Source organism: Sphingomonas sp. AOB5 (assembly GCF_029433115.1).
In the GTDB taxonomy this organism is placed as follows: domain Bacteria; phylum Pseudomonadota; class Alphaproteobacteria; order Sphingomonadales; family Sphingomonadaceae; genus Sphingomonas.
The window spans coordinates 55,608-102,508 of record NZ_JARNTV010000010.1 but is presented as its reverse complement, the minus strand read 5'-3'; the positions used below and the strand labels follow the sequence as shown (position 1 = coordinate 102,508).

Annotated in this window: 40 protein-coding genes and 1 tRNA gene (1 of these 41 only partly in view); 21 read left to right on the top strand and 20 right to left on the bottom strand. The window is 65.2% G+C overall.

Features of this window, described 5'->3' with window-relative positions; genetic code table 11:
- The coding region (locus tag P1X14_RS06945; RefSeq protein ID WP_277314598.1) for a hypothetical protein at window positions 1-757 on the top strand (757 nt) is incomplete at its 5' end.
- A gap of 96 nt (window positions 758-853) precedes the next feature.
- Here P1X14_RS06945 and P1X14_RS06940 read toward each other — a convergent pair.
- Window positions 854-1,168 carry a hypothetical protein gene (locus tag P1X14_RS06940; RefSeq protein ID WP_277314597.1) on the bottom strand — a complete coding sequence of 105 codons (315 nt, stop codon included), beginning with the start codon at window positions 1,166-1,168 and terminating at the stop codon, window positions 854-856.
- Window positions 1,165-1,395: a hypothetical protein gene (locus P1X14_RS06935; protein WP_277314596.1), complete on the bottom strand. Its 231-nt coding sequence runs from the start codon at window positions 1,393-1,395 to the stop codon at window positions 1,165-1,167. Before P1X14_RS06935 ends, P1X14_RS06940 begins: the two co-directional genes overlap by 4 nt.
- 43 nt (window positions 1,396-1,438) lie before the next feature.
- Here P1X14_RS06935 and P1X14_RS06930 point away from each other — a divergent pair, with 43 nt between their 5' ends.
- Window positions 1,439-2,062, top strand: coding sequence for a S24 family peptidase (locus P1X14_RS06930; RefSeq protein ID WP_277314595.1), 624 nt, complete (start codon window positions 1,439-1,441; stop codon window positions 2,060-2,062).
- Here the strand turns inward: P1X14_RS06930 and P1X14_RS06925 are convergent.
- Window positions 2,059-2,238 (bottom strand): hypothetical protein, encoded by a 180-nt coding sequence (locus tag P1X14_RS06925; protein ID WP_277314594.1) that lies wholly within the window; start codon window positions 2,236-2,238, stop codon window positions 2,059-2,061. The genes P1X14_RS06930 and P1X14_RS06925 overlap by 4 nt on opposite strands.
- A gap of 190 nt (window positions 2,239-2,428) precedes the next feature.
- Between P1X14_RS06925 and P1X14_RS06920 the strand changes: the two genes are divergently transcribed.
- The 3 genes from P1X14_RS06920 (at window position 2,429) to P1X14_RS06910 (ending at window position 5,561) form a co-directional block, all read left to right on the top strand.
- Window positions 2,429-2,644: a hypothetical protein gene (locus tag P1X14_RS06920; RefSeq protein WP_277314593.1), complete on the top strand. Its 216-nt coding sequence runs from the start codon at window positions 2,429-2,431 to the stop codon at window positions 2,642-2,644.
- A gap of 143 nt (window positions 2,645-2,787) precedes the next feature.
- A complete protein-coding gene (locus tag P1X14_RS06915; RefSeq protein ID WP_277314592.1) occupies window positions 2,788-4,557 on the top strand; it encodes an SLC13 family permease in 1,770 nt (589 codons plus the stop codon).
- Window positions 4,558-4,586: 29 nt separating this feature from the next.
- Window positions 4,587-5,561 carry a quinone oxidoreductase gene (locus P1X14_RS06910; RefSeq protein WP_277314591.1) on the top strand — a complete coding sequence of 325 codons (975 nt, stop codon included), beginning with the start codon at window positions 4,587-4,589 and terminating at the stop codon, window positions 5,559-5,561.
- A gap of 35 nt (window positions 5,562-5,596) precedes the next feature.
- Here the strand turns inward: P1X14_RS06910 and P1X14_RS06905 are convergent, their stop codons facing one another.
- From P1X14_RS06905 to P1X14_RS06880, 6 genes are all read right to left on the bottom strand, one after another.
- Entirely contained in the window at window positions 5,597-6,043 is a 447-nt protein-coding gene (locus P1X14_RS06905; RefSeq protein WP_277314590.1) for a hemerythrin domain-containing protein, read from the bottom strand.
- 46 nt (window positions 6,044-6,089) lie between these two features.
- The gene (locus P1X14_RS06900; RefSeq protein WP_277314589.1) at window positions 6,090-7,514 is read right to left on the bottom strand and encodes an aldehyde dehydrogenase family protein; all 1,425 of its coding nucleotides are present in this window, start codon (window positions 7,512-7,514) and stop codon (window positions 6,090-6,092) included.
- 217 nt (window positions 7,515-7,731) lie between these two features.
- The gene (locus P1X14_RS06895) at window positions 7,732-9,030 is read right to left on the bottom strand and encodes a M20/M25/M40 family metallo-hydrolase (protein ID WP_277314588.1); all 1,299 of its coding nucleotides are present in this window, start codon (window positions 9,028-9,030) and stop codon (window positions 7,732-7,734) included.
- 42 nt (window positions 9,031-9,072) lie between these two features.
- Window positions 9,073-10,587 carry a PQQ-dependent sugar dehydrogenase gene (locus tag P1X14_RS06890; RefSeq protein WP_277314587.1) on the bottom strand — a complete coding sequence of 505 codons (1,515 nt, stop codon included), beginning with the start codon at window positions 10,585-10,587 and terminating at the stop codon, window positions 9,073-9,075.
- An 88-nt stretch (window positions 10,588-10,675) separates the two neighbouring features.
- Window positions 10,676-11,731, bottom strand: a complete 1,056-nt coding sequence (locus P1X14_RS06885; protein ID WP_277314586.1) for a phytase — start codon at window positions 11,729-11,731, stop codon at window positions 10,676-10,678.
- Window positions 11,732-11,736: 5 nt separating this feature from the next.
- Window positions 11,737-14,073, bottom strand: a complete 2,337-nt coding sequence (locus P1X14_RS06880; RefSeq protein ID WP_277314585.1) for a TonB-dependent receptor — start codon at window positions 14,071-14,073, stop codon at window positions 11,737-11,739.
- 255 nt (window positions 14,074-14,328) lie between these two features.
- On the opposite strand from P1X14_RS06880, the gene P1X14_RS06875 reads away from it, so the two are divergent.
- A complete protein-coding gene (locus P1X14_RS06875; RefSeq protein WP_277314584.1) occupies window positions 14,329-16,881 on the top strand; it encodes a TonB-dependent receptor in 2,553 nt (850 codons plus the stop codon).
- A 189-nt stretch (window positions 16,882-17,070) separates the two neighbouring features.
- On the opposite strand, the gene glnA is transcribed toward P1X14_RS06875, so the two are convergent.
- Both glnA and P1X14_RS06865 read right to left on the bottom strand, forming a co-directional pair.
- On the bottom strand, window positions 17,071-18,483 hold the full coding sequence (gene glnA / locus P1X14_RS06870) for a type I glutamate--ammonia ligase (protein WP_277314583.1): 1,413 nt from the start codon (window positions 18,481-18,483) through the stop codon (window positions 17,071-17,073).
- A gap of 102 nt (window positions 18,484-18,585) precedes the next feature.
- Window positions 18,586-18,924: a P-II family nitrogen regulator gene (locus tag P1X14_RS06865; protein ID WP_169555415.1), complete on the bottom strand. Its 339-nt coding sequence runs from the start codon at window positions 18,922-18,924 to the stop codon at window positions 18,586-18,588.
- Window positions 18,925-19,210: 286 nt separating this feature from the next.
- Between P1X14_RS06865 and P1X14_RS06860 the strand changes: the two genes are divergently transcribed.
- From P1X14_RS06860 to P1X14_RS06850, 3 genes are all read left to right on the top strand, one after another.
- A complete protein-coding gene (locus P1X14_RS06860) occupies window positions 19,211-19,633 on the top strand; it encodes a hypothetical protein (protein WP_277314582.1) in 423 nt (140 codons plus the stop codon).
- A gap of 11 nt (window positions 19,634-19,644) precedes the next feature.
- Window positions 19,645-20,460 carry a ferredoxin--NADP reductase gene (locus P1X14_RS06855; RefSeq protein WP_277314581.1) on the top strand — a complete coding sequence of 272 codons (816 nt, stop codon included), beginning with the start codon at window positions 19,645-19,647 and terminating at the stop codon, window positions 20,458-20,460.
- 199 nt (window positions 20,461-20,659) lie between these two features.
- Window positions 20,660-21,094, top strand: coding sequence for a DUF1842 domain-containing protein (locus P1X14_RS06850; protein ID WP_277314579.1), 435 nt, complete (start codon window positions 20,660-20,662; stop codon window positions 21,092-21,094).
- Between the two features lie 82 nt (window positions 21,095-21,176).
- Here P1X14_RS06850 and map read toward each other — a convergent pair whose 3' ends face one another.
- On the bottom strand, window positions 21,177-22,001 hold the full coding sequence (gene map / locus P1X14_RS06845) for a type I methionyl aminopeptidase (RefSeq protein ID WP_277314578.1): 825 nt from the start codon (window positions 21,999-22,001) through the stop codon (window positions 21,177-21,179).
- A gap of 52 nt (window positions 22,002-22,053) precedes the next feature.
- Here map and P1X14_RS06840 point away from each other — a divergent pair, with 52 nt between their 5' ends.
- Window positions 22,054-22,812: a molybdopterin-binding protein gene (locus P1X14_RS06840; RefSeq protein WP_277314577.1), complete on the top strand. Its 759-nt coding sequence runs from the start codon at window positions 22,054-22,056 to the stop codon at window positions 22,810-22,812.
- Between the two features lie 46 nt (window positions 22,813-22,858).
- Here P1X14_RS06840 and P1X14_RS06835 read toward each other — a convergent pair whose 3' ends face one another.
- Window positions 22,859-25,345: a TonB-dependent receptor gene (locus tag P1X14_RS06835; RefSeq protein WP_277314576.1), complete on the bottom strand. Its 2,487-nt coding sequence runs from the start codon at window positions 25,343-25,345 to the stop codon at window positions 22,859-22,861.
- Between the two features lie 136 nt (window positions 25,346-25,481).
- On the bottom strand, window positions 25,482-27,086 hold the full coding sequence (locus P1X14_RS06830) for a sulfotransferase (protein ID WP_277314599.1): 1,605 nt from the start codon (window positions 27,084-27,086) through the stop codon (window positions 25,482-25,484).
- 453 nt (window positions 27,087-27,539) lie between these two features.
- On the opposite strand from P1X14_RS06830, the gene P1X14_RS06825 reads away from it, so the two are divergent.
- On the top strand, window positions 27,540-28,826 hold the full coding sequence (locus tag P1X14_RS06825; protein ID WP_277314575.1) for an amino acid permease: 1,287 nt from the start codon (window positions 27,540-27,542) through the stop codon (window positions 28,824-28,826).
- Window positions 28,827-28,842: 16 nt separating this feature from the next.
- Window positions 28,843-29,100: a hypothetical protein gene (locus tag P1X14_RS06820; RefSeq protein ID WP_277314574.1), complete on the top strand. Its 258-nt coding sequence runs from the start codon at window positions 28,843-28,845 to the stop codon at window positions 29,098-29,100.
- A 12-nt stretch (window positions 29,101-29,112) separates the two neighbouring features.
- Here the strand turns inward: P1X14_RS06820 and P1X14_RS06815 are convergent, their stop codons facing one another.
- The gene (locus tag P1X14_RS06815) at window positions 29,113-30,720 is read right to left on the bottom strand and encodes an NAD(P)/FAD-dependent oxidoreductase (protein WP_277314573.1); all 1,608 of its coding nucleotides are present in this window, start codon (window positions 30,718-30,720) and stop codon (window positions 29,113-29,115) included.
- A 94-nt stretch (window positions 30,721-30,814) separates the two neighbouring features.
- Window positions 30,815-31,993 carry an aromatic ring-hydroxylating dioxygenase subunit alpha gene (locus P1X14_RS06810; RefSeq protein WP_277314572.1) on the bottom strand — a complete coding sequence of 393 codons (1,179 nt, stop codon included), beginning with the start codon at window positions 31,991-31,993 and terminating at the stop codon, window positions 30,815-30,817.
- 79 nt (window positions 31,994-32,072) lie between these two features.
- Here P1X14_RS06810 and P1X14_RS06805 point away from each other — a divergent pair, with 79 nt between their 5' ends.
- The gene (locus P1X14_RS06805) at window positions 32,073-32,672 is read left to right on the top strand and encodes a TetR family transcriptional regulator C-terminal domain-containing protein (protein WP_277314571.1); all 600 of its coding nucleotides are present in this window, start codon (window positions 32,073-32,075) and stop codon (window positions 32,670-32,672) included.
- A 128-nt stretch (window positions 32,673-32,800) separates the two neighbouring features.
- Here the strand turns inward: P1X14_RS06805 and P1X14_RS06800 are convergent, their stop codons facing one another.
- Window positions 32,801-34,231 (bottom strand): M20/M25/M40 family metallo-hydrolase, encoded by a 1,431-nt coding sequence (locus P1X14_RS06800; protein ID WP_277314570.1) that lies wholly within the window; start codon window positions 34,229-34,231, stop codon window positions 32,801-32,803.
- A gap of 56 nt (window positions 34,232-34,287) precedes the next feature.
- Between P1X14_RS06800 and P1X14_RS06795 the strand changes: the two genes are divergently transcribed.
- The 4 genes from P1X14_RS06795 (at window position 34,288) to P1X14_RS06780 (ending at window position 37,339) form a co-directional block, all read left to right on the top strand.
- Complete coding sequence (locus P1X14_RS06795; protein ID WP_277314569.1) at window positions 34,288-35,568, top strand: amidohydrolase family protein; 1,281 nt, start codon at window positions 34,288-34,290, stop codon at window positions 35,566-35,568.
- A 59-nt stretch (window positions 35,569-35,627) separates the two neighbouring features.
- Entirely contained in the window at window positions 35,628-36,326 is a 699-nt protein-coding gene (locus P1X14_RS06790) for a DUF4386 domain-containing protein (RefSeq protein WP_277314567.1), read from the top strand.
- 54 nt (window positions 36,327-36,380) lie between these two features.
- A tRNA-Gly gene (locus tag P1X14_RS06785) sits at window positions 36,381-36,454 on the top strand.
- Window positions 36,455-36,496: 42 nt separating this feature from the next.
- Window positions 36,497-37,339, top strand: coding sequence for a DUF3883 domain-containing protein (locus P1X14_RS06780; RefSeq protein WP_277314566.1), 843 nt, complete (start codon window positions 36,497-36,499; stop codon window positions 37,337-37,339).
- 3 nt (window positions 37,340-37,342) lie between these two features.
- On the opposite strand, the gene manD is transcribed toward P1X14_RS06780, so the two are convergent.
- Window positions 37,343-38,554: a D-mannonate dehydratase ManD gene (gene manD, locus P1X14_RS06775; RefSeq protein WP_277314565.1), complete on the bottom strand. Its 1,212-nt coding sequence runs from the start codon at window positions 38,552-38,554 to the stop codon at window positions 37,343-37,345.
- A gap of 85 nt (window positions 38,555-38,639) precedes the next feature.
- Between manD and P1X14_RS06770 the strand changes: the two genes are divergently transcribed.
- The 4 genes from P1X14_RS06770 (at window position 38,640) to P1X14_RS06755 (ending at window position 45,676) form a co-directional block, all read left to right on the top strand.
- Entirely contained in the window at window positions 38,640-39,404 is a 765-nt protein-coding gene (locus P1X14_RS06770; protein ID WP_277314564.1) for a FadR/GntR family transcriptional regulator, read from the top strand.
- A 123-nt stretch (window positions 39,405-39,527) separates the two neighbouring features.
- Entirely contained in the window at window positions 39,528-41,339 is a 1,812-nt protein-coding gene (locus P1X14_RS06765; RefSeq protein WP_277314563.1) for a hypothetical protein, read from the top strand.
- A 124-nt stretch (window positions 41,340-41,463) separates the two neighbouring features.
- On the top strand, window positions 41,464-44,370 hold the full coding sequence (locus P1X14_RS06760; protein ID WP_277314562.1) for a TonB-dependent receptor: 2,907 nt from the start codon (window positions 41,464-41,466) through the stop codon (window positions 44,368-44,370).
- Between the two features lie 187 nt (window positions 44,371-44,557).
- Entirely contained in the window at window positions 44,558-45,676 is a 1,119-nt protein-coding gene (locus P1X14_RS06755) for an alginate lyase family protein (protein WP_277314560.1), read from the top strand.
- A gap of 106 nt (window positions 45,677-45,782) precedes the next feature.
- Here P1X14_RS06755 and P1X14_RS06750 read toward each other — a convergent pair whose 3' ends face one another.
- Window positions 45,783-46,709 carry a DUF4861 family protein gene (locus P1X14_RS06750; protein WP_277314559.1) on the bottom strand — a complete coding sequence of 309 codons (927 nt, stop codon included), beginning with the start codon at window positions 46,707-46,709 and terminating at the stop codon, window positions 45,783-45,785.
- Window positions 46,709-46,901 carry the final stretch of a glycoside hydrolase family 88 protein gene (locus P1X14_RS06745; RefSeq protein ID WP_277314558.1) on the bottom strand. 980 nt of this gene lie beyond the right edge of the window, so only the last 193 of its 1,173 coding nucleotides appear in the window; the start codon falls outside the window, past its right edge — the gene reads right to left on this strand; its stop codon occupies window positions 46,709-46,711. The genes P1X14_RS06750 and P1X14_RS06745 overlap by 1 nt, the downstream gene beginning before the upstream one ends.

Sequence of the window (46,901 nt, the reverse complement as noted above, 5' to 3'; positions counted from 1 at the left end):
CTGGTTCGCCTGTTTCCTGATGTTCGGCAGCCGCACGCTGTCGTTCGGCCGGGCCGCGCCGGTCAGCGCCGAAGCGGTGCCGACTCCGGTACTGCGCCGCGCCGATGCGCATCCCGACGCGCCTGCCCGCGCGCCGTTGCTGGCGACTCGCGACCTGGGCGTGCCGTTCCTCGAAATCACCGCGAAGCCGAAAAAGACCGAACCGGAAATTCGTACTGCTGCTGCGGAACGTGACGAACATCGCCTGGCCGAGCCGCTGTTCGTGACGCCGGAGCCGGTTGCGATCGAACCCGAGCCTGAGCCTATCGTGGCGGATGCCGCACCTGCCGAGCCGCTGCCGCTGGTCGAACAGGACCTGCCGCTCGACCTGGAGCAGCCGCTGGCGGCGTTCGATCCCGAAGCGATCCTCGATACGCCGATGCCCGCTCCCGAAGCGCCGCTGCCGCTGAAGCGCAAGCGACCTGCGGTGTTCGACGAGACCGAGCGGTTCGAGATCTTCGAGCTGACCCCGCCGATCCGCCCGCGCCCCGCGCCGCCGCCGAGCCTGCGCCCGGCACCGCGCCCTCAGCCTCAGGTTCAGGACGAGGCCATCGCCACCCCGCGCACCGACGCCACGATCCATGCATTGCTGGAGCGGCTGGAAAAGGGCGTGGTGAAGAAGGGGCTGGCGAGTGGTGTAGATACCTCGCCGCGCGAGCAGGAGCGCGGGCTGGAGGATGCGCTGGTCACGCTGCGTAATCTGGCGCGTCGGGCCTGATCAGGTTCCTCGTGCTCCGGCGAAGGCCGGAGCGCTGGCCGCTTAGGCTGCGATTGCCAAGGCTCCGGCCTTCGCCGGAGCACAATATCCCAGATCCTAGCGTTTCTCGAGCGTCAACGCCTCGAGTTCTACCGTCATCGCGTCGCCGTCGCGGCGGATGCGCTCCACCACCAGATCGGCGACCAGATGGCCGCGCAGGTCGAACTCCGCTTCGGGCAGGGTGGCGAGCCATGCGTCGAGCGCATCACCGGCGGAACAGCATAGCGTGATCCGGTGGCGCATGCCGGTGAAGGTGGCGCTGGCCCAGCGGACTGAATCCGAGGCGGTGATCCGGACAGCGCAACCCGCGGCTTCGGCTCCCGCGGTCAGCGCGCGGGCGAGCAGGGTCAGGGCATCGGGGCCGCGGCTCATTGCGAGATACTCCGTTCGGCAAGGAAGCTCTCGATCCGCCGGACCATGCGCGGTCCCGGCTCGCGGCCATTGCGCAGATCGCGGACGAGTCGCGGATCGTTGACCGCCATGCGGCCGAAGCGTGTCTCGGGCATGCCGCTATCTTTCAGGAATATCTGTATTTTTCTCAGGACCGCCACCGACTCGCTCCTCTCGATTCGCGATTGATGGACTTGTTTTGTTCTCATAATCCAACTTGTCTAGGAGTTATCCTACGACTATGGATCATTCATGGACGCGCACGCACAGCGAGTGGCCATCGCGGCGGCGATCGAGGCTTCGGGAAAGAGCTGCGCGCAGCTCTCGCGCCTGATCGGGCGCAACGCGGCTTATGTTCAGCAGTATCTGAAGCGCGGACTCCCGGGTGAACTGGCGGAACCGGACCGGGCGAAGATCGCGCGGTTCCTAGGTATCGCGGAGAATGCGTTCGGGGTTTTGCCCAGACGCGAGACGGCCGAAGTGCCGCGGCTCGATATCGGTGCGTCTGCCGGACCGGGCGGGCTGGTCGAAGACGAAGCGCAGTTGCGCGCCGGGCTGTTCGATGCGGGCATGCTGCGCGGGCTGGGCGTGCGGGCCGAGGCGGCGTCGATGGTGCGGGTGGCGGGCGACTCGATGGAGCCGGTGCTGCACGATGGCGACGAGATACTGGTCGACCGCGACCGGCGGACGCCGGGTGCGCGCGATGCGATGTTCGTACTGCGGATCGACGGCGTGGTGATGGTCAAGCGGCTCCGCGCGCTGGGGCGGGAGATCGAGGTTGTCAGCGAGAACGCCGCCTATCCGCCGCGGATCGTGGCGGCGGGTGCGGTGGAAGTGATCGGGCGGGTGGTTTGGCTGGGGCGGGTGGTGCTTTAGCGCTGCCGGTCGATCAGCCAGAGCGCGGTCGCGGCGACCAGGCCACCGGCAAGACCGGCGAGGAAGCCGATCGTCACCTGGTTCGCGAAGGCGCCGCCGATCACACCGATGAAGATGCCCGAAGCGATCAGGAAGCCGCCGGCCATGGGCGTGCGCGAAGGGGTGGGACTGGTCATGGCGTCCCTGTGCCATGTCCCGCGGCGAGACGCCACTGTCCCGGCATGGGGCGGGCGATACGGGCGCGGAGCGGATGGTTACCGGCTTTTCACCCTCGTCACCCGCGCAAAAGCTGAGAAGCGCCGAAGCTGGCACGCGCCTTGAGTATATCGCGCGCATGACGGGCGCCCCCGCGCCGCTGGAGATTTCATGGACGAGCTACCCCCCTATCTCGCCGATGCCGGGCAGGTCGCGGATGCGGCCGAACTGATCCTGATGTTCGGCGAGGAAGCCGGCTTCGAAGCGGCGTCGCGCGCCGATCGCAGCCGGGGCCTGGGGAACACCATCCATTACTGCCGCTGGCGGCAGATCGAACGGCTGGTGATGCTGATGTCTGCCGAAGAGGCTGTCGGCACCGTCCACTGATTTTCGAGATCCACGGCTCCGCGCGAGCGGGGGGTCCCGCCTCTTCTCGTCCCCCCAGGAAGGAGAGGCGGGATTCCTGCGCGGGCATGACGGAGCCGAAACGGCTCTCATGAGTTTGGCGTCTCGATGAAAGTCGAGGCCGCGTGACGCTCCCCCAGATCCTGTCGGTCTCCGTGCTTGCGGGCATGATGCTGCTCTTCGTGTGGGGGCGGCTGCGCTACGATCTGGTCGCGGTGATCGCGCTGTTGGCCGCGCTGGCCGTGGGCGTGGTGAAGCCCAAGGAGGCGTTCAGCGGCTTTTCCGACGACATCGTGATCATCGTGGCGTCGGCGCTGGTGCTGTCCGGCGCGGTGCAGCGATCGGGTGTGATCGACCGGGCGATGCAGGCGATCCAGGGGCGGGGGACGAAGATCCGCTCGCAACTGACCTTGCTGACCGCGAGCGTCGCGTTCGCCTCCGCACTGGTGAAGAATATCGGTGCGCTGGCGATGATGATGCCGGTGGCGTTGCAGATGGCGAAGAAGTCCAACACCGGTCCGGCGGTGTTCCTGATGCCGATGGCGTTCGCCTCGCTGCTGGGCGGGCTGATCACGCTGGTCGGCACATCGCCCAACATCATCGTCAGCCGCGTGCGCGAGGAGATGACCGGCCAGCCCTTCGGCATGTTCGACTATGCGCCGGTCGGGCTGACGCTGACGGTGATCGGGCTGGTGTTCCTGCGCTTCGGCTACCGGTTGCTGCCGCGCGACCGGCGGGCGCAGGCGACGCTGGGCGAGGCGCTGGATATCCAGGACTATGTGACCGAAGCCGAAGTGACCGAGGGATCGGCGGCGGACGGCGAGACGGTGGAGGCGTTCGAGGCGCGGCACGAGCAGGACGTGGCGGTGACCGCGATCCTGCGCGCAGGCATCCGCAGCATGCCGCATCCGCAGACGCCGCTGCGTGACGGCGACGTGCTGATCCTTGCCGGGGCGCCCGATGCGCTGGAGCGGGTGATCGCCAGCGACGGGCTGGCGCTGGAAGGGCTGCACCGCGACGTGCCCGAAGGGGTTAGCGGCGAGATCGGCGTGATCGAAGCGGTGATCGGCAATGAAAGCCCGCTGATCGGCCGCACCGCGATCCAGATCGGGCTGCACGAACAGTTCGGCATCAATCTGATCGCGGTCTCCCGCCATGGCGCGCGGCTGGCGCGGCGGGTGGGCAATATCGAGCTGCATTCGGGCGATGTGATCGTGCTGCAGGGGCCGATGGCGCTGATCTTCGAGCAGCTAAGTGGTCTTGGCTGCTTGCCGCTGGCGCAGCGGAAATTGCGGCTGGGGAGCGTGCGCAAGGGGTTGCTGCCGATCGCGATCCTGGCGGTGGCGATGGCGGCGACGGCGAGCGGCTATGTGCCGGTGGCGGTGGCGTTCTTCGCCGCGGCGGCGCTGGTCGTATTGAGCGGCGCGCTGCCGTTGCGCGAAGCCTATGAGCATGTGGAATGGCCGATCCTGGTGATGCTGGGCGCACTGATCCCGGTTAGCGACAGCTTGCGTACCACCGGCACGACCGACCTGATCGGCGAGTGGCTGTCGAGCTTTGCCGCGGTGCTGCCGCCATGGGGGGCGGTGGCGCTGATCCTGGCGGCGGCGATGGCGGTGACGCCGTTCCTCAACAACGCCGCGACCGTGCTGGTGATGGCGCCGATCGCGGCGACCTTCGCCAGCGATCTGGGCTACCGGCCAGAAGCGTTCCTGATGGCGACCGCGGTGGGCGCGGGATGCGATTTCCTCACGCCCATCGGGCACCAGTGCAACACGCTGGTGATGAGCGCGGGCGGCTATCGCTTCGGCGATTATGCGCGGCTGGGGGCGCCGCTTTCTGTGCTGGTACTGGTGCTGGGAACGCCGTTGATCCTGTGGGTGTGGCCGGTCTAACTGCCGGGGCAGTTTCAGGGAGTAGCAGCATGGCGCGGATGGCACGGATCGAGCGGACCGGGGGTCCCGACGTGATCGAGATCGTGGATGTCGATCTGCCGCCGCCCGCGGCTGGCGAAGTCTGCGTGCGGGTGACCGCGATCGGGGTGAACTTCATCGATACCTATTTCCGCTCGGGCCTGTATCCGCTGGCGCTGCCGACCGGGCTGGGCAGCGAGTGCGCGGGCGTGGTCGAGGCGCTGGGCGAGGGCGTGACCGCGCTGGCGGTGGGCGACCGGGTCGCCACCTACGGTCCGGCACAGGGGGCCTATGCGACCGAGCGCAATCTGGCGGCGGCGTCGCTGTTCAAGCTGCCGGACTGGCTCGATGACGAGACTGCGGCCGCGGTGATGCTGAAGGGCTGCACCGCCGAGTTCCTGGCCGAGCGTTGCGCGAAGGTGCAGGCGGGGCAGACGGTGCTGGTGCATGCGGCCGCAGGGGGTGTCGGGCAGTTGCTGTGCGGCTGGCTGAAGGCGCTGGGCGCGACGGTGATCGGGACGGTGGGCAGCGAAGCCAAGGCGGAAGCGGCCCGGGCTGCGGGCGCGGATCACGTCATCCTTCACAAGAGCGAGGACATCGCGGCGCGGGTGCGCGAGATCACCGGCGGGGCGGGCGTGCCGGTGGTGTTCGACGGCGTGGGCGGATCGACCTGGGAAGCATCGCTGGCGTCGGCCGCGCGGCGCGGGTTGATCGTGAGCTATGGCAATGCCGGCGGGCCGGTGGAGGGCGTGAAGCTGGCGATCCTCAACCAGCATGGCTCGCTGTTCGTCACGAGGCCCAAACTCTACGATTATTATGTGACGCCGGAGGAGCGCGAGGCTGGCGTGGCGCGGCTGTTCGAGATGGTTCGTAGCGGCGCGGTGAAGGTCGAGATCGGGCAGCGCTGGCGGCTCGATCAAGCGGCGGATGTGCATCGCGCGCTGGAGGCGGGCGAGACGGTTGGGGCTACGGTGCTGGTGCCTTGACCACGAATCCTCCCCCGCGAAGGGGAGGATATTCTTCAGCCCGTCTGGCGCAGCGCGATCACGCCGATGCGCAGGGCCATGGCGTAGAGCAACTCGTTCTCGGCGGCGACGCGGCGGGCGAGGCGGTGAATCATCGCATGGGCGTCGTGGCGGAAATTCTGCCAGTCGGCCTCGATGCACTCGGCATTCCATTCGGCGAGGAACAGGCCCCAGTCGTGGCGCAGTTCGGCGAAATCGTCGATGAACTTCTGCGCCACCGCCGGGCCATCGGCGTCGCTGCCAGCGAGCATGCGCGAATAGATGAAGCTGTCCTCATGCGCGAGATGCGCGGACAGTTCGGACGAGAGGTCGCTGAGCGCGAGCGTCACCGCCGCGAGATCGGGCACGCCGTCTTCGGTGAGGACAAGCAGCCGGGCAAGCGCGTGATCGATCCGCGCGTGCTCGGCGATGAGTTGTTCATAGCTGACCGGGGGCAGGTTCATCCCGCCCCCGTAACGCAGCCAGGGTTAGCCGATCGGTAGCGCGGGCTTACGCATTTACCCCTACGAGCGACTTCACTTCCATGAACTCGACCAGGCCGAACTTGCCATGCTCGCGGCCATTGCCCGACTGTTTGTAGCCGCCGAAGGGCAGGTCCGGATTGGGCTGGCCGCCATTCACATAGACCATGCCGGCGCGCAGCCGCGGGGCGACGCGGCGGACCGCCTCGGGTGAGCCGAACACCACCGCGGACAGGCCATATTCGGTGTCGTTGGCGATGCGCACGGCATCTTCCTCGGTGTCGTAGGGGATGATCGTGACCACCGGACCGAAGATCTCCTCGCGGGCGATGGTCATCTCGTTGGTGACGCCCGAGAACAGCGTCGGCTTCACGAAATAGCCGGTCTCGATGCCGTCGGGACGGCCGGGACCGCCGGTCTCCAGCGTCGCGCCTTCCTCCATGCCCTTGGCGATCAGGCCCTGCACCTTTTCCCACTGGGTCTTGTTGACCAAGGGACCGAGATGCGCACCTTCCTGCGACGGATCGCCGGTCTGGGTGGCTTTCATCGCTTCGGCAGCAATCGCCGCGATCTCGGCCTGACGCTCGCGTGGGACGAGCAGGCGGGTGGGCGAGATGCAGCTCTGGCCCGAGTTCATCAGCACCGAACGCAGCGTGCCCTGAACGGCGCGCGCGCCGTCGGCGCCTTCGAGGACGAGGCTCGGCGACTTGCCGCCCAGTTCCTGATGGACGCGCTTGACCGTGTCCGCGGCGTTCTTCGCGACGAGGATGCCGGCGCGGGTCGAGCCGGTGAAGCTGACCATGTCGACGCCCTTATGGGTCGACAGCGCGGTGCCGACGCCGGGGCCGTCGCCATTGACGAGGTTGAAGACGCCCGCAGGCACGCCGGCGGCGTCGAGTACCTCGGCGAAGATGATCGCGTTGGTCGGTGCTTCCTCGCTGGGCTTGAGGACCATGGTGCAGCCCGCGGCGAGGGCAGGGGCGACCTTCGACACGATCTGGTTGAGCGGCCAGTTCCACGGCGTGATCATCGCGACGACGCCGATCGGCTCGTGCACGACTTCGGAATTGCCGATGGTCTCGCTGAGTTCGAATTCCTTGAGCGCCTTGGCGGCGGACATCAGATGGCCGATGCCCGAACCGACCTGCGCGGTCTTGGCCAGGCTCATCGGTGCACCCATTTCGAGGCTGATCGCTTCGGCCATGTCGCCGGTGCGCTTCTTGTATTCCTCGAGCACGCGTTCGATCAGCGCGACGCGTTCCTCGACGCTGGTGCGCGAAAAGGCCTCGAATGCGCGGCGGGCAGCGGTGACCGCCTTGTCGACATCGGCAGCGGTGCCGAGCGTGATCTCGGTCGTCGCTTCCTCGGTGGCGGGATTGATGACGGCGTGCGTCTTGCCGCCTTCGCTGTCGACCCAGGCGCCGTCGATATAGTGCTTCAGGTAGCTGCGCATCCCACTCTCCGATTGATTCGAGCTTTCGGTACGGAGCGTTAGATGGCGACTTGCGTTGCGGGTTGCAACCTAGGTCTGGCTCGCAAATCCTCCCCCGCCAGGGGGAGGTGTCAGCGCAGCTGACGGAGGGGGAGGTAAGCGCCTCACTCTGTGCAGTGAGTCCTCCCCCTCCGTCGCCTTCGGCGCCACCTCCCCCTGGCGGGGGAGGATTGGGGAGTCAGCGCTTTTCCGCCGCCAGTCTCGTCATCAGGATCGCGGCGCGCTTTGCCTGCAGGCTGATGCTGGGGATGTCGAGCCACTCGCCTTCGGCATGGCTGTTGCCACCCCACGGGCCCATGCCGGCAATGGTGTCGGCCAGCGCGGCGACGAAGCTGGAGTCTGCCGCACCGCGCTTGGCGGGGTCGTATTCGGGCATTTCGGGCAGACCGAGGCTCTTGTTCACGCCGTTCAGCCGGGCGAGCAGCGCGCGGTTCCCCTCGGTCGGGGCCATCGGCGGGTAGCCGGCATCGACGACGAAGGTGGCGCTGGTGCCGGGCAGGTTCTGGCCTGCGATCTCGAGCATCTTCGCGCGGGCGCGGGCATCCTGTTCGGGGGTGAGGCTGCGCAGGTCGCCGCGGGCGATCGCGGTTTCGGGGACGATGTTGGTCTTGCCCGATCCGGTGATGGTGAGCAGCGCCGCGTCGATGCTGGCGGGGGTGCCGCCGCCGACGACACTGACATTATAGGTCAGGTTCGGCTCGACCACTTCGCGGCGCCAGGTGTCGAGGATGCGGGCCAGTTCATAGATCGCGCCATAGCCCAGCTCCTTGCCGAACACGGTGCTGGAGTGGCCGGTCTTGCCCTTTACCGTGAGCATCCAGTTGGACGAGCTGCGACGGGCGACGGTGCCGTAATCCGTGCCCCCTTCGCGCGCGAGGCTCTCGAATTCGAGCGCGACATCGGCCCATTCGCCGGCCTCGATCAGGTCCTTGCGCGCGACATCGACGGGCGCGCCGATGCGTTCCTCGTCGCCGGTCAGCACCACGACGATATCGGCGTTCTTCAGCGTGCCCGCGGCCTGCATGCCGCGAAGGGCCGCGAGGATCACCGCGATGCCGCCCTTGTCGTCGACCACGCCCGGGCCGATCGCGCGATCGCCTTCGCGCTTCCAGCTCTGGAAGGGCGAGGAGGGTTCGAACACCGTGTCGAGATGACCGATCAGCAGCATCCGCTTGCCGCGGCCATTGCCCTTGTGCGTGGCGATCAGATGGCCCGAACGGCCGGTGCTGGTCATATCCGACCAGCGGACGGTGAAGCCCAGCGCCTCGAATTCGGGGACGAGCAGGTCATGGACCTGGCGCACGCCCGCGGGGTTCAGCGTGCCGCTGTTGATGACCGTCATCTTCTCCAGCACGCCGAGCGTGCGCTCGGCTTCGGCATCGATGGTGGCGACGATTCTGCTCTCGGACTTCGAAAGCTGGGCAGAGGCGGGGACGGCGATCAGCATCGCGAGGGCGCTCAGGAGGAGGTGCTTCATGGCGGCAGGCTAGGCCCGGGAAGCGGCGGGGGCAATGCCGCCCTAGTTCACGAGCACCCTGAAGATTTCGCCGTCCAGATCGATCAGGTAGAGATATCCCGAATTATCCCTGCCGAACGAAACCAGCTGATCGATGGTGCCGACATCGGGGGTGAAATCGGCGTTGCGGCGCTCGTAACTGCCGGCGGGGAACAGGCTGCCCTGGACCAGCGAGGCTGCCGGGACCGTCCAGATATTGCCGCTGACGAAATCGCCGAAGACGTACAGGCCCGGCAGCACCGGACTCGTCGCCGTGAAGGCATAGCCACCGATGATCGACGCGCCCTGGGTGGGACCCGTGCCGTGTCCATATTGCGATACCGGCGCAGTCAGGCCCGCCGGGGCGGTGCCACGATATGGCTGGGTGCCTTCGAGAAACGGCCAGCCGAAGTTCAGGCCCGGCTGGTCCGGACGAACGACGTTGATCTCCTCGATCGCGCCCTGGCCGACATCGCCGATATAGAGGCGCCCATCGAGCGCGAAGGAATTGCGGAACGGGTTCCTGAGGCCCAGCGCAAAGACATAGGGATCGCCGCCGCCGCCGATATAGGGATTGCCGGGCGCCGGGGTCACGCTCGCGATTCCCTCGTTCATGCGCAGGATCTTGCCGAGCCGCGAATTGGGATTCTGGGCATTGTTGCCCGGATCGCCCGTGCCGCCGCCATCGCCAGTCGCGGCATAGAGATAGCCGTCCGGACCGAAAGCGATCCAGCCGCCATTGTGATTGTTGAAGCCGGGATGCGGGATGCTCAGCACCACTGTGTAGGGCAGGGTGCCGATCGTATAGAGGCGGATCTCGATCGTGCCGTCAGGAGCGGTGCAATAGACATAGGCCTGGCGCGTCAGGAGGAAATTGGGACGCGGCGCGATGCCGAGCAGCCCGCGCTCTCCATCGGTGGAGATATTGCCGATCGTCGTTTCCAGCGTCTTGGTGCCGGTGGTCGGATCGAGATACCATACCCCGCCGCCCTTCTCGATCACGAGGACGCGTGGATCGCCATTGACCGGGGCGACAAAGACCGGCTGGTTGAAGCCGGTGCCGACGCGGCGGACCTGAATGCCTTCGCGGCTGTTGGTGACGTTGATCGAAACGTCGCGCGTGGCACTGAGCGCGCCGTCGCTGACGCGGAGCTGGACGTCGTAGACATTGTCCGCACCGGCATCGGTGGGCGCTTCGAAATTGGGCGCGGGATTGAAGCTGAGTGCGCCCGCAGTGGTGATGGTGAACCGCGCCGCATCGGGGCCGCCGGCGATGGAGAAGGTCAGCGGATCGCCATTGGGATCGGTCGCGGTTGCCTGATAGGCGGCGGCGACGTTCTCGAGGACGGTTGCGTTGGCGGCCGAAGTGAAGACCGGGGCGGCGTTCGCCGGCGTCGGGGTCGGTGTGCTGCCGCCGCTACCGCCACTGCTGCACGCGGCGGCGAGGGGGAGCAGGGGGAGGGCGATGAAGGCGCGCATGATGTAATGCGCGTAACGCGGTGATTTTTCGGAAGTTCCACTGCAAGCCGATGCGGTCATTACAATAGCCTCCCCAATTTCACTCAGGTCGCAAAGAAAAGGCCGGAGCGATGCCCCGGCCCTTGTCTTTATTCCAGTGAAGCCAGACTTAGTCCAGCTTCAGCGCCGCGCGGATATCGTCCCAGGCGACCAGCTTGAAATTCTGGGCACTGGGCGGGTTGATGCCATCCTGTGCGATGAACAGGCCGCCTGGATAGTCGGGACCGAAATCGCCGACGATCAGTTCGATGCCGTCGGTCTCTTCGGTGCCGCCCAGGCCGTTGCCGGGCATGATGCGGAAGCGGCCGACATAGCTGTCGTCGCTGAGGCGATAGACCGCATAGGCATTGTCGCCCTGGCTGGAGACCAGCAGATAGCCGCCATTGTCCGGGCCGATCTCGGCCAGCGCGACGCCTTCGGTATCGGCGACGATCTGATAGCCGTCCGCGCTGGCGAGCTTGATCGCTTCGGTGCTGCCGGTTGCGCGTGCATCGAAGCGCCACATGCCGACATCTTCCTCGGCGACGTAGAGCCGGTGAGTGCGCTCGTCGACGACACAGCCTTCCGACTGGGTGCCGAGCTTCATCGTGCGGACGATCTTGCCCGAAGGCGCGGCGCCGGTCAGGTCGAGTTCGACCTGATTGATCGTGCCGTCCTTGATGACGTTGAACGCGGTGAGCTTGTCGCCTTCACGATACAGGCAGACGCCATAGGCTTCGCCGGTGCCGACCGGCACATGGCCGAGCAGAGTGAGCTTGCGCGTGGCGGGATCGAGGCGGAACAGGGCGAGCTTGGGGTTCACCTTGTCGTTGCGGTCGCTCGCCGCGACGATGATCCCGGCGGCGCCCATGTCGCGCAGGTCGACATTGTTGACGCGGCCGGCGTCGAGGAACGACTGGATCTCGCCCTTGAGGTTATAGACGTACAGCCCGGCCTTCTTGTCGGTCGCTACGATCAGGCTGGCGGCCGGATCGGCCGCGTTGCGCCAGATGGCGGGATCGTCGGCTGCGTCCGCATTGCCGGTGCCGACCGGCTTGGTCTCGCCGCGAGGCTGAACCGAGGCGGTGGGCGCCTTCGAGAAGGCGGGGCGGGCTTCCTGGGCCGAGCAGCCTGCCACCCCGAGGGGCAGCAGGCCGAACAGCAGCGATGCACTGAGCTTGTTCATCATCATCAGAACGCGAGGCGTGCCATGACCTGGAACACCGGTCCAGCGCGTTCGGTTTCGATTTCATACTCGTCGAAGCTGCGCGACTGCTGGTCGCCGAAGGTGGTGAACTTGTTGAACACTTCGTCCTTCGAGCCGTCGAGCAGGTTCGAGCCGACCGCGCGGATGGTGAAGCTGTTGCCGAAACGCTTTTCGACGAACACTTCGAGGTCCGCGCCGTAGTTGGTGGTCACTTCCTCGCCGATGGTGCGGTCGTACGCGCCGCCCTGCTTGCGATAGGTAACGCCGAATGCGCCGCCGACGCTGGGCAGGTTCTGGATGAAGCCGACGTTGAAGACGTACTTCGACTGGCCGTTGAAGCGGCGCGAGCCGAGCGCATCGTCGATGTCGCTCTCGAGATACGAGAAGTTGCCGAACACGCCGGTGTTGCGCAGGCCGATGAAGCGCAGGTCGGTCGAGAGATCGAACTCGACGCCATAGACCTGGCCGTCGCCGGTGTTGCGCGGCTGGTACACGAAGGTGCCGGCGCCTTCCGAACCCGTCACACCGGTGTTGGCCAGCTCGATCAGGTCGGTGACGTTGCGGTAGAAGAAGTTGATGCCGACCACGCCGGTGCTGCCGATGCGATGCTCGTAACCAACGTCTGCGCCCCATGCGCTTTCCGGACGGAGCGCCGGGTTGCCCTGCAGATCGTTGTCACCCAGCTCGGCCAGAAGCGTGATCGGGGTGAGGTAATCGAGGCGCGGGCGGCGCACGGTGCGGGCGCCCGACACGGTGATGCGATCCGACGGAGTCAGCTCGATCTTGGCCGAAGCCGAGGGGAGCAGGATGCCATAGTCGCGGTCGGCAGTGCCGGTGCTGGTGACGCTGGTATGCTCGTAGCGGAGACCCGCTTCCCAAGAGATGACGCCGTTCTTGCCCTCGACCAGCGCGAAGCCGTCGCGGCGGTTTTCCTTGACGATGTCGAGGCCACCGGTCGGCGGCAGCAGGAAGGTCGGCGTCGTCAGGAACGAGGTCGGGTTCTGGGTGAACTGGTTCCAGGTGGTGCGCAGCGGATTGGTCAGGTTGAAACGCTGACGTGCGGTGCGCAGGTCGATGTCGTGCGTCTTGTCCTGCACGAAGCCGCCGAAGACCACGTCCAGACCCTCGCCCAGATCGATCTCGTGATCGAGGCTGACCGAGAATTCGGTGTCAGCGACGCGGGTGAGCGTCAGGTCGCCGGTGAAGCGCGGCGTGGCGCGATCGAAATCGATCTCGTTCTCGGTTTCCTTCTGATTGTCCGAGAAGGCAGCATAACCGATCTTCAGCGTGGTCTCACCGGCACCCCAGTTCTGCTTGATCTTGCCGTTGATGCTGTAGTTTTCCTGGTTGATGCGGTTCACGTTCGCATTGTCGGTCAGCAGACCGGCGGTGGCGCTGCTGGCACCCGGGACCGGGCCGAAATTGCCGGTCGCGCGGTTATATTCGAACGAGCGCTCGGTCTCGGTGCGGATCGTCTGCACGTAGAAGCCGCTCAGCTCGACCTTGGTGCCGCCGAACTCGATGCCATAGGTCGCGTTGAAGGCGTAATCGGTGCCGTCGCGGGTATCGGTCTGGTCTTCGCGGTTCACGAAGCTCGCGGTCGCGTAGTTCGGATTGTTCTCGGGCGAGTCGCTGTAGCGCAGGCTCGACTTGAGCTTCGGGTTGTAGCGGCCCTGGATGTTGCCGCCGATCAGCAGGCGGCCGCCGGCGAATTCACCGCCATAGACCACGCCGATGCTCGGCTTCACCTTGCCGTCGTCGAAGCGCAGGCCGCCGACGCGGATATAGCCGCCGTCGAGCTGATAGCCGTCACGCAGCACGATGTTGAGCGTGCCCGCCATCGCGTCGCCGGTGCGGCGTGCCGAGTTGGAGCGGACGATCTCGACGCGGCTGATCAGTTCGGCCGGGATGCGATCGAGGAAGAAGCTGCGGTCGGCGTTCGAGCCGGGGACCTTGTCGCCGTTGATCAGGATCTGGGTATAGCCCGGATCCATGCCGCGCAGGCGGGCGCCGTCGCTTTCGATCACGTCCGAGAGGAAGGTGACCGAGGGAACGCGCTTCAGCGCGTCACCGGCGGTCAGCGGCTCGAAGCGCTGGAAATAGTCGGTGTCGTAAACGAGCGTCGGGACGGTCGTTTCCGAACGGTTGCGGAAACCGATGGCGCCCTGAACGACGATCTCGTTTGAGGTTTGGATCGGGCCTTCCTCGGCGGCTTCTTCCTGAGTCGCGGGCGTGCTGGTCTGCGCCATCGCGGTGCTGGCAGTGCCGAGTGCGAGCGTGCTGATGCCCGCCGCGAGAATGAGCTTGAAAGTCTTGGTCATGACGCCCCCGTTTCGTTGGTTGAGGGGGCCTCTAGGGATGCTAGCTGACAGTTGGATGCGGTTTCGATGACTCCTCCGCGTACCTTTCATGACAGTTTTGCGGTGCCGCAAAATGGGTCGATTTTGCCACGGTTTGCGACTCCTTCTTCGAGTCACGCAATCTACGCTGCATCGCAACATTGCCGTCACGAACCCGGCGCAAGGCCCGTGGTCAAGGCGCGGGGAATGGCCCGTGCCGCGTAAAGGGGTCCAATCATGTCCGTTCGCATCGCGCTACTCGCGCTCGTCAGCCCGCTTGCCCTGATCGCCGCGCCCGCCGCCGCGCAGGAAGCCGCGCCCGAGGCGCCCGCCGCCGGAGAGGATAATGGCGAGATCGTCGTCACCGCGCAGCTGGTGCGCCAGACCGTCAACGAAGTGCCGTTCGCGCTGACCGCCTATACCGGCGACTTCCTCGACAATAACGGCATCACCGAATTCGACCGGCTGGGCCAGTTCGTCCCCGGTTTCGACGTGCAGAACCAGTCGCCGAACAATCCCGGCTTCGTGATGCGCGGCATCACTTCGGACTCGGGCAGCGCGTTCAACGAGCCGCGCGTCTCGGTCTTCCAGGACGGCGTGTCGATCTCGAAGTCGCGCGGCTCCTATGTCGAGCTGTTCGACCTGGAGCGCGTCGAGATCGCCAAGGGGCCGCAATCGACCCTGTATGGCCGCGGCGCGCTGATCGGTGCGGTCAACCTGATCCAGGCCAAGGCGGACCCGAGCGGCGGATACGGCATGGTGCAGGGCACCTATGGCAATTTCGATTCGTGGCGGATCGACCAGACGGTGAACCTGCCGCTGACCGACACGCTGGCGATCCGCGTCGCATCGCGCATCCGCGAGCGCGGCGGCTATGTCGAGAATCTGCTGGGCGGCGACGATTATAACGGCATCAAGTCCGAGGCCGTCCGCGCATCGGTCCGCTGGGCGCCGGGCGCCTTCACCCTCGACGTGATCGGCAATTACCAGCACGACCGCGCGACCGGCACCTCGTTCAAGTCGACCGCATTCGTGCCGACCGATCCCACCACCGGCGCGGTGATCGGCGATACCGGCCGCAACTCTGGCGCGGCGCTGGTTGCCGGCGCGGGCTTCGAGGGCGGCAAGTCGCTGGGCCTCGATCGCGACGTGTGGGGCGTGACCGCGATCGCCAATTACGAACTCTCCGACACGCTCTCGATCAATGCGATCGGTTCGTATCGTGAGTTCGCGGGCATCGAAGTGTTCGATCCGGACGGCATCTCGCTGCCGATCCTGACCGCGGCCGAGGATGCGCAGGGCGACCAGACCATGGCCACGCTGCGCCTGACCTATTCGAACGACCGCGTCACCGCGTTCGTCGGCGGCACCTATTATCGCGAGAGCGGTCTGCAGCGCACCCCGCTGCAGTTCGACGAGCGGCTGGCGCTGGCGCGTCTGGTCGACGCCCAGGTGCCGGGCGTGCTCGCCGGTGGCGGGCTGATCCCGGGCCGTCCGGCGAATGTGCCGGCACCGTTCAGCGTGCTGACCAACCCCGCCTTCACCGGCAGCCTGTTGCGCGCCTCGCTCGGTTCGGCCGCGGCGCTGCTGCCGACCCCGGCAGCCAACGCGATCGCGGCGAATTTCGGTCCGGCCTATCGCGAAAGCTCGACCAACGATTCGAAGACCGAGAGCTTCGACCTGTTCGGCGACGCGACCTTCCATGTGACCGACCGGTTCGAAGTCGGCGCGGGCGTGCGCTATACCCATGACAGCAAGGAAACCGGCTTCGCCTCGTCGGTGACCAATGGCCGTTCGATGCTGGCGGCGTTCCAGTTTGCGGGCACGCTGCCCCCGGCAGCGATCCCCGGCTTCTTCACCCTGCTGGCGACGCCGGGTGCGGCGAACCTGCCGGTCTCGGCCAGCTTCCCGCTGTTCGCGCTGTTCACCCAGCCGACCGCGGGCAATGGCGGCCGCGTGGCGCAGACGCTGACCGATAGCGGTTTCACCTGGCGTGCGATCGCCCGGTACGAGTTCAGCCCGCAGGTGAGCGTCTATGCCAATTATGCCCGGGGACGCCGCCCGGAAGTGTTGAGCGTCACCGGCCCCTCGGTGCCGTTCGGCGCGCCGCGCTTCAGCCTGCTGCCGTCGGAAACGGTCGACAGCTTCGAAGTGGGTACTAAGACCGTGCTGGCGAACCGCACCCTGTTCCTCGACGGGTCGGTCTTCTATTACCGCTACAGCAACTTCCAGACGATCGAGCAGCAGGGGTTGAGCTTCGTCGTCGTGAATGCAGGCAAGGCCGAAAGCTATGGCTTCGAAGGCCAGTTCCGCTGGAACCCGGCGAACTGGGTGAGCCTGTACGGCACCTATGCCTATAACCACAGCCGCTTCGCCAGCGGTGCGCGCGACGGCAACCGGTTCCGCCTGTCGCCGGATCACAGCGCCTCGCTGGGCGCGCGCTTCAGCGTGGATGCGGGTCCGGTTGTGCTGGACCTGACGCCGAGCCTGATGTGGCAGAGCAAGGTGTTCTTCGACGACGACAACGACCTGCCGGCGCTGCAGGTGAACAACCTGATCGCCGACACGGTGCAGGACGAATATCAGGACAGCTATGTGCTGGGCGACGTCCGCTTCGGCATCGAGACGCCGAACGGGCGCTGGCGGATCGAAGGCTTCGTCACCAACGTGTTCGACCGCAAGTTCATCAAGGATGCGGGCAACACCGGCGACGGCCTGGGCCTGCCGACCTTCATCGCGGGCGAGCCGCGCATGTATGGCGCTTCGCTGCGGTTGAAGATTGGGAAGTGAGGTAATCCTCCCCCGTAGGGGGAGGTGGCGCCGAAGGCAGCGGAGGGGGAGGATTCCCAGCAAGTGTTGTGGAATCCTCCCCCTCCGTCAGCTGCGCTGACACCTCCCCCTGGCGGGGGAGGATAAAACAAAGAAAAGGGCGCCCGGACAAGCTCCGGGCGCCCTTCTTGTTTTGGGTGAGCCGGTGGCTCAGCCCGAATAGTACATGTCGTATTCGACCGGGCTCGGGGTCATCTCCCAGCGGGCGACGTCCTGATACTTGATCTCGATATAGCTCTCGATCTGGTCCTTGGTGAACACGTCGCCCTTGAGCAGGAAGTCCATGTCCTTCTCGAGCGATTCGAGAGCTTCGCGGAGCGAGGCGCAGACGGTGGGGACTTCGGCTAGCTCGGCCGGCGGCAGGTCGTACAGGTTCTTGTCCATCGGCTCGCCCGGATGGATGCGGTTCTGGATGCCGTCCAGGCCGGCCATCAGCAGCGCTGCGTAGCAGAGATACGGATTGGCCAGCGCGTCCGGGAAGCGGAACTCGACGCGCTTCGCCTTGGTGCCCGCGCCGTACGGAATGCGGCACGATGCCGAGCGGTTGCGTGCCGAATAGGCGAGCAGCACCGGTGCTTCGTAACCCGGGACCAGGCGCTTGTAGCTGTTGGTCGACGGATTGGTGAAGGCGTTGAGCGCCTTGGCGTGCTTGATCACGCCGCCGATGAAGTAGAGGCACATGTCCGACAGGCCGGCATAGCCGTTGCCGGCGAAGAGCGGCGTGCCCTTATCCCAGATCGAGATATGGGTGTGCATGCCCGAGCCGTTATCTTCCTTGATCGGCTTCGGCATGAAGGTCGCGGTCTTGCCATAGGCCTGAGCGACCTGATGCACGACATACTTGTAGATCTGCATGCGGTCTGCGGTCTGCACCAGCGTCCCGAAGGTCAGGCCGAGCTCATGCTGCGCCGCGGCGACTTCGTGGTGATGCTTGTCGCAGGGCAGGCCCATTTCGAGCATGGTCGAAACCATCTCGCCGCGGATGTCGACGGCCGAATCGACCGGTGCGACGGGGAAATAGCCGCCCTTGGCGCGCGGACGGTGGCCGAGGTTGCCGCCTTCATATTCCTTGCCGGTGTTGCCCGGCAGCTCGATGTCGTCGATCGCGTAATACGAGGTCGAGTAGCTGTTCTCGAAGCGGACATCGTCGAACATGAAGAATTCGGCTTCGGGGCCGACATAGACGGTGTCGCCGATGCCGAGCGACTGGAGATAGGCCTCCGAACGCTTGGCGGTCGAGCGCGGGTCGCGCGAATAGAGCTCGCCGGTCGAGGGCTCGACGATGTCGCACACCAGGATCAGCATCGGGGTGGCCGAGAACGGATCGATCCACACCGCGTCCAGATCCGGCTTCAGGATCATGTCGGACTCGTTGATCGCCTTCCAGCCTTCGATCGACGAACCGTCGAACATCAGGCCGTCGGTCAGCTCGTCCTCGCCCATGACCTTCGAAACCATGGTCAGGTGCTGCCACTTGCCCTTGGGATCGGTGAACCGCAGATCGACCCATTCGATCTCGTTGTCCTTGATCATCTTCAGAACGTCATTGGCCGAATTCGCCATTGGGAACCCCTTTCGCTCTCTTTCGTGAACCCGACGAATCGGGCAATTAAATTACGTTTGCGCGTTGCAGCATCGGACGGATGCTGCGTCGCGTCAATTTCGTTAGATGGCGTTCTCGTTACGCTCGCCGGTGCGGATGCGCAGCGCGGTCTCCACGGGCATCACGAAGATCTTGCCGTCGCCGATCCGGCCGGTCTGCGCTGCTGCTGCAACCGCTTCGACCACGCGCTCGGCAAGCGCGTCCTCGACCACGACTTCGAGCTTCACCTTGGGCAGGAAGTCGACGACATATTCGGCACCGCGATAGAGTTCGGTGTGCCCCTTCTGGCGGCCAAAGCCCTTGGCTTCGGTCACGGTGATTCCCGAAACGCCGACTTCGTGCAGCGCCTCCTTCACTTCATCGAGCTTGAACGGCTTGATGATCGCTTCGATCTTTTTCACGCCTGTTATCCTTCATGCGTTTCGGTGAGGAATGCCTCATCTCCTGCCGCGCGTTTTGCATCAAGCGTGCCAATGCGGCTTTCGAGAGAAAGTGCCGATCGAGCGGCCTGCAATCATTAACAAATGCCTACTTATTGGGCAGCGGGCCAAACCTTGCCCGATGATGGAGCAGGCGAAGCCGCGATCCCGAGCCGATCGCAAGATTCGCGAAATCGCGCGTTGACGCGTCCATCCGAATCTAGCTAATGCGAGTCAGTCGCAATAACGCGTGACTCGGAGATGGCCCATGTACCGCTTCCTCGACCGGACCATAACCGACCTTGCGCCGGGCGAGCAGATGATCGCGTGGTCGATGCGCAGCTGGGTCGCCGCGATGGGGATGCAGCGTTGCCCCTGCGCGGCACTGGGGCCTTCGTTTCAGCGCTGGCGGGTGGCGGAATTGCTGCCCGACTTCAACATGGCGATGTTCCTGCTCAATACCGAAGGCGAGGGGCCGCTGCGCTTCGGATCGCCCGGTTGCGCGCGCATCCACGACGACGAGGCGATGCTGCTCGCTTTGTTCCATGCCGCCGCCGACAATGACTATCGCCTGGTCCAGCGGCTCGCGGCTCAGGTCGTGAAGCCCGAGGCACTTTCTCCCTTCATCGTGGCGATCGGCCAGTCTTCCGACGTGCTCCGCCGCACCCCCGTTCCGCGCACCCGCAACTGAGATCGCTACCCATGACATTGCACACGCGCCCGCCGGCGCTGCTTCCCGAACATGCCAGTTTCTTCACCAGCGGGGTCCGGTGGGTCCGCCACTGGAACGAGCATCTGTTCAGCTTCGCGATCGAACGGCCGGCGAGCTTCCGCTTCCGCTCGGGCGAGTTCGTGATGATCGGGCTGCTGAACGGCGAGAAGCCGCTGATGCGCGCCTATTCGATTGCGAGCCCCGCCTGGTCCGACGAACTGGAGTTCCTGTCGATCAAGGTGCCGGACGGGCCGCTGACCTCGAAGCTGCAGATGATCCGGCCCGACGATCACCTCTATCTGGGCCGCAAGCCGACCGGCACTCTGGTGTCCGACGCGCTGTTGCCGGGCAAAAGGCTGTTCCTGCTGGGCACCGGCACAGGCCTTGCGCCGTTCCTGAGCGTGGCGCGCGATCCTGAAATCTATGACCGGTTTGCGCAGGTGATCATGGTGCACAGCGTGCGCCGGGTCAGCGACCTGGCCTATGCCGACGAACTGACCGCGCAACTGGCCAGCGATCCGCTGGTGCAGGAACAGGCGCTGCTGCAATTCCATTATGTGCCCACCGTCACCCGCGAGCCGTTCCGCACCGGTGGCCGAATCCAGGCGCTGGCGGAGGATGGCACACTGTTCCGCCATCCCGTGCTGGGGCCGCAGGATTTCGATGCCGAGCATGACCGGATCATGTTGTGCGGATCGATGGACATGATCCGCGACTTCGCAGCGATGCTGGCGGCGAAAGGATTCATCGAAGGATCGAACGCCGCGCCGGGTCACTTCGTGATCGAGCGGGCATTCGTGGGATAAGGCTTTCCGCATTTCCCAGATCGTTAAATAGTTATTCGGCAATTCATCAGTATTTCGTTCGACAATGGGCGATATGCGATGTCGAATCTATACAATGACTATTGACGCCATCTTGGTTGTGTCTCGTTGACTCCAAGATGACTCCATGGATTCCTGAAGATACGGGCGCGACTCGACTTAAATCTTCAGGAGAGATCAAATGACGGAACCTGTCGGATATTATCTGGTCAACCTGCTGGTCGAACAGCAGGGACCTGTCGGCGCGCCGGCGCTGCACCTTCAGCTCGGCGTGAATGCAGTGACCGGGCAGATCATGGGATCGGGCGAGATCACCCAGGCGCTGCCGCCGCCTTATGGCCAGACCCATTTGCCGCAGGTCACCGGCAGCATCTTCCATACCGGTTTCGGTCAGGACACGATGCTGGTGCATCTGAGCGGGCAATATGTCGTGTCGGTGCCGCCGCCCGCGATCGGCAGCTATCTGGCGCAGTTCAGCGCGGCGCTGGCAGTCGACAAGGCGTGGAACGGCAAGGGCAGCTTCTCCTACGCCAATCACAATGTGACCGGATGCGAAGTGACCAATGAGTCGCCGGCGGCGGTGAGCAACGAGCAGACGCTGATCGCGACCGCGTGATCGCGTCGCGCGGCGAGCGGACGCCCCCGGACACCTCCCCCGCTCGCCGCGCACCCATTTGGAGCGCGGATCGCTTCAGCCGTCAGTAGGGCGGCTGGTGCAGGCCCTTGGGGCTGGCGGTGAAGATCTCGCAGCCGGTCTCGGTGATGCCGATCGAATGTTCGAACTGGGCCGAGAGCGAGCGATCGCGGGTCACCGCGGTCCAGCCATCGTCGAGCAGCTTCACGTCGGCACGGCCGATATTGATCATCGGCTCGATGGTGAAGAACATGCCCGGCTTGAGCATCGGGCCGGTCTTCGGACGGCCGACATGGACGACCTCGGGCGCGTCATGGAAGATCTGGCCGAGGCCATGGCCACAGAAGTCGCGGACCACGCCATAGCGATGCTTTTCGGCATGAACCTGGATCGCATGGCTGACGTCGCCGAGATAATTGCCGGGCTTCGCCTGTTCGATGCCGAGCATCAGGCATTCATAGGTGACGTCGACCAGACGGCGCGCCTTCAGCCCGACATCGCCGACCAGAAACATGCGGCTGGTGTCGCCGTGCCAGCCGCCCAGCATCGGGGTGACGTCGATATTGACGATGTCGCCGTCCTTCAGCGTGCGATCCGACGGGATGCCGTGGCACACGACATGGTTGATCGAGATGCAGCAGCTGTGGGTGTAGCCGCGATAGCCGAGCGTGGCGGGCACGCCGCCTGCGTCGAGCGTCATCTTGCGGACGATATCGTCGATCTCGGCCGTGGTGACGCCCGGCACGACATGCGGCGGCAGCGCGTCGAGGATCGTCGCGGCGAGCTGGCCCGCGGCGCGCATGCCCGCAAAACCCTCGGGCCCATGCAGCTTGATCGCGCCCGTGCGGGCGGTGGGGGTGTCGGCGGTGACGCTCACATACTCGGTCATGCGGGCGATATAGTCGTTTGCGCCGCGGTTTGCGAGTGAGTACGGCGCCACTATGGACGAGAGGATCTGGACAGCGGCGCTGGTTGTGATCGGGGACGAGATCCTCTCCGGCCGGACGCAGGACAAGAATATCGCGCAGCTTGCCACCTGGCTGAACGCGCAGGGCATCCGCCTGGCCGAGGTGCGGGTGGTGGCGGATGTGCAGCCGGCGATCGTCGAGGCGGTGAACCAGTTGCGCGCACGCAACGACTATCTGTTCACCACCGGCGGCATCGGGCCGACCCATGACGACATCACGGTGGATGCGATCGCGGCGGCGCTGGGCGTGCCGGTGGTCATCCATCCTCAGGCGCGGGCGGCGCTGGAACGCTATTACGCGACGCGCGGCGGGCTGAACGAAGCACGGCTGCGCATGGCGCGGGTGCCGGGCGGGGCCGATCTGATCCCCAATCGCATGTCCGGCGCGCCGGGCATCCGGGTGGACGACAATCTGTTCGTGCTGGCGGGAGTGCCGCATATCGCCGCGCAGATGCTCGACGCGCTGACCGGCGAGCTGGAAGGCGGCAGGCCGTTGCTGTCACGCACCGTGGGATGCTGGGTGCCGGAAAGCGAGATCGCCGATCTGCTGGGTGCGGTCGAGCGCGCGCATGAAGGCGTGGCGATCGGCAGCTATCCCTTTTTCCGTGAGGGACGCGTGGGCGCGAACTTCGTGATCCGCGCGACCGATCAGCTTGTGGTGGATGCTTGCGCCGAAGCACTGATCGCCGGGCTGAGCGAAGCCGGGCGCGAGGCAGTGGACGGCGGGATCTGAGGCCGCTGACCCTCTCCCCCTCAGGGGAGGAGAGGGTGCGCGACGATCAGAATTTGGTGCCGACGCGGACGCCGAACGTGGCCGGGCGGATATACACCGCATAGGGCCGCTGCGAGCAGCTGCCGCAGGCCTGGAAGCGCGAGATCTGACCGCGCTCGTCGAACGCATTGGCCAGGAACAGCTCGACCGAGAAGTCGTTGAGCTTCGCGCCGAACGAGAAGTCCGCCGTGGTATAGGCGGGCAGGCGGCCGAGCAGCTGGGCAGGGTTCACCACATTGCCGGTGCCGGCCTGGATCACTGCGGTGCGGATATCCGAAGATGCGCTGCTCTGATGCGCGAGCACGCCCTGGACGAACCAGTCGAGGCCGTTGAACGCGAAGTCGTACCGCGCGGTGATGTTGCCCTTGAACCGCGGCGTGATCGGCAGGCGGGTGCCTTTCGGTGCGGCGATGAAGTTGCCGCCCGCGGTGCAGGCATAGGTCGCATCGTCCGCCGCGCAGAGATTCTTGGTGGTCTTCGCATCGGTATAGGCGCCCGAAGCGGTGAAGCTGAAGCCGTGCGATGAGATGTTCACGTCTGCCTCGATGCCGCGGATGCGGGCGTTCGGGCCGTTGTGGATCTCGGTGAAGCTGTTCTGGCCCAGGAACGAGAACTGGAACTTGTCCCATTCCTGCTGATAGACCGCACCGTTGAAGCGGATCAGTCCGTCGGCCAGCGTCGTCTTCCAGCCCACTTCATAGTTGGTGAGGAAATCGGCCTCGTACGGCGTGATCGTCGCGCGGCGATTGATGCCGCCCGGACGATAGCCCTTCGACCAGGTGGCGTAGAGCATCACGTCTTCGATCGGCTTCCAGGTCAGGTTCAGCTTGTAGAGGAAGCCGTCACCCTCGGTCGACTTGGGGATCAGCGATCCGCCGACAAAGGTGGCCAGATTGGTGCAGGGGCTGCCCGGAACCGCGGCCGGGAGCAACGTGCCGCCCGGATTGTCGCGCAGCTGCGCGCCGGTGGTGGTGTAGCAGCCGGCGACGCCGGTGCGCGAGCTGCCCGCGCCATTGTATGGCGGGCCCGCCGGGTTACGGCCGAAGCCGAAGAACCCGATCAGCGAGTTGTCATACTTGTAGAAGCGGCCGCCCGCGGTGATCGTCAGCGTCGGTGCGATGTCGAAGCTAGCTTCGCCGAACGCGGCATAATCCTTGTCGACGCGCTTCTGCTGGGTGAGCCACAGCGTGCCGGGGAAGCCGTTGACCGAAAGCGCGGGGGCCAGGCCGGTGACGATATAGTCCTGATGGATCTCGTTGCTCTGGCGCTGATAGAAGGCGCCGACCACGACGCGGAACGGCGAATCCTGCGGCGAGGAGACGCGGACTTCGTGGCTCATCTTGCGGAAGTGATCGGTGCCGACGACGCGCTGGCGCGGGTCGATATTGTTGCCCAGGGCGTTCTGCAGATAGAAATAGCCCGCCAGACCGCCGACCGACGAGTAGAGCGAGTCATACGCCTCGGAATAGTCGGTATAGTCGCTCGAGCTTTCGGTGGTGCGGTCGAGATAGGCGCCAGCATAGGTGACGTCCCAGCTGCCGATCCGGCCTTCGATGGTGAGCGCGGCCTGGACGAACCGGTCGTCGCGATATTCGTCGAAGAAGTGCTGGACCATCAGGTCGCCGACACGGGCATCCGATCCGAAAAAGCCCTTCGTCTTACTTTCTTGGTACAGCACCGTCGGCGTGACGGTCCAGTTGTCGTCCAGATCGACCTTCAGCGCGGCGCGGCCGCCCCAGGTGTCGTTCGAGTTGTAGTCATCCTTGGCGAAGGCGCCGTTGTTGACGGTGATGCCGCCCGGAATCGGCCGGAAGCGGCGCAGGCTGTAGACATTGTCGATGTAGCCGCCATCACGCTGATAGAAGCCGACGAGGCGGAGCGCGGCGTTCTGCGACAGCGGAATGTTCAGCATGCCTTCGAGGCGGCCGCCATAATCGCCCTGCGAGACCTTGTTCAGCTCGCTGTCGACGCGGCCATAGAAGTGGCTGGTCTCGGGCTTGTTGGTGATGATGCGGATCGTGCCGGCCTGAGACGAGGCGCCGTAGAGCGTGCCCTGCGGACCCGCGAGGCTTTCGATACGCGCCACGTCATAGACGTGCACGTCGAGCGTGCCGCCGATCGTGGTGACCGGCTGTTCGTCGAGATAGACGCCGACCGAGGGCAGCGAGCCCGAATGGTTGCCGTCGCCGCCCGAGGCGACGCCGCGCATATAGACGGTGGTGATGCCGGGCTGGCTCGTCTGGAACGACAGCGAGGGCAGCAGCTGCGAATAATCCTCGAAATTGGTGACGTTCAGATTGTCGAGGCGCGTCGTGCTGAGCGCCTGGATGCTGATCGGCACGTCCTGCAGGTTCTGTTCGCGCTTCTGCGCGGTGACGACGATTTCCTCGTTCCCGCTCTCCTGTCCGCCACTATCCTGGGCGAAAGCAGGCGCGGCGAGCGCCGATGAGAGCAGCAGGGCGGCAAAAGTGGCGCGGCGCTTGGTAACGTGCATCGGTCGGTCTCCGGCAGAGAGGCTTCTGCTGAGCGGAGAGTGTCACACCCGTAACAACCGTCAATATTGTACGATCGTGCAGCTGTCGTTCGCAGGTGCAGCGTGACAGTTTTGCAACGGTCGCGGGACGTTTCCCTTACGTCGCCGGTGACGAGATGGAGCGCGGCACTGCCGGATAGTCGGTAAGCACGTCGCCCAAGGCCGCTTCGAGCGGGCCGAGCCAGGGCGCGAAGGGCTGCCACGCTTCGGTGCCGTCGCGGAAGATGGGCTGGCGGACCTGCTCCGAACTGGCGGTGCGGACCGCGCGGTCGTTCTTGTGGAATTCGAGGCAGGCGGGTTCGAACTCGAGCCCCAGCGCCGCGAGCAGGGCGCGAACCTGCGCTTCGGTATCGTCGACCATCGCTTCGTAGAACACGCGGTGGACCAGCCCAGGGCGGACCGCATCGACATGCGCCATCAGCCGCACATAGTCGCGATAGTAACGGCCCATATCGTCGAGCGCATAGCTGAAGGTCTGGCCGCGGGCGAAATGCTGCTTGAAGTTAGAGAAGCAGCAGCCGAGCGGATGGCGGCGCGCATCGATGATCTTCGCATTCGGCAGGATCAGATGGATCAGCGGGACATGCGCCCAGTTGTTGGGCAGCTTGTCGATGAAGAAGGGCCGGTCGGTCTGGCGCTGGATCTCGGCGCGCTTGAGATAGGCCTCGCCCAGTTCGCGGAATTTGTGCGGTGCAAGGTGGCCGGTGCCGGAAGGATAGTTCTCGATCCCCCTGACCAGCGCCGGAATGTCGGGCAGCTCGGTGGTGCCTTCGACCTGGCTGTGGCTCGACAGGATCTGCTCGATCAGCGTCGATCCGGCGCGCGGCATGCCCAGGATGAAGATCGGATCGGGCGCATCGCAGCCCAGCCCGATCCCCGCATCGAGGAACTCGGCCGAGTAGAGCGCGATCGAGCGATCGACGAACGCCGCAGTCTCGTCCGCATCGTAGCGGACCCTGGTGCGGCGCAGGCGGTTGCCGGCCTCGTAATGGGCGAAGGCGGTTTCGGCTTGCTTGCGGTCCTCGAACGCCTTGCCCAGTGCGAAATCGAGGTGGAAGCGATCCTCGTCCGAAATGCCGGTTCCCGCCAGCGCACCCTGCATCGCCGCGATATCGGCATCGTCGAACTTCACCGTCTTCAGATTGGCGAGGCTCCACCACACTTCGCCGAGGCCTGGCGCGAATTCGAGTGCCTTGCGATAAGCGGCGACGCCCTCTGCCTGCCGCCCGACGGTCTTGAGCATATGGCCATAGCTCATCCAGACCTTGGGCTGATCGGGCACCGCATCGAGCACCTCGCGATACAGGGCGATGGCTTCATCGAACCCGCCGAGGCGGGCGAGGGCGGCCGCCTTGAGGTTCGCATGGCCTATATTGTCGGGGTCTTCGCCCAGTACCTGATCGAGTTCGGCCAACGCTTCGGTCGGGCGATTGAGGCGGTAGAGGACCAGTGCGAGATTGGCGCGGGCCGCCGTGAAGGCTGGCGACAACTCGACTGCGCGGCGCAACAGGCTCTCCGCATCCTTGTAGCGCCCGATCCGCCCGGCCAGTTCGGCGAGCATGCGGATCGCGGCGACATCGAACGGGTCTTCCTTCAGATGCGCCTTGAGCCGCGGTTCGGCATCGTGGAGCCGGTTGTCGTGCAGCGCCAGCGCGGCTTCGAGAAGGCGGGGGTGATAGCGGGACGCGGGCAAGGGCTGCATTGTTACGGTGTAGCGCGAGATTTGGCGGGGCGTCACCTGCCCAAATCCTCCCCTAAGGGGGAGGTGGCAGCCGGAGGCTGACGGGAGGGGTTTTCTCCACGAGCGGCATCGCCTGTGGAGACTACCCCTCCACCGCTTCGCGGTCCCCCTCCCCCTCCGGGGGAGGATTGTTCATGGACAAAGCCGTCACGCAAACCTCTCCCCGTCGCTGCCGATGGAGTCGCCGGCAAACGTCACAAGAGTCACAATCCCATCGCGTGCACTCGCCCGCTCATGCCCGCCCGCACGCGACTGAGCGTGCTGAAGCGCCCCGCATCGGAGCGATGCAGGTGGTGTGGTGCCGGAAATGGGATCGAAGCTTCGGGCTGCGCTTATAGAACAAATAAAGAACATTGTCAAGCGATTTGTCGGGCGCCGGCTTCCGTGCTTCACTTCCGGAAAGGGGGATCGTCCATGACCGATACTATTGCAAAAGAGGGGCGTCCGTTCGGTTTCTGGACTGCGACCGCGATGGTGATCGGCGGGATGATCGGGGCGGGGATCTTCGTGTTGCCCGCACAACTTGCCCCCTATGGCGCGACCGGCGCAGCGGGCTGGGTGGCGGCGATCGCGGGGGCAGTGGTGATCGCGTGGGTATTCTCGCGGCTGTTCGCAGTACGACCCGAAGCGACCGGGGCGATGGAAGTGGTTGCGGGCGGGCTCGGTCCGCTGCCCGCGATGCTGGTCGCCTGGAGCTACTGGGTGAGCCTGTGGTGCGCCAATGCGGTACTGGCGCTGACCGCGTCGCGTTATCTCGCCGAATTCTGGCCTTGGCTGGGCTCCAGCACGTTGGTTTCCGCATTCGCCGCGCTGGCGATGCTGTGGGCGCTGACGTTGTTCAACCTGCTCGGCGCGCGCGATGTGGGGCGGCTGCAGGTGGTCACCGTGCTGCTCAAGCTGATGCCGTTGGTGGTGGTGGTGTTGATCCTGGCCGGGCTGGCGTTCACCGATCCGGGCCGGTTCGCGACGAACGCGCATGCGCCGTTCGATCCGGTCCAGATCACGCCGGCGCTGGGCCTCGCCTTCTTCGCGCTGCTGGGGTTCGAATGTGCGGGCGTGTGCGCAGAGCGGGTTCGCGATCCGGGGCGGATCATCCCGCTGGCGACGATGGCGGGCGTGGTGGTGACCGGCGCGCTGTACCTGCTGGTGTCGACCGGCATCGTCTATGCGATGCCAGGGCAGGCGCTGGCGGATTCGGGCGCGCCGATCGCGCTGTTCGTCGGCGAATTTCTGGGGAGCAAGGCAGGGCTGCTCGCCGCCGCGTTCGCGATGATCTCGGCGCTGGGCTGCCTGAACGGTTATGTGCTGCTGGTCGGCGAAGTACCGCTCGGTATGGCGCGATCGGGATTGCTGCCACGCTGGATGGCGCGCACCAGCAGCCGCGACGTGCCGGTGGCGGTGATGCTGATCGCCAGCGCGCTGGCCAGCGTGCTGATCCTGAGCAATGCGTTCCGGACACTGTCCGGGCTGATGACGTTCATGCTGAACATCACCGCCGCGGCGACCATCTGGCTTTATCTGGGCGCCTGCGCCTCGGCGTGGGTGCAACGCGTGGCGCGGCCTTGGGCGGCACTCGGGTTTGCGTTCTCGATCTGGGTCATGATCGGTACCGGGTGGGAGGCTGCGGCGTGGAGCGTGGTGCTGATGCTCAGTGCGGTGCCGCTATATTGGTTGCGAGGACGGGCCGCCGCCGCAGCGTAGATCGAAGGAGGTCGCGATGCTGACGGATGCGCAGGGCGATTATCTCATGCTGCTTCTGTTTGTGGGGCTGCTCGGGGCGGGCACTTATGGCTTTGTCCAGGCGTTGCGCGACGGATCGATGGTCGTTGGCAAAGGCAGAAGCGGCCTCCCCACCGAAACCGTGATGCGAGACGAGAATCCGCGTCGCTTCCGGCGGTACCTGATCTGGTGGGCACTTCTGTTGCTGATCGTCGCCGGGCTGCTGGTGCTGAAGGCCGCAACGATGGCGCTGTAGAGGCGGGGCGGCCTACCCCAGCAGCCAGCCCAGCACGCTACGATCCCGCAAAATCTCATGCGCCGCATTATGCCCCGGCGCGCCGGTGACGCCGCCGCCCGGATGGGTGCCTGCGCCGCACATGTAGAGGCCCTTGATCGGTCCGCGATAGTCGCCATGGCCCAGTACCGGCCGCGCGGCCCAGAGCTGATCGAGCGACATATGGCCGTGCATGATGTCGCCGCCGATCAGGCCGAACTTGCGTTCGAGATCGAGCGGTGAGTGGATCTGCACACCGAGGATCGACTTGCGGAAATTGGGGGCGTGCTTCGTCACCGTGTCGATGATCAGGTCGGCGGCCTTGTCCTTCTCGTCGTCCCATGAGCGACCGTCCGGAAGCACGGGTGCGAATTGCTGACAGAATAGCGAGGCGATGTGCTGGCCCGGGGGCGCCAGCGTATCGTCCACGCTGGTGGGCAGCTTCATCTCGACGATCGGCTCCTTCGACCAGCCGAACGCCTTGGCGTCGGTGAAGGCCTTGTCCATGTAATCGAGGGTGGGTGAGATGATGATCCCCGCGGTGTGATGCTCGGCCTTTTCCTTGCCGGGGAGGACGGTGAAGTCGGGCAGTTCGGAGAGGGCGACGTTCATGCGGAACGTGCCCGAGCCTGCCTTGAAGTTATCCATGCGGCGGGCGAATTCGGGCGACATGTCGCTGCGGTCGACCAACTGGCGATAGAGCAGGGCGGGGCCGGCGTTCGACGCGACGATCTTTGCCGCGATCTCTTCGCCGCTTTCCAGCTTCACGCCGGCGACCCTGCCGCCATCGACCAGCACCTTGGCGACCGGGGCTTCGAGGCTGATCTCCACGCCCATATCGGTGCAGGCCTCGGCCATATATTGCGTGATCGCGCCCATGCCGCCGACCGAGTGGCCCCACATGCCCTTCTTGCCGTTGATCTCGCCGAAGACGTGGTGGAGCAGGACGTATGCGCTGCCGGGCGTATCGACGCTGGCATAGTTGCCGACGACCGCGTCGAAGCCGAACGCGGCCTTCACATATTCATTCTCGTACCAGCTATCGAGGAAGTCGCGGGCGGACTTGACGAACAGGTCCATCACGTCGCGCTGCGCCTCGATATCCATGCCGGCGAGGCGGCGGCCCTGCGAGGCGGCGGCGAGGAGGGCGCGGACGCCGCTGCCGGCATTGGGCGGGGTCTTGAGCGCGAGATCGCGCAGGACCTCGGCGACGCGTTCGAGCGCTTCCTCGTACTTGGGGAAGGTTTCGGCATCCTTCGGGCTGAAGCGGGCGAATTCGGCCTGGGTGCGCGCGGTGCCGCCGCCGAGCTTCAGATAGCCGCCCTCGTGCGGGAAGAAGTTGCTGATCGTACGCTCGATGATCCGCCAGCCGCGCTCGTGCAGGCGCATGTCCCTGATCACCTTGGGACGGAGCAGGCTGACCGTGTAGCTGGCGGTGGAGTTGCGGAAGCCGGGGTGGAATTCCTCGGTCACCGCGGCGCCGCCGACGATATTGCGGCGTTCGAGTACGCGGACCTTCAGGCCGGCCTTGGCGAGATAGAAGGCGCAGACGAGGCCGTTATGCCCGCCGCCGATGATGAGTGCGTCGTAAGTCTGGGTCATCAACACATCCGTTCGTTTCGAGCGAAGTCGAGAAACCTGGGTCGGTACTCCGTCACCGTGTCTCGACTTCGCTCGACACGAACGGTGGGTAGGTTCAGGTGGCGGATCTCGGCCGTCGTGACCATCCCGCAGGCGGCGGCGTGTGCTGCCTTGCCTCGGGGATCAGCCCGCGGATCTTGCGCGCGAAGCTGCGCAGGCAGACTTCGCTCTGGCCGAGCGGGCCGACGGTGTAGCTCTTGCTCGCCATGCCCTTTTGCACATTGGTGATCAGCCAGGTGTCCTCGGCATTGACCATGCGGTTGATCCGCCAGTTGGCGTAGCGGACCAGCTTCATTTCGCGGCGGTCATCGGGGAGCGCGAAAGCCATTTCGCGCAGCACGCATTCGGTGGGGCTGATCGGCAGCCATTGCATGAAGTCGATCTGGTCCGAATAGATGTCGAACGCCTGGTTGGGCCACAGCTTGTAATAGAGCCAGAGCCGCTGGTTCTCGTCGGGCAAATGCGGCGCGCGGGGGAGGTGCTTCTGATAGACGCCCTCCCAGAAGTTCGAGCGCGGGCTGTCGGCGAGCAGGCCGGACATCTTGTCGACCCAGGGCTGGGCCTCGATCGCATAGCTCTTGCCGAACAGGCGCGTCAGCCCCGGATGCGCGACCGGGATGTGCAGGCCGTCGGAATAATTGTCGCCGACATTCTTCCAGTTCACGTCGCGCTCGCGCAGGCGGACCGGGCTGATCGTGCGCATGTCCTCGAAGCGGTAGGGCGCGACTTCATGGTCATAGGGGGCCATCATCTCGGCGACCGAAGGCCCGCCGCGATCCTCTAGCCGGACGAAGACGAAGCCGCGCCAGATCTCGATGTCCACGGGAGCGAGGCCGTGCTTGCTGGTGTCGAGGCCAACGTAATCGGACTTGGACGGCACCCCGGTCAGGCGGCCGTCGGCGTCATAGGTCCAGGCGTGGTAGGGGCAGACGAGCTTCTTCGCGCAGCCGACAGGTCCTTCCACCAGCCGCATCGCGCGGTGGCGGCAGACATTGGTGAAGCCCTTGATCGATCCATCCTGCTGGCGGATCGCGATCACGCTCTCGCCGATATAGTCGAGCGTGTGATAGTCGCCGGGATTGGCGATATCGCTTTGGTGGCAGACGATCTGCCATGAGGGGCGGATGACGCGATCCAACTCGACCTGATAATATTCCGGGTCGGTATAGAGCCAGCCGGGCAGGCTGAGACCGTCGTCCGGATCGGTGCTGGCATCGGCGAAGCTGTGCGCCATCGGCGGTCCTTATGGTTGTTGTACGATCGTATAACGGAAAAGCCTGACTTCGACAAGGCGAGGGGCTAAGGTGCCCGTAATGGCCACCCGAAGCTATACCCGAGCCGAACCCGATGCGCGCCGGCAGAGCCTGATCGAAGCGGCGGCGCGGGTGCTGGCCGAGCGTGGCGCGGCGGGGGCTTCGGTGCGGACGATCTGCGCCGAGGCTGGCGTATCGCCGGGGCTGTTGCGGCATTATTTCGACGGCATCGATGCTCTGATCGCCGAGACCTATGCCTGGACCGATGCGCAGGTGGACGAAGCGCTGGCCGAGGCGGTGGCAGCGGCCGGGGCGGATCCGCGGGCGCGGCTGATCGCCTATGTCACCGCCAGCTTCCGCGCACCGATCGCCGATCCGAAGCTGTTGGCGACCTGGATCGCATTCTGGAGTCTGGTGAAGGCCAAGCCGGATATGGAGCGGCTGCACGGCGAGATCTATGCCGGGTATCGCGCGGGGCTGGAGGCGCTGCTGACCGAATGCGGGATGCCCGCGGGCGACGTGCGGCTGGGCGCGGTGGGGATCACCGCGCTGGTCGACGGGTTGTGGCTGGAGCTTTGCCTGGCGCCGGGGACCTTCAGCGCGGAAGAGGCCAGCGGGATTGCGGAGAAGTGGATCGGGGGCGTGCTCGCGCCCTCATAACAGCACCTCCCCAGCGAAGGCTGGGGTCCAGTTGCGATGTCGGAGTTGGAGAGGTTCGCCCTCCGTTATTGCCACCTCTGCAACTGGGCCCCAGCCTTCGCTGGGGAAGGAAAGAGGGTTTAAGCGCCCTACTTCGCCAGTTCCATCAGCACCGTCCGGTAGAACACGATCGACGGGGCGATCTCGCTCAGCGGGGTGCGTTCGTTCAGGCCGTGGGCGAAGGCGTCGCTGTTCTTCATGAAGATCGGGCTGATGCCATAGCTGGGCACGCCGCGTGCACGGAAGTGCATTGAGTCCGTCGCGCCTGCCGACATGACCGGGACGATCGGCACGCCGGGGAAGCGGACATGGACCGCCTTGGTCACCAGCTTCATCAGATCCGGGCGGAGCGGCGAGGCGTCGCTGGCCAGTGCGCCGCTGTCGATCTCGTGGATCTTCATCTCGGGATCGCCGACGACCTGCGTGAGCGTTGCTTGCACATCGGCGACCTTGACGCCCGGGAAGATGCGGCAATTGACCGTCGCCACTGCGCGCTGGGGCAGGGCGTTGGGGGCGTGGCCCGCGGTGATCATCGTCGCGACGCAGGTGGTGCCGGTCTGGCCGATATAGGAGGGTTCGGCGCGCAGCACGGCCGCCGCTTCCTTGTCTTCGGGATTGGCGACGTAGCGGCGCATCGCCTCGGCCATTTTCGGATCGGCATTGGCGGCCGCCGCGGTCAGGCTGGCGCGGGTGATCTCGTTGATCTGGGCGGGGAATTCGTACGCGGCGATCTTGTCGAGCGCGCGGGCGAGCGAATAGATCGCATTGGCCTTGCGCGGGGCCGAGCTGTGCCCGCCGGGATTGGTGAAGGTCAGCTCGAAATCGGCATAGGTCTTTTCCGCGCCCTGCACGCCGAACACGACCGGCTTGCCGGCTTCGTCCAGCTCGCCGCCGCCGCCATCGATGTTCAGCAGCAGCTCGGCATCGTGATAGCGCTCGGCGAGGATCGCGGTGGTCTTCATCGTCGTCTCCTCGTCGCCCGAGAGGAGCAGGATGATGTCGCGGCGCGGCTTGAACCCTTCGCGGCGCAGCTGGATCAGCGTGGCGACCATCGTCGAGAGGTCGTACTTCATGTCGCTGGCGCCGCGGCCCCAGATATAGCCCTTCTCGATCACCGCAGTGAACGGATCGCGATCCCAATCGGCGGGCTTGGCCTCGACCACGTCCATATGGCCGGAGATATAGATCGGCTTGAGATTGTCCTTAGCCGTGCCGCGGTAACGCGCGACGAGGAAGGCGGTGTCGCCGACGCGTTCGACGATGATGTCATCCGCGGAGAAGCCGGCTTCGACCAGCACGCCCTTCAGATATGTCGCATATTCGAAGGTCTGGTTGCCTTCGCCGATCACGGTGCGGAAGCCGATGCCGCGCTTCAGCAGCTCGACCGCCTGTGCCTCGGCCTGCGGATATTTGCCCGGCGGGATGGGCGCTTCGTAGGCAGGCTTTTGCGCATGCGCGACGCCTGCGAAGCCGGTGGCGAGCGCCACTGCGAGGAAAGCCCCGAACCCGCGATGCGCCATGCCTTGTCTCCTTGTTGAACGAGCGTAAAGTTAGGCGAGGCCGTGGGGGAATGGCAATGCGTGAAGTGTTTCGCTGGATCGCCTTTTGTGTCTGCCTGTCGCTGGCGATGCCGGCCGCGGCGGCGGAGATCCGCTATGTCCGCGCGGGCAAGCTGATCGACGTGATCGCGGGACGGGTGCTGACCGACCAGTTGATCCGCATCGATGGCGAGCGGATCGCGGGCATCGGGCCATGGACCGGCGCACCCACCGACGGGCCGGTGGAGGACTGGTCGGGCTATACGGTGATGCCGGGCCTGATCGACATGCACACGCATCTGGCCGATTTCGCGGGCTTCGACATGGGCGGCGTGCTGATGAAGACGCAGGCCGAGGCAGCGCTGGTCGGCGTCTATAATGCGCAGGCGACGCTGCGCGCGGGCTTCACCACGGTGCATGACGTGGGCTGCTATCGCGGGCTGACCGATGTGGCGTTGCGTGATGCGATCAACATGGGCTGGACTCCGGGACCGCGGATGAATGTGGTCGGCGCCTATATCACCGTGCCGGGTGGCGGCGGCGACATCACCGGCTTCGCGCCCGATGTGCCAATCCCGTTCGACATGCGGCTGGGCGTTATCCGGTCCCCCGAAGAAGCCCGCGAGCGGGTGCGCTTCCTGTTCCAGAAGCGGGTGGATTCGATCAAGCTGATCGCATCGGGCGCAGTGCTGGCGATGGGCAGCGAGCCGGGGCGGCTGGAGCTTTCCGAAGCCGAGATGCGCGCGGCGGTGGCCGAAGCGCGTGAGAATGGCGGCTATGCGACCGCCCACGCCCATGGCGCCAAGGCGATTATCGCTGCGATCCGGTCCGGCGTGCGATCGATCGAGCATGCCTCGCTGATCGATGCCGAGGGGATCGCGCTGGCCAAGTCGCAGGGCGTGTGGCTGGTGATGGATATCTATAACGGCGATTACATCGACAAGGAGGGCCGCGCGAAGGGCTGGCCCGCCGAATATCTGCGCAAGAATCTGGAGACGACCGAATTGCAGCGCACCGGCTTCACCGCGGCGCTGAAGGCCGGGGTGAAGATCGCCTACGGCACCGATGCCGGCGTCTATCCGCATGGCCAGAATGCGATGCAGTTCGCCTACATGGTCCGTTACGGCATGACGCCGATGCAGGCGATCCAGTCGGCCACGGTAGTGGCGGCGCAACTGCTGCGCTGGGAAGGCGATGTCGGCGCAGTGGCGGTGGGCCGCTATGCCGATCTGGTCGCGGTGAAGGGCGATCCGCTGAGCGATATCCGGGTGCTGGAGCGGGTCTCGTTCGTGATGAAGGGCGGGGTGGTCGTCCGCTAGTGTATTGATTGAATAATACACATATGCCATGATCCTCCGGCTGAGGCATGGAGGGCATGATGGCTTCGAACGCTGCGACGGCGCGGATTGCGGGTCTGCTCTATCTGATCGTGGTGGCGACGGGCATCTTCAGCCTGGCCTGGGTGCCGTCGGTGATCGAGGCGAGCGACGATCCGGCGACGGTGGTGGCTGCGATCCGCGAGCACGAGACGCTATTCCGGCTGGGCATCGCGGCGGGCTATCTTTGCTACACCGCGTTCCTGATCCTGCCGCTGGCGCTGTACCGGTTGCTGGCCCCGTATGGGCGGACCGCGGCGGCGCTGATGGTCGCGCTGGCGGTGGCGAGCGTGCCGATGTCGTTCGGCAATCTGGTCCACCGGATCGATATATTGTCGCTGCTGGGCGAGGAGGCTTCGTTGCGCGGGCTTTCGGCCGCGGACGTGAACCTTCAGGTGATGGTGGCGCTGGAGCATTACTGGAACGGGATCTTCGCCTCGAAGATCTTGTGGGGCCTGTGGCTGCTGCCGTTCGGCTGGCTGGTGGTCCGCTCCGCGGCGATCCCGCGTGTGCTGGGCGTGCTGCTGATGGCGGGATGCTTCGGCTATCTGATCGCTTTCTTCGGCAGGCTGCTGGTGCCCGGGTACAGCGAGTTGCCGTTCATCGGCTACGTGTCGATGCCCGCGACGCTGGGGGAGATCGGGAGCTGCTTGTGGCTACTGGTGATGGGCGCACGGGAGAGGGAAGCCGTGGCGCACTGAGCCGGACTGTTGACCAGCCGGGCATGACCGTGCCACTGGGCCGTCACGCGCCAAGCGGGTGTAGCTCAATGGCAGAGCAGAAGCTTCCCAAGCTTACGACGAGGGTTCGATTCCCTTCACCCGCTCCAGCTGAACGTGACAGCATCGAAGTTTCATCCTAGCTTTCCCGAATGGCTGACAGCGATTGGAGCGACGAGCAGAACGATGCGGTCGTCGCCGATTATTTCGCGATGCTTGCCGATGATGAAGCCGGGATACCGTACAACAAGGCCGAGCATAATCGGCAGTTGCAGCTGATCATTGATCGCCAGCGCGGCTCAATCGAGTATAAACATCAGAATATCAGCGCAGTGCTGAAGGGCCTGGGAGAGGTTTGGATTCCAGGCTACAAGCCAGCGTTCAACTATCAGGGATCCTTGGCCGACGCGGTCGCTCGATGGCTGGCGAGGCACCCTGAATGGCTGTCTCCGGTTACTCGAATGGCCTTGGCACCGGCCTTATCGCGAGTTCGCGAGGAGACTGCGCTGTGGATCGGGCCACCGCCGACGCATAGCAACCTTCCGCCGCCTGACGAGCTAGAGCAAATGATGGCGATCGCGCGCAAATACGATGTCGCCGAGCGAGACGCGCGTAATCGCGCGTTGGGCCGTGCGGGTGAGCAGCGGGTATTGGCGCATGAACGCGTGTCGCTTGCTAATGCTGGCCGGCCGGACCTTGCCGAGCGCGTCCGCTGGGTGGCCGACCTCGATGGTGACGGCGCGGGTTATGACATTGCGAGTTTCGACCCCAATGGTCGCGCGCGGCTGATCGAAGTGAAGACCACGAATGGCTGGGAACGAACTCCCTTCCACATCACTCGCAATGAACTCGCCGTGGCGGACAGTCACCGGGAGAAATGGCGACTCGTGCGGCTATGGAACTTCGCGCGCGAGCCACGAGCATTCGAAATATGCCCGCCGCTCGATGCACATGTGTCGCTGACGCCGACGAGCTTTCAGGCCAGTTTCAATTAACCCTCACCAGTTGAACATCGTCCCGTCCTCGAGCCGGTTCACCGGCAGGTACGCGCGGTTATATTCGTACCCCGCGGCCAGTTTCTCGTCGATGTCGACGCCAAGGCCGGGCTTGTCGCCGGGGTGCATCAGGCCGTCCTGGAACGAATAGGCGTGCGGGAACACCGCGTCGGTTTCCGGCGTGTGGCGCATATATTCCTGGATGCCGAAATTCGGGACCGAGATGCCGAAATGCAGCGCGGCGGCCATCGAGACCGGCGACAGGTCGGTCGCGCCGTGGCAGCCGGTGCGGACCTGATACAGGTCGGCAAGGCCCGCGATGCGGCGCAGATGGGTGATGCCGCCGGCATGGACCACGGTGGCGCGGATATAGTCGATCAGTTGTTCCTCGATCAGCTGCTTGCAGTCCCAGATCGAGTTGAAGATCTCGCCCACCGCGAGAGGCGTCGTGGTGTGCTGACGGATCAGGCGGAAGGCGGCCTGATCCTCGGCGGGGGTGGCGTCCTCGAGCCAGAACAGGCGATAGGGTTCGAGATCCTTGCCCAGCCGCGCAGCCTCGATCGGGGTGCAGCGATGATGGACGTCATGGAGCAGGTGCAGATCCCAGCCCAGCGCGTCGCGGCCCTTCTGGAAGAGTTCGGGGACCGAGCGGAGATATTTGGAGGTGGACCAGCAGGTCTCGTCGGGCAGATTGCCCTTGGCCGGCTCGTAATAGAAGCGCTCGCCCGACACGCCGTAGGTGGCCTTCAGGCCGGGCACGCCCGATTGCAGGCGGACGGCCTTGTAGCCGAATTCCAGATATTCCTGCGCGCGCTCGATGGTTTCGGAGATATCGCTACCATTGGCATGACCATAAACCATGCAGCCTTCGCGGCTGGCGCCGCCCAAAAGCTGATAGACGGGCAGGCCCGCGAGCTTGCCCTTGATGTCCCACAGGGCCATGTCGACCGCAGCGATGGCCGACATGGTGACCGGGCCGCGGCGCCAGTAAGCGCCCTTGTAGAGATACTGCCAGATATCCTCGATCCGGTGTGCGTCGCGGCCGATCAGGCAGGGAATCACATGGTCCGTCAGATAGCTGGCCACCGCCAGCTCGCGCCCGTTGAGAGTCGCGTCGCCGACACCGTACACGCCCTGGTCGGTCTCGATCTTCAGCGTGATGAAGTTTCTGCCTGGGCACGTCACGATGACGCGGGCGGAAGTGATGGTTGGCAAGGCAGCATTCCCCGGGAGTGGTCAGACCAATATCGGCTGTCCGGCCTGATTGTGTCAACCGGCGAGATGTGGGAAACAGTCACATATGAAAATCACCGGCAACAAGCTCTATCAGAAGGTCGCGGCGTCGATCGCGGAATCGATCGAGGATGGGCGCTGGTCGCCGGGAACGCGCCTGCCCGGCGAGCGCGACCTGGCCGAGGAGTATAAGGTCAGCCGTCCGACCATCCGCGAGGCGATGATCGCGCTGGAAATGCGCGGCTGGATCGAGGCGCGGCACGGCTCCGGTCTGTATGTCACGCGGCGCGACCATGGCCCCGGCCGGCCCGAGGACGCGCTGGAATATGATATCGGCGCGTTCGACCTGACCGAGGCGCGCATCCTGTTCGAAGGCGAGGCGATCGCGCTGGCCGCGGTGACGATCAGCGACGAGCAACTGGCGGAGTTGCAGGGAATCCTGGAGGAAATGGGCCAGGACGACGAGGCTGCGGTGATGGACGCCGACCGCCGTTTCCACCTCGCCATTGCTTCCGCGACCGACAATGCGGCGATCCGCGGCGTGGTGGAATATCTGTGGGAGCTGCGCGCCAAATCGCCGCTGAGTGCCAACATCTTCGCTCGGGCGAAGAAGGGCGGCATCACGCCGCGAATCGAGGAGCATCGCCCGATGGTGGAGGCGCTGCGCGCCCGCGATCCCGAGGCGGCGCGCAACGCGATGCGGGCGCATCTGCGCACCGTGGTAGACGACCTGCTGGAAGCGACCGAACTGGAAGCGATGGAGCGCGCGCGTAACGAGATCGACGCGCGTCGCGACAAGGTTTCGCGCCGGCTCAACATCGGGGCCGCTTGACCCGGGACAACAGGTAAGACTAATTGGCCTGACCAAAATGGGAGAGGCCAGTTGCGGAGTCGCAGCCTGAAAGCGTTTCTGTGCGCCGGTGTTTTTAGCGCTACCTTGCTTGGCGGCGCGCCGATGGCGGCCGCGCAGATATTCGACATGGGGCCGCATGGCAGCGCCTATGTCTCGCCCCCGCCGATGAACGCGACCATCGAGGGGCGGCTGATCCCGCAACTCGAGGGGCTGCTCCACCAGCTGCTGCGCGACCGGCGTGAGCTGAAGATCGACGGGCAGGGTGTGTTCGGCAGCGGCGACAAGTTCCTGCCGGGCAAGATCGCGGTGGGGCTATCCTATCTGCTGCTCGACACGCCGCGCACCGATCCGCGCTTCGCCACCTATCTGGCGGGCTATCGCGACATTGCCGACATGACGCTGGGCGATACCAACGACAGCTGGGGCATCTATTACTACATCTCGGCGCTGCATTCGCTGAAGGAAGCCGGGCTGCTCGATCCGGCGGTGCGGCCGCAGACGCTGGCGAAGCTGAAGGTGCAACTCGACTGGCGGCGCTTCGTCGATCCGGCGACGCTCAAGCTGATCAATTTGCCCAATAATTATTACGGCGTGGCGTTCAGCGTGGCGCGGTTGCGCTTCCTGCTAGGGTGGGAAGATGCGAGCGGCAGCGAGGCGCTGCTGGCGAAGATGCTCGATCATTATCGCACCTATTCGGGCGAGTTCGGCTTCGCCGATGAGACCGAGGGCGATGGCCGGTTCGACCGTTACTCGGTGCTGCTGATCGGCGAGATCGCGCAGCATTTCATCGAGACTGGCATGACGCCGACGCCCGAGGTCAAGGCATGGCTGCGCCGTTCGGCCGAGCTGATGCTGTTGCGCGCGAACATGACCGGCGAGGGCTGGGAATATGGCCGCAGCATCGGCGCCTATGGCGAGACCGCGATGCTGGAAGTGCTGACCGCCGCGGCGAAACTTGGCGTGCTGAGCGATGACGAGCGCGACATGGCCTATGCCTGGTCGAGCCGGATCGCGGCGCGCTATGCCGATTTCTGGCTCGATCGCACGACCGGTTCGGTCAATCTGTGGGACGGCGGGCGACGCACCGACGCCTATCGCGGCAAGCACCGGATCCTGGGCGAGAATCTGAGCCTTGCGCGGCAATATATCTATACCAACGCGATCTGGAACGAGCTGGGATATAAGGGCAGGGCGACTGCGCCGGGCTATGCCGGCTGGCTGAATACGCTGCCCAAATCGACCTTCACATGGTTCGCGAAAGGCGAGCATGACCGCGCGCTGCTGACGATCCGCGACCGCGGGCATGTGATCGGGCTGCCGCTGATCAACGGGGCGGTGGGGCAGCATATGCACAGCCCCTATTTCCCGGTGCCCTATTCCGCGGGGATGCTTTCGGGATCGGCGGACGCACAATATCCGCACCTCGTGCCGCGCTTCACCTTGGCCGATGGCAGCGTGCTGATGCCGCTGGCATGGTTCCGTGACGTGACCTACCGGACCAGTGGCCAGACCAGTATCGTCACCTATCGAATGACGGCGATGGACCGCATGGGCAAGCCCGATGCCGAGCAGGACGCGCGGCTGACGGTGGAGACGCGCTACGAATTTTCGCCGGGAAAGATCACGCGAACCGACCGCTACAGCGCACCCCGGCCGATCACGCTGAAGGCGATTGATATGGAGTTCGCCAGCTTCTCCTCGGGCGCTTCCGCTATGGGGAATGACATTCGTTTCGCGTCGGGCGACGTCACCGGGTTCAGCGCATCCGGGGCAGGGGACTGCACCGCCGCGCCGGTATCGGATCCCAAATACCGGGCGCCGAGCGGGGCGTTCGCGACTCGCGTCGCGTGCAGCCGCGGGGCGATGCGCCTCGACCGTCCGCTGACCATCAGCTGGACCCTCACCTATCGCTGAAAGCCCTTGATTTGCCCGGCCCGGCAGGGTCGATCAGGACAATTGGGTTGACACCGGTAACATATTGGCCTTACCAAAATCGCAAGACCCGGTAACGGGCGAACTTACCTTCAGGGGGATTGGAATGTCTGAACGTCGTTTTGCCGCTGCCGGCCGCACTGCACTTAAGGGTCTGCTTCTCGCCACCGCTTGCGCCGCGATGCCCGCCTGGGCCCAGGATGCGCAGGACGAGACGCCCGCGGTTCAGGAGGACGAAGCCATCGTCGTCACCGGTGCGCGCGCGACGCAGCGCAACTCGATCGACGTGAAGCGCAATGCGGACGTGGTGCTGGACGGTATCGTCAATGACGAGATCGGCGCGCTGCCCGATAACAGCGTGGGCGACACGCTGGAGCGCATCACCGGCGTTTCGGCCGACCGTTTCAAGGGCAATGCCAACGAGCTTTCGGTGCGTGGCCTGGGGCCGACGCTGAGCTTCTCGACCTTCAACGGCCGCGAAGTCTCGACCGCGGGGCCGGATCGTTCGGTCGCGTTCCAGCAGTTCCCGTCGGAACTGGTCAACGGCGTGCTGGTCTACAAGACGCAGCGCGCGGACTTCCTCGAAGGCGGCATCGGCGGCGTGATCGAGCTGCGTTCGCTGCGCCCGCTGGAATATGGCAAGCGCCGCATCCAGGGCGAGTTCCGTGGGTCGTTCCTGCCCAAGGACGACGACATCATCGGCCGCGACGGCCTCGGCTATCGCGCGAACCTTTCCTATGTCGACCAGTTCCGCACCGGGATCGGCGATATCGGCATTTCGATCGGCGTGCAGCGGCAGGACGTCGCCGCGCCGGAGGATTACTACAACGGCAATGCGGTGTTCGTGCCGTGCAACACCTATGCGACCAACGGCACGCTGGTGACGGGCACGACCGCGGTGCTCAACGCCGCGGGAGCCAATTCCAACTGCCAGGTTGGCGCGGCGCCCCGCACCGGCATTGGCGAGACGATTGGCGATACCTATTACGCCACCCAGTCGCGCAGCTTCCGCCAGCAGCGCACCCGCGAACTGCGCAACGCGGTGATGGGCACGCTGCAATGGCGGCCGACCGAGACGCTCGATATCGCGTTCGACGGTCAATATTCGAAGCGTGAATCGACCGAGGAGCGCAACGTCTTCGCGATTGCCGAGGGCCTGCGCGGCCTGCGTCCCGAGATCGTCGGCGACGGCAGCAACGGCTATTCGGATGGCGCGCTGATCAAATTCTCGGGCAACTCCAACCTCGAGAACCAGCTCGAGCTGCGCGAGCGCGACGAGGAATATTATGGCGGCGGCGCCACGGTGACCTGGCGTTCCGGCCAGTTCTTCATCACCGCCGACGGCTCCTTCTCGAAATCGCACCGCACCGAGACGCAGCGCGCCACGCGCATGCGCTCGACCACCCGCGTCGGCTACACGCTCGATTATTCGAACAGCCCCGACGTGCCGATCGTCACCTTCAACAATTTCGACATCACCAATCCGGCGAACTTCAACGCGTCAGCCGCCAACGCCGTCTATGCGCGCAATCGCTTCGTGACCGACCGCGAGGACGACATCTATGCCGGCCGCGTCGACGCGCAATATGATTTCGAGAACAGCTTCATCACCTCGATCAAGGCCGGCGGGCGCTTCTCCGAGCATACCCGCACGCTGGACGGCAACGCCAACACCGATCTGAACACTATCGTCGGCTATGGCGGGATGACCCCGGCGCAGATCATCGCCAAGGCGAACACGGATTGCCGCACGGCCTTCCCGACCAAGAGCTATTTCGGATCGACCAACACCAACGTCACCAACTGGGCGACGTTCGACAATGCCTGCCTGTTCCGCACCTTCACCGGCAGCGACAGCGCATTGGCCCTGCCGACCGAGACACGCGATCCGGGCGACATCAATGTCCGCGAGCGGATCAAGGCCGGCTACGTCATGGCCAATTTCCAGGGCGATCTGGGCGCCACGCACTTCAGCGGCAATGCCGGCGTGCGCTATGTCCGTACCGATATCCGCTCGGTCGGTTACCGCCTGCCGTTCCGCGTGACGATCGATACCGCGGCGGACAACTACACCGTCGCCGCCGACCCGACTGGGGCGATCCGCACCGATGTGTTGACCAGCAGCTATGAATATTGGCTGCCCAGCCTGAACGTGTCGTTCGAGGTCACCCCGAAGTTCAAGGTGCGCCTGGCCGGTTATCGCGCCCTGTCGCGTTCGCCGATCGAGAGCTTTGGCGCGGGCATCAACCTGAACCCGACCGCGGGCACCGACGCCGACAATATCGTGTTCAACGCGACCAGCGGCAATCCGGGGCTGAAGCCGCTGCGCGGCTGGAATGCGGACGCCAGCTTCGAATTCTACCTCTCGCGCGACACTTTGTTCTCGGTCGCGCTGTATCACAAATGGCTGGTCGGCACGGTGATCTCGCGTTCGGAAGCGATCCCGACGACGATCAACGTCACCACCGTTGTGGATGGCGGCACCCCGACCAACCGCGATTACAACATCAACCTGATCGCGCCTTCGAACGATCCGGAGACGCGGCGTCTGTACGGCATCGAGCTGACCGGCAGCCATGCGTTCAACTGGCTGCCCGCGCCGCTCGACGGGTTCGGCGTGCAGGGCTCGCTGAACGTCGCCTTCGCGAACTTCCAGTATCCCGATACGTCGACGCTGATCGCCTATATGGAGCCGAGCAACCTGATCGGCCTGTCCAAGTACGTCGCCAGCGGCACGGTCTATTGGGAGAAGAGCGGCTTCTCGGTTCGCGCCGCCTATCGCTACCGCTCGCACTATTACAAGCCGAATGGCGGCACCAACCGCAGCGTGCAGGATGCCGGCTATCTCAACCTGTCGGCCCAGTATGACATCACCAAGAACATCCAGCTGAAGTTCCAGGTGCTCAACGTCACCAACACCAAGGACGTGTTCTACAAGGGTGGGTACGACAGCATCGCCGAGGTGAGCGAGAGCGGGCCGCAATATTATTTCGGCGCGCGGTTCCGGTTCTGACGGGGCGCGAGGGGATATGCGCATGCGCCGATTTGCTCTGGTTTCGACTTCCCTTGTCCTGATGGCGCTTGCGCCAGTGGCTGTGACACAATCCGGGATAGCCTCCCCTGGCCCCCTAGTTCAGCAGCCAGTCTGCATGGGCGCGGACGGATATTCCGCCGCGTTCGGCGGACGCAGGACCTTTTTCTTGCAGCCGGACACGATGGAGCGGCTGAAGGCCGCGAAGGACAGTGATCCGGCGGTGGGCGCGGCCTATACCGCGCTGATCGGCAAGGCGAATGCGGCGCTGACGCGCGGGCCGTACATGGTGGTCGACAAGCGCACGATCCCGCCCTCGGGTGACCGGCACGATTATCTGAGCGTCGGCCCGTACTGGTGGCCGGACAAGACCAAGCCGGACGGGTTGCCGTACATTCGCCGCGATGGCGAGATCAATCCGGACCGGTCGAGCGACAAGTATGACCTCGCCGATCTGGAATCGATGAGCGCGGACGTCGAGACGCTGGGGCTGGCATATTATTTCTCGGGCAATGTCCGGTACGCCCAGCGCGCGGCGTTTCTGGTCAAGATCTGGTTCCTCGATCCGCGGACCAGGATGAACCCGAACATGAACTTCGGGCAGGCAGTGCCGGGCCGCGAGGACGGGCGCGCCGAGGGGATCATCGACACCACGCGGCTGGCGCGGGTGATCGAGACGATCGGGCTGATCGGCCCGACGAACGTTCTGAAGCCCGAGGAGCAGGCGGGGCTCGAGAAGTGGTTCAGCGACTATCTCGACTGGATGTACAAGAGCCGCAACGGCAAGGCCGAGGACACGGCGAAGAACAACCATGCGATGTGGTTCGATGCGCAGGTGGTGCAGTTCGCACTGTTCGCGCGGCGGCCGGACCTGACCAGGAAGGTGGTCGAGGCATTCCCCAAGCGGCGGATCGCGGACCAGTTCACCGTGGACGGCAGCCTGCCGCGCGAGCTGATCCGCACGCGGAGCTTCCACTACTCGATCTATGCGCTGCTCGCGGCCTATGACGTGGCGGAGATGGGGTCGTGCGTCGGCGTCGACCTGTGGAGCTATGACGGCGGCGGCAAGAGCCTAAAGCGGACCACCGATTTCCTGGCGGCCTATCGCGGGCGGCTGGACCAGTGGCCGCACAAGGAGATCCGGCCGGATGCGGGCGAACTGGACGAACTGCTGCGCCGGGCGCGGCGGGCCTGGCCGGATGGCGGCTATCCGCTGGCGGACGGGGTGGAACTGCGGCGGTACATGAAGGCTGGCAGTGCGCCGAGCGATCTGGACGTGCCGAAATAGGGGCCTGGGACCGCGAAGCGGTGGAGGGGGATACCCCAAGCTATCCCGCTTGCGGCGCTCCCCCTCCGTCAGGCTGCGCCTGCCACCTCCCCCTCGGGGGGAGGATTTAGTTTTTGCAGCCCAGCGAGGCCGATACCTTGTCGTTCTCGCCAAGTTCGGCCGCGGTCGCTTCCAGCCAGGTGCGGAAGCTGGCGATATCCTTCGGTGCGCCCGGTTCCTGCACCCATGCGGCGGCGAAGGCGTAGCGGATCAGCAGGGCGTTGCAGAAGCGGACGAAATAGGTGCCGCTATTCTCGCCGGTCTCGGCCACGTTGGCGGCGGGATAGAATAGCGCGATGCCCAGTTCGTCGCCGGCAAGGCTCTGTTTCCCCCAGGTGGCGATGTAGCGCCAGCCGGGGCCGTTCGAGGCCAGCTTTTCGACACCGGGGTGCACGGTCAGGCCCGCGACCATCGGCGGTGCGTCCTTCAGGACCATCGCCATCACTTCGGTCACGCGTGACCCCGGCCGGATCGAATAATTGGTCATCAGCCGGGCAGGGCGCCCGCCATTGCCGCTGAACCCGTCATTGATCACGGCGACCGAGGCCCGGTCTGTCTTGTTGAACACCTGTGCGCGGATCGTCGACGGCCCGAGCTGGGTCACCTTGCCCTCACGCATCACGCCGATGCCGCCCATGCCGAGGGTCTTGTTGACCTGGAACAGATCCATGCCCCAGTCGGCCATCGTGTGATAATCGTCCTTGCCCATGCCGATGCGCGGCAGGATCGGGGCGGGGAGCTTCTTGCCGTAGATATCCGGCACGTTGCGCTCGTCGAGATAGAGGCGGTAGGCGACGCGGTCGGACTCCCAGCCGGGGCCTTCGAAGGCGATCAGCCCGTCATGGATCTTGTGATCGGCGGGCACGTCGATCCGCTCGACCAGCTTGTAGCTGCCATCGGCCTGACGGACGTTGAGCGTGGCCTGTGCGACCGGCTCCGGCGCGTCCTGCGCGGCGAGCAGCAGAAGCGGGGCGAGAAGGAGCGCGCGGCGCATCACTTGCGGTCTGCCAGATCGTACACCGCCGAACCGGCGAGCAGATAGGCGCCCACGCCATAGAATTGCGTGTCCGCCGCGGCGACGGCATCGGGCATGTAACTGACCTGCTGCACCCAGCCGAGCCGGCCGTCGGGCTGGATCGCGCGGTTGAGTGCGGCCCAACCCTTGGTGATGGCGGGCATATATTGC

Bases quoted from the DNA above. Each gene is read 5' to 3' on its own strand.
- P1X14_RS06800 (WP_277314570.1), bottom strand. From the start codon at position 34,231: ATGGCGCATCGCGGGTTCGGGGCTTTCCTCGCAGTGGCGCTCGCCACC.
- glnA (WP_277314583.1), bottom strand. From the start codon at position 18,483: ATGGCGAATTCGGCCAATGACGTTCTGAAGATGATCAAGGACAACGAG.
- P1X14_RS06935 (WP_277314596.1), bottom strand. From the start codon at position 1,395: ATGAGAACAAAACAAGTCCATCAATCGCGAATCGAGAGGAGCGAGTCG.
- P1X14_RS06750 (WP_277314559.1), bottom strand. From the start codon at position 46,709: ATGCGCCGCGCGCTCCTTCTCGCCCCGCTTCTGCTGCTCGCCGCGCAG.
- P1X14_RS06795 (WP_277314569.1), top strand. From the start codon at position 34,288: ATGCGTGAAGTGTTTCGCTGGATCGCCTTTTGTGTCTGCCTGTCGCTG.
- P1X14_RS06860 (WP_277314582.1), top strand. From the start codon at position 19,211: ATGTACCGCTTCCTCGACCGGACCATAACCGACCTTGCGCCGGGCGAG.
- P1X14_RS06905 (WP_277314590.1), bottom strand. From the start codon at position 6,043: ATGAACCTGCCCCCGGTCAGCTATGAACAACTCATCGCCGAGCACGCG.
- P1X14_RS06900 (WP_277314589.1), bottom strand. From the start codon at position 7,514: ATGCGCAGCTACCTGAAGCACTATATCGACGGCGCCTGGGTCGACAGC.
- P1X14_RS06895 (WP_277314588.1), bottom strand. From the start codon at position 9,030: ATGAAGCACCTCCTCCTGAGCGCCCTCGCGATGCTGATCGCCGTCCCC.
- P1X14_RS06840 (WP_277314577.1), top strand. From the start codon at position 22,054: ATGGACGAGAGGATCTGGACAGCGGCGCTGGTTGTGATCGGGGACGAG.
- P1X14_RS06765 (WP_277314563.1), top strand. From the start codon at position 39,528: ATGGCGGCCGCGCAGATATTCGACATGGGGCCGCATGGCAGCGCCTAT.
- P1X14_RS06810 (WP_277314572.1), bottom strand. From the start codon at position 31,993: ATGGCGCACAGCTTCGCCGATGCCAGCACCGATCCGGACGACGGTCTC.
- P1X14_RS06770 (WP_277314564.1), top strand. From the start codon at position 38,640: ATGAAAATCACCGGCAACAAGCTCTATCAGAAGGTCGCGGCGTCGATC.
- P1X14_RS06830 (WP_277314599.1), bottom strand. From the start codon at position 27,086: ATGCAGCCCTTGCCCGCGTCCCGCTATCACCCCCGCCTTCTCGAAGCC.
- P1X14_RS06820 (WP_277314574.1), top strand. From the start codon at position 28,843: ATGCTGACGGATGCGCAGGGCGATTATCTCATGCTGCTTCTGTTTGTG.
- P1X14_RS06760 (WP_277314562.1), top strand. From the start codon at position 41,464: ATGTCTGAACGTCGTTTTGCCGCTGCCGGCCGCACTGCACTTAAGGGT.
- map (WP_277314578.1), bottom strand. From the start codon at position 22,001: ATGACCGAGTATGTGAGCGTCACCGCCGACACCCCCACCGCCCGCACG.
- P1X14_RS06930 (WP_277314595.1), top strand. From the start codon at position 1,439: ATGGACGCGCACGCACAGCGAGTGGCCATCGCGGCGGCGATCGAGGCT.
- P1X14_RS06920 (WP_277314593.1), top strand. From the start codon at position 2,429: ATGGACGAGCTACCCCCCTATCTCGCCGATGCCGGGCAGGTCGCGGAT.
- P1X14_RS06825 (WP_277314575.1), top strand. From the start codon at position 27,540: ATGACCGATACTATTGCAAAAGAGGGGCGTCCGTTCGGTTTCTGGACT.
- P1X14_RS06855 (WP_277314581.1), top strand. From the start codon at position 19,645: ATGACATTGCACACGCGCCCGCCGGCGCTGCTTCCCGAACATGCCAGT.
- P1X14_RS06805 (WP_277314571.1), top strand. From the start codon at position 32,073: ATGGCCACCCGAAGCTATACCCGAGCCGAACCCGATGCGCGCCGGCAG.
- P1X14_RS06835 (WP_277314576.1), bottom strand. From the start codon at position 25,345: ATGCACGTTACCAAGCGCCGCGCCACTTTTGCCGCCCTGCTGCTCTCA.
- P1X14_RS06890 (WP_277314587.1), bottom strand. From the start codon at position 10,587: ATGACCGCATCGGCTTGCAGTGGAACTTCCGAAAAATCACCGCGTTAC.
- P1X14_RS06875 (WP_277314584.1), top strand. From the start codon at position 14,329: ATGTCCGTTCGCATCGCGCTACTCGCGCTCGTCAGCCCGCTTGCCCTG.
- P1X14_RS06850 (WP_277314579.1), top strand. From the start codon at position 20,660: ATGACGGAACCTGTCGGATATTATCTGGTCAACCTGCTGGTCGAACAG.
- P1X14_RS06940 (WP_277314597.1), bottom strand. From the start codon at position 1,168: ATGAGCCGCGGCCCCGATGCCCTGACCCTGCTCGCCCGCGCGCTGACC.
- P1X14_RS06925 (WP_277314594.1), bottom strand. From the start codon at position 2,238: ATGACCAGTCCCACCCCTTCGCGCACGCCCATGGCCGGCGGCTTCCTG.
- P1X14_RS06780 (WP_277314566.1), top strand. From the start codon at position 36,497: ATGGCTGACAGCGATTGGAGCGACGAGCAGAACGATGCGGTCGTCGCC.
- P1X14_RS06815 (WP_277314573.1), bottom strand. From the start codon at position 30,720: ATGACCCAGACTTACGACGCACTCATCATCGGCGGCGGGCATAACGGC.
- P1X14_RS06910 (WP_277314591.1), top strand. From the start codon at position 4,587: ATGGCGCGGATGGCACGGATCGAGCGGACCGGGGGTCCCGACGTGATC.
- P1X14_RS06790 (WP_277314567.1), top strand. From the start codon at position 35,628: ATGGCTTCGAACGCTGCGACGGCGCGGATTGCGGGTCTGCTCTATCTG.
- P1X14_RS06885 (WP_277314586.1), bottom strand. From the start codon at position 11,731: ATGAACAAGCTCAGTGCATCGCTGCTGTTCGGCCTGCTGCCCCTCGGG.
- P1X14_RS06880 (WP_277314585.1), bottom strand. From the start codon at position 14,073: ATGACCAAGACTTTCAAGCTCATTCTCGCGGCGGGCATCAGCACGCTC.